Raw genomic sequence first — 46558 nt, 5'->3', positions numbered from 1 at the left:
ACGGGCTCAGATAGTGTGAACACGCCCTAGCTCGTGGAGGGGTGCCTTCTTTTAGACTCCGAGGTTGGTCAGTCGAACTTGATTTTCGCCGTTTGAATCACATTCGCCCAACGTTTGGTATCTTCGGCCATGAAGGCTGCCATAGCCTCCGGGGTACCGGGTGTCACCTCCATTCCGGCTTCCGACAGCCTCACTCGGACTACGGGGTCGAGCAGCGCTTGGTTAATTGCTCGATTCAGCAGCGTGACAACCGATGAGGGAGCTGCCGTGGGGGTCAAAATTCCGAACCAGCTTTGATAGTTGAATCCAGAAACGCCAGCTTCCGCCACGGTTGGAACGTCAGGGATAGCCTTGCTTCGGGTAGAGGAGCCGACGGCAATTGCACGGATTTTTCCCGATTTAATTAGCGGCAGTGCGCTCGCATCGACAAAAGTGAAATCGACCTCTCCACGAATGAGGCTAGGCATGATCAATGGGGTCCCATGAAATGGGACATGCAGCATGTCAATACCCGCCATTTGCTTAAGCATCTCTGCCGCTAGATGCTGCGAGTTCCCAACACCACCGGACCCGAAGATCAGCTTGCCAGGCCGAGCCTTCGCCATGGCAATCAATGTCTTCACGTCGGAAATCTGTGACATACCGCTTGTCACGAGCACCGGAGACATGTAGACGCCCATCGCGACAGGCTGCAGGTCCTTGACGGGGTTGAAGTTCAGCTTTCGGTTTGAGGCTGCCAAAATCGTCGTCGAGGGTGATGCGACGAGAAGTGTGTATCCATCAGCAGACGCGTGCGCCACCAACTCTGTTCCAATGATGCCGCTTGCTCCGGGCTTGTTCTCGACGATCACTGGCTTCCCTACTATGGCCGCCATCTTGTCCGCAAGCACTCGCGCGAAGACATCTGGCGCACTGCCGGGAACAAACGGTACAACTATCCGAATCGGCTTCGCTGGAAACGTGTCTTGCGCATAGGACATCCCGACCAGATGCGACGCAGATGCGAGTAGTCCGGCAACGAGGACATGGCGGCGGTTCATGTGCGACTCCAATTTGTTCGAAAACGTGGGTGATGTGTACCGTGCAGTGATCCTTACTGCCGGCAACGCTTGTTTCCAGTTGTAGCAGCGTTGCGCGCGAAGTCTGGTGTCGAGGTTGGAATACTGCCGCCCGACTTTGATACGAGTGACATTCCCTGTCTCTAATTTGACTTCCGACCGATATCCGTTTTGCGCTGTGACGAAGCACTGAAGTTGTTTCAACGCAATTCAGGCTCGGAACGGTGATTTGTCAATCGTATTTTGTTCCTGTATGTGGAACACTGTTCCGTTGAGTAAATTATTGTGCTTAGGTGTTCCACACGTCAATCCGCGCGCGCCTGGGGATTTACCCGAGCCCGGCAACGGTGGGATTGGTCTTCAGTGCCGACACGAATTTGTCTCGGCCTGAGACTAATGGGTCACAGCGCTTGGACAAAGCCTTTGCCATCGCACGCGTAAACGCGTGTCCGCACCCTCCCTCGTTCGTGCTTTTGAAACCAGGCGAAGTGCTCGTTACCGATATGGGTGACGTCCCGCAACTGCTCGCACAGCAGCGGCTGCGTGACGTGGCAGTGGTGATATTGGTACAGCACGTAACTGACAGTTGAAGGCGCAGAAAAAGCGGGTGGCAGAGGCGCTAAGCCGCTGTGACATCTCCTCGCTGCGAAGGAGGCCGCCGAGGGACACCGCAATCGCCTGCTGGGCCAAGACAGAGCAACTGCAGGAGGATCTCGCCCAGGCGCGAGCCCAGCGCGACGCAGAGTTGCAGTCTTCCACTGTTGAGATTGCCGCAATTCGTACGCAGCTAGACGTTGCCAAGGAAAACTTGGCGAGTAAGACCCACGCGTTGCGGAGACAGGTCACGTCCCGTCGCCGAGCTGTCAAACGAGCCTGGCACTTCCGACGTAGTCACAGGCCCGAGGGAGAATGAAATCAGCCGCGATTTCGCGGCGAGTTAACGGGCTGGTCAGCTGCCTTGTCGTTATGGACCGTTCGGTCGATGAACGCCTCACGCACGAAATGCTCAAACTGCTTTTGAACGTCCTCAAGCGCCAGGTCGCTCAGAGCCTTGGAATCAGACACAGTACCACTCCTGTAGCAGCTATACCTCCTGAAACGAACTTCATCGCCGGTTGACTCGATCTGCAGGGAATGGGTGTTCAAATCGCCAGCGAAACCAGGCCCGAACTTGCTGCGATCTTCAATGGCTTCGCCCTTCATCGCAACGAAGGTGATCGATGCCATCGCGCGATCCTCAACGATGTCACGGTAATAGCGGCATGCAAACCCTTCTTGCTTCATAGCCTCTGCTTGCTCCTCCATGTACCGGTAAACACCGACCTCCTCAAACGCCTTGCGCGTACGGAGGACGCGTTGCTGGGCATCCTGAACCGCGCGCTCGGCAGCATCCTTCTTTGCGCGGGCTTCCTCTGCCTGCAGGTTCTGATACTCGTCGGAAATACATTTGAAATCGCTCATGGTGTTGAGAGTTAGTGCAAGGGTCGAGTTTTGTTACATACGTAGCCTGGTCGACTTCGGAAGCGTCTCGAAGGCGCTGTAGTCGTCGGGAATTGCAGCCCCGCTCTCCGCGCGCAGCCTTTCCTTGGCACTACGGACCGCGGGCGAGTCGGTCGGTGCCGGCGCAGGCAGCGCGGCATTGTTGGTAGCGGCCATCACAACAGCGGAGCCGTCGCGATAGCGAATCTCGACCGCTTGGCCGAGTTTCGGCATCTCACGCAACGCCACGGCCTGGTGCAGGATGCCCGACACGTCATCGATCTTCTGCACGACAAGATCCTGACGTACGGCGACAATAGGTCCGACGTAGCGACTGTCGCCACGCTCCGCACGTCGGAGATCCGCGACGACATGCGCGGCCAGTTGAGCGACATCCTGGTCGACGCCGAGCTGGTCCTGGAAACCCTGAGCGATTCGGTCGCGCATCTCGACTTCGGGGCGTCCGGCGAAGCGGTTGAGCGAGTTGCCGATGTGGTGCCCCACGTCGGCGAACTTCTCGTAGACGTATACCGAAGCAAGAGCGCCACCGCTTCGCAAGCAAAAGTGCCACCACTACCTGTCAAGGGCACGGTACGGGGAACTTTTCTTTACGGGTCAATAGCTTGGACGAAGCGAAGTGAAAGTGCCACCGGCTGCCGTACTCACAGGCCACCGACCGCCTTCCATCAAGTTCGCGTAAGCGAGGCGTCGAAGCGGATGCTACGCGATCACAACCCCAACGCGCACCCAACATATTTCCGCGCCAGCGCCCTGCAGTACCCTGCCCGCATTGGGCGGGCCTCGGTCGGCCTCCATCCATGCCCGCCATAGCTTTCACGGCACTGCGAGCAGCGGTATGGAGTTTCGAGAAGCTGCACGTTCACGCGATACGGCGCTCCATACCCGCATTTTCGGCATGCCGATTCGAGCATGTCATGGTGCGCTGGACACCGATAGACGGTGTCGACCTGATGCACCACACTGTGATAGCCATGCGCTATGCAGCGACGGCAGTGACGAAACGTCGCGCAGAAGCGCCGCCGCTCGGTCGGCGCGAGCAGCGCGTCACGCAACGTTGTCTTCGGCAGCCCAAGCGCGCCATGCAATCGATCGATGTCGACGGCACCTAACTCCGGTACTAAACCCTCGTAGGGGTCGACGTCCGGTCCCATCAGGTGCGCAACCACACTTCCGGACAGCCCGTTCGCCTTCTCGAACTTCCATAGTATCGAAACGAGCGACTCGTATGGGTCGAGCCACTTCCTGTGGAACAGGTAACCCAGCGCCGGCGTCAGCTTGGCTTCGTCCAGCATGAGAATCGGAAATCTCGGCGGGCTGAGCAACATTTCGCTAGGCGGCGACGAGCACGCGTCCGGTGGCATGGCGTGACTGGACGTAGCCGGAATGCCGTACCGCATGGGCCCACAAGGAAGGGGCAGGACGATAGCCCGGATCGTCGCTCTGTTCGCTATCCTTGAGGACGATCTCGACCGCCCGCGCGAAGGACTCCATTGGGATCTCGAGCTGCCCTGGCAGATTTGCCTTGTGGTGCGCGATCTCGAATGCCTGCCAGAGTGCGCCTGCGTCGCTGACCAGCCGGTAGCCGGCGTCAAAAGCCTGGGGAACATAGAACCGCGTAAAACTCCATTGGCTGCCCTCCGGATATGCCGTCTGATCGTATCCATTCAAACATGTCGCCACGTCCTCCGCATTGCGCACACCATGGAAGGAGAGCTCCTCCACCATCAGGCGCGCGACAATCTGCGTCCTCCCCGCAACCTGCAAGGCGGTCTTCTGAGCAAGCAGCTCCTGCTGGCCGACGAGAAAGGTAAACAGCTTGATCTGCTGTCGATCGAGAAAATCGTGGACATCACGAAGCCACTCGTACTCATTGTCGTTGTACCGCTGAGCCTCGTCACAAAATAGCAGCACTGTGCCGCTCCCCGCTCTAGCGGCTGCCTCGCGAATCCGCAGGGCCAGACGCATACGCTTTGCCGGATTGGAACCTGCGTTCGGATCCGGATCTCCGACGGCCTCGAGCAAGTTCGCAAAGAACGGTCCTTCGGCATGCCGCGGTTTGTGTTCGCATTGGGCGTGGTAGCTCGTCATCTTCGGATGATTGCGCGCCAGCAGCAACCGCACGTACTCGATCGCCCGTGTCTTGCCGATACGGGACGGGCCAGAGATCAGTGCTCCCATGACCCGGTAGCGCAGACATCGCTCAACCAACTCATAGAAGGCCTCAATCGCCGGCGTGGCGATACGATAATTGCCGGTCACCAGCGGATGAAGTAAGGGATCGATCGGACGCTGCGTCTGAGGTGTCATGGCTTCCCTCGCAATGTGAACAACGGTGTTAGAAAACTTGGCCAGTCCCGATGGCGAGTTTGCGCGGCTGGGCCGGCGATTGGGGCAAAGTCGAGACATCGTCTGCCGCTGCCGCAGCAGACACCACTGCGAAGGCGACGCTCCGCCCGGTTGGCATGGCCTCGGCTGGCGTACGCGTTGTCGGTGCACTGGCAAGCAGCCGCACGGTCCGCGCATACTCCGTCGCGGCTTTCCTACTCGTCCTTGCCTGCGCCAGCTTGGCCTGCACATAGGCCTCTATCGGATTTGAGTCGCCCGGTTGGCTTCGACGCCGATCCCGCAGCTTTCTCACCTCCTGGCGCAGCTTCAGGTTGTGCGGCACCACACCCCAGGCGCCTTGGGCATCCAGGACACCGAGTTCTGTGCCATCGGTGAGAAAAGCTCGGACGGATCGCAGATCGTCGGCATTCAGGTAGACGAGTATCTGCTTGCCGCTCAGCCGCGTGCTTCTTGCCAGCACATTGCTCGTGTAGCGCACGCCATACAGGTTGATGTGCGGACGTACGCCTTGCTCAAGATAGGCACGCACGCGACAACGACGGGCTGACTGCATCAAGCACAGCGTGCGACGATGATGTTCGGCAAGCCGCATCAGCACTGTGGGTCGAGTACTCACGTAATAATCGATCGCTTCGAGTGGGGTCGCGTTGTTCAAACCGGCATGCGGCGTACCGTTGTAGGTCGTGATGGCATACTCAACCAACTCTTCCAACTCGTCGAGCGACACATAGAGACGAAGCTTTCCCTTTGGATCGGCAAGCGCACGTCGCAAATCGCGCGGGTGCGAACCCGTGTAACCCGGTAGTCGCGAAGACAGTCGCTGCGCCAGCGTGCCGAAGAAGCGTTCGATGTATGGACGTTCATCCGGGCAGTACCGGGGACCGGCATCGACGAGACAACCGATGAATTCACAGAGTGCCTTCAGCGTTTCGTTAGCCAGGTTCGCCTTGGCGTTGTCGAGCTTCATCCATTCCCAGGTAACGTACGAGAGCTCTGGCCACCTCTGTGACGGAAGGCCTCCATTCGCCTCGTAACCAAGCCCATCGATGGAGAAGACGCGGGGACGATGGGGCTCCAAAGCCTTTTCGATGGTCTTGATCACGTCGTAACGGCTGTATTCTCGAGCCAGCACGAGGTGATAGCCCAGCACAGCCCGCGTGCAAACGTCAATGATCACCAACAACCACACCCGTTCAATCTCGAACTCGTGCTCAAAGCCAAGCGGGTCGCGAACGACCAGTTTCAGCCGAAGATCAAGTCGATGACCATCGAACTCGACGATCTGATAAGGATGTATCGCCGCTGGACAGCCGTCGCTTCCCTCTCGGTGGGGAAGCCCCTTCAGGTGCGAAGCACCCGCCGAACGCGCCGCCAGGCCGAAGCTGCGCAATATTTCCGCCTTCAGAAGCCCCGACAAGGAGCGGATCGCACGCCCTGTCGTATTGAACGGGTAGTCCGTTCCCTTCAGACCCACCATCCAACACTGCCGCAGAAACTCGTCATGAAGAGCCTGCAGTCCGCGTAGACGTGTGCGCAGCCGGCCGTCAGTATTGATTTGCTCGAGCAGGACCCGACGCTGCTTGATCTGCAAGCGCAGCCAGGTGCTGAGCGACGGATAGCACTCGAAGAGATGGGACAGTGCACCGGCACCGCCGGAATTGCCGCGCTCTCCACCAATTCTTACGGCACTGACTCGGGCATACTCTGCAATCCGGGTATAGCGACCCAGGGCGCGGAAGCCGTATGGCCGGCCATCCGAATGAGGAACCATGGCTCGTTCAAGCCATCGATACAGGTCGCGCCGATTCACTCCCGTGGATTGCTCGATCTGTCTAAGCGATTCACCCGCGGCGTAGCGCACGATTGCCTGTCTACGTTTTTCAAACGCCAGCCGCTGCACTGAATCTAGCTCCGTATAGGCGACCTCTGGCCATGACGCTAGGTCCAGAGCTTGCAACTCCGGTTTGCGTCGGTTCATGAGTTTGTGTCAACTACCGCGAACGACGTGCGTAAGGAAAGTGGCTCGGTGCGCAGATCGGGCGCTGCGACACGGCCGGCATGTAATAGGCCAAACAGTGCTGCCCGGAACAAGACCGTATCGGCGTTCGAACACTTACGCTCGAGGGTCTCCAGCTGCTGTGGGTATTTCACGAGGCGTTCGACTTCTCGGGAAAGTGACCAGGGGACTAGACGGCGATTGGCCACGATGCACGGCAGCATTCGTTGCCAGTTGCCGATCCAAATGCGCGCGGCTGCTAAGTCGGCCGAAGACATACTGCGGATTGGGAACGATGCCCCGTCCAGTTCCTGCTCCGCCGGCTCTGCCCTCGTTTCCATACCGCCATCAGCAAGAAGGATCAGTTCTTGTCGGTCGCTGTATTGCACCCAGAAGTCGGCAAGCCGCGTGATTCCACCGCGGTGGACGTAGCCAGGTCGCTCGCAAAAGGCGATCACGCTTGGGTCTGCCTCGAGGAGCAGCCACAAGTCAAGCAGTGCCCGCCGATAGAAGGTCAACCGTCGCCCCAGCTTCGGGCTGAAGGCCTCCAACCGATGCGCGCCGGGCGGTCGGACAAGCGCGACCGGCCCCGAAATCTTCGGAAAATTTTCCATCAGATCAAGACCTTAGGGACAGGTCTCGAAGTCTAGGATTTGAAGTAGCAAATTTCAGGCGCACTGTGTGCGAAATGGCACTTTTGCCTTCGTTCGGAGTGAAAGCAAAAATGCCACCGCCATTGCCGACAGGCCCGAGATATCGAGGGCGGGCCGGTGGCACAATCTCTGCGCTCTACGATTAACGATCTGCAACAGTCGCGGCCCGAGTCGGCACAGCAGCCTCTCGACGTTGTCGCGCAGGTTGCACAGCAGATGCCAGCGATCGGAGACTTGCCTGGCTGCGGGCAGCGCAATGTCGACCGCCTCGGAGTAGGCCCCGGCCCGATCCCTGGCGACGATCTCGATCGATCGGTGTGCACGCATCCACGCGGTCACCGCAGTTGCTTCTCTGCCGGCAAACACTGCGATCGGCTCACGTCGCTCCAGGTCGACAATGATCGTTCCGTACTGGTGACCGCGCGCGATCGCCCAGTCGTCGATGCCGACGACCCGCGGTCGTGGTTTGCGCTTGCGCCCAGAAGCTCTGCGCAACTCCCGCAGCACGGTATCGGCACTGGTGCGCAAGCCAAAGGCGTTAGCAAGCCGGGCTGCCGCCTCACCACCGAGGGCGTGGCCCAGCGCGTGCAACGCCCGAGCCTGCGATCGCGTACGACGTTGATGCCGACCGGCCAGTGCATGGAGGTTCTCGGCACGTACGAAGGGAGCAATTGGCGTTCGTACACTTGAAGCGCCGCACCTCAACGGCGATAACGACCCGCTGCTCGAGCATCGGACGTTCTTCCAGCCGGCGCACATAGCGGCCGTGGAGTCGGTTACTCCAATGACGGCAGGCAGGACAAGGGGCCGCACGAACCGTACTGCAGGCTTCGACAGTGATGGTATCCCCTCGCGCGTCGCTGGAGACGAAGCGCTTACCCACACGTGCGAGAATACGGTCGATCCCACCGAGAACTTGGCTCGTGGTAACGATCAACGTAGGGGCGGATCGGCCCGAAATCAAGCCCTGGACGCGGCCGTCACACAAAGTGCGGGAGACCCCGTATTACGTCACCGGCTTGTCCAAATGCCTGCGCGCTGGGTTGCGCATAGCGTTCCTGCACGCCCCCACCGCCCGGCAGGCACAGCGCCTGGCTGGCACCCTGGGGGTGGCGAGCCCCATCAACACACTGCTCGCTACATCATGGAACGGTAGACGACATGCTCAAGGCCATCCGCGCCGAAAGCGCGGCGCGGCAGTTGATTGCGCGCCATGTGCTCGAGGGCCTGGCCTATGACGCGGACCCGGAAGGCTTTCACCTGTGGCTGCCGATCCCTACGGCTTCAGCATGGAGCCCGTCGGAGTTAGCACTGCACCTGGGCTCGCGCGGCCTCGCGCGGTGTCGGCCGCCGCCTTCTCGATCGACCGCAACCCGCCCGATGCGATTCGTGTCTGCCTGGGCGGCCGGGGCGAGCGTGATGAGATCGAGGAGTCGCTGCAGATCATCGCGGTGACGCTCGACAATCCGCATCACTTGCATTCCGCGATGTTGTCGCCAATCACACCGGCGGTAGCAAGACGGCCTTCACTCCGGGCTCCGCATCCGTACCCGGATCGCCTCGGCCACCTCGCCCGAGGCTTGGATGTCTCGTAGCCGACGATCTAGGCCCGCTTATTGGTCAAGCACCGGGGACCGTTACAGCTTTTGGCTCGGTCACGTCCGTATCCCGTTCCGGCTCCGGCGCCTCGCTCGAACTCACGTTCCAGAACGTTGGGCGCTGCACGGCCGTATCGACTCTGACACTCCATGGGCAACCTGCAGCGGCCTGTGACTTTTCAGTAGCCCACGTGTATCGGCTACGTGTTTACCCGGGGAGAAATTCGGTGCCCCGTGTAAGAAGCAGGTAAGGGGCACCCGTTAATTTATGTACCACGGACTTCGGACGCCGCTGCGCTTAGGCCTGTCAGACCGGCACGCCAGCGCTGGCTCATGCGTCCGACGCAGCATCGGCTGCATCAGGCAATGCGAAACACAAACGGCAGGAGACAGAAATGAATGAAGATCTGGTCAGGAGACTGAAGACAAATCCCCGGTATCGCGAGTTGGTCCGCAGGCGCACAAGGCTCGGATGGACGTTGACCGCCGCCATGCTCGTCATCTATTACGGCTACGTGCTGCTCATTGCCTTCGACAAGGAACTTCTCGCCGCGAAGATGGGAAATGGCGTGATGACGTGGGGCATGCCTATCGGCCTGTTCGTGATCGTATTTACCGTTGCCATCACCGGGTTTTACGTGCGCCATGCCAACGGCGCCTACGATGAATTGACAGAGCGGATCAAGCGGGAGGTGGCATGAAAGCCAGTCACGCAATCCTTGCCTGCGGGGCGCTGCTGCTGCCGACGGTCGCGCTTGCGGCCGGTGGCGAACTTGGGCAGGCGGTGCGGCAGCCGACCAACTGGACAGCAATCGGGATGTTCGTGCTGTTCGTCATCGGCACGCTGTACATCACCAAGTGGGCGGCATCGAAGACAAAATCCGCCGCGGCGTTCTATACGGGCGGGGGCGGAATCACCGGCTTCCAGAACGGCCTGGCGATCGCCGGCGATTTCATGTCGGCGGCGTCTTTCCTCGGCATTTCAGCTGCGGTCTACGCCAACGGCTATGACGGCCTGATCTATTCCATTGGCTTCCTTGTCGGCTGGCCGGTCATCACCTTCCTGATGGCGGAGCGGCTGCGCAACCTTGGCCGGTTCACCTTCGCCGACGTGGCGGCGTATCGCTTCAAGCAGGGGCCGGTCCGTGCATTCGCGGCGTCGGGCACGCTGGTGGTGGTGGCTTTCTACCTGATCGCGCAGATGGTCGGCGCCGGGCAGCTGATCAAGCTGCTGTTCGGGCTGGAATACTGGATCGCCGTGGTCATCGTGGGTGGGCTCATGATGGTGTACGTCCTGTTCGGCGGCATGACGGCAACAACGTGGGTACAGATCATCAAGGCCTGCCTGCTGCTCGGCGGCGCTTCGTTCATGGCCTTCATGGTGCTGGCGCAGTTCCACTTCAGCCCCGAGGCCTTGTTTGCAAAAGCCGTCGAAGTCCACGCCAAGCAGGACTCGATCATGGGGCCGGGCAATTTCATCAAGGATCCGATCTCGGCAATCTCGTTTGGCATTGCGCTGATGTTCGGCACGGCGGGCCTGCCGCACATCCTGATGCGATTCTTCACCGTGCCCAACGCCAAGGAGGCGCGCAAGTCGGTGTTCTGGGCGACCACCTGGATCGGCTACTTCTATATCCTGACCTTCATCATCGGCTTTGGTGCGATCGTGCTGGTCGGAACGAATCCGAGCTTCCAGGATGCCAGCGGCAAGCTGCAAGGCGGCGTGAATATGGCGGCCGTACACCTTGCCAGCGCAGTCGGCGGAAACGTGTTCCTCGGATTCATCTCCGCCGTGGCATTTGCGACGATTCTGGCCGTCGTGGCCGGTCTCACCCTTGCCGGCGCATCTGCCGTCTCGCACGATCTCTATGCAACGGTATTCAAGAAGGGCAAGGCCAGCAGTACCGTTGAACTGCGGGTATCGCGAATCACGACCGTGATCCTTGGCCTGGTCGCGGTGGTCCTCGGCATTGTCTTCGAGAAGCAGAACATCGCGTTCATGGTGTCGCTCGCCTTCGCCGTGGCGGCGTCGGCCAACTTCCCGGTGCTGTTCATGTCGGTGCTGTGGAAGGGCTGCACCACCCGGGGCGCGACCGTGGGCGGCTTCCTGGGATTGCTGACTGCGGTGGTCCTCACCATCCTGTCGCAGGCGGTCTGGGTCGATGTGTTCCACTTCAAGGACGCGCCATTCCCCTACACGTCCCCGGCATTGTTTTCGATGACAGCCGGCTTTCTCGGGATCTGGCTCTTCTCGATTACCGACAAGTCGAAGCGCGCGCTCCTGGATCAGGCTGGCTTTGAAGCCCAGCAGTTGCGCTCGGAGACCGGTATCGGTGCAGTGGAGGCAGCAGGACACTGAACAGGGCTTCAACCTAGTCGGTAAGTTGCTGTTTTGCTGGGAATGCCTGCGGTGCCTTAACAGTGTCGGAGTCTAGCGGACGCCCTAGACTCCGACACACAGACGCCCATACCAAAGCGGCTTGAGGCTGCGGGCATTATCGAAGGCCAGCGCACCAATGTCGCTAGCGGCAGGGGCGAAAGTCATTTGAGACAGTATCCGAATCCGCGCCGCGCGCGTTCAGCACTACAAAGCGCCAATGGCGCGCAAGCCGGAAAAGTCTCGAGACGGCGATCGTGAAGCTCACAAAAGGTCGCCGACGGGTCTAGCCATTCTCGTTTCCAGCGGGGCGAGAAGATATCAAGTGGATTCACGACAAGGCACTCGAAGCGACGCCCACATGGGTCAGGGCTGCGAGACGCGAAAGCACCAGCTCATCAACCGGAGGAAAGAGAAGCCAGCCGGCGCAAGTGAGGTCGGAAATCTCTCCAGGGTGCCCATTCATCCACAGCTGTGCGACGCTGATTCGGTGCCTTGCTGCCAAACGCCCAAGCCAACTAGCAAAGGCCTCGTCATCAAGCGGCCGCGGCGCGACCGGCCAGGGCCTCCGCGATAAAGCAAGGAAGCCTCGTGACGCATTCTCGATGTGGTGTAGCTCGATCATCTCGCCGCCGTCGCGGATAGCGAGTCACTCGCAACGTTGAGCAAGCGGGAAACCTCCCCTGTTAGCTCGCCGCCAGCATGGCGTGGCCGTTATGGGAAGCCTGCCTTAGCGTTGGGGTATCAGCTGCCGCACTATCGCGGATCGGACGAACGCGCCGGCTTCCTGCCGCTGGAGCTCACTGGCTGCCGTGCGAATGGGGGGAGCCGCGCGGCGTTGTCGGCATCATCGACTTGCTGGACTCCGAGATTGCGCGCGCCGGCGCGACCGTCAAAGCGAGGGTTGGGGAGCGGTCGACGATCTGGGCGGTGGCCTGTTCGCGCCATACCCTCCAGGTATGGGTTGAGACAATCTGGGTCTTGGACATCGGAAACGTTGCGATCCATACTCCGACGAATGTCCGCACGCGTCCGACGGTATGAATGCGAGGACGCAGCGAAGCGGTACGCATCCATCGGGTCCCTCCTTGTCGAACTTCTGACCATCCCGCCAAAGCAATCTTCTAAGGAGGCACCGCACGTGCCGTTATCGGGCATCTGTTCGCGTGCATGAAGATGCCTGAAAGCCCTCTTTTGGAATGCGAAATTGGCGCGGCGATGGAGATCGCGGATGCTTGACCCCTGCCAAAGCCGCCCACAAGAACCAAGGAGACAACGCACATGATGCAATCGCGCACCGTCGGCGACCTGAAGATCACCCGCATTCTCGAGTACATGGGGCCAACGCACGATCCGGCCTTTCTCTTCCCCGACATCGACCGTGCCGTGCTCGACGCGAATGCGGACCTGATGGCGCCGCATCACTGGATCCCGCACATGAACAAGCTGATTGTGACCATCCAGTTCTGGGTCGTACACGCCGGTGACAGCATCATCGTGGTCGATACCGGCGTGGGCAACTTCAAGCCGCGCGCCGGCATTGCGCGCATGAACATGCTCAACACCCTTGTGCGCGAATGGATGATCGCGGCCGGCGCTCCGCCGGAGAGGGTCACCCATGTGGTGATGACGCACCTGCACGCGGACCACGTCGGCTGGAATACCACCTGGCAGGATAACCGCTGGGTGCCGACCTTCCCCAATGCGCGCTACTACATCCCCAAGAATGACTTCGTTTTTTGCGACGAGGGCCGCAACAAGGAGCCGGGCGTGGTGGACGTGTTCGGTGAGTCCTTCTTCGACAGCGTGATGCCGGTGGTCAGCGAAGGCCTCGCCGAGATGATGGTGCCCGGACAGGAGGTCGCCGGGTGCCTGCAGGTGGAGCCGGCAGCGGGCCACAGCCCTGGCCAGGTGGTTTTCCGCGTTCGTTCCCAGGGCGAGGAAGCGATCTTCTGCGGCGACATCCTGCACAGCCCGCTGCAGATCGTGCGCCCCGACGTGAACTCGGGCTACTGCATCCGTCCCGACCTGGCGCGCGCCACACGCCTGGCTTTCCTCAACCAGGCCGCTGACCGCGAGGCGCTGATCCTGCCAGTGCATTTCGGCGAAACTTACTGCGGCTACGTCAGGCGCCAGAGCCAGGGCTTCCGCTTCGAGCCGGCAACCTGGTAGCGGCTGGGCAGCATGGCCGTTCCCTTCGACATCACGGATTTCCGCCTCTTCGTCAACGTGGCGGAAACACGCAGCCTGACCCGCGGTGCGGAGCGCTCCTTCCTTTCCGTGCCGGCGGTCAGCAACCGCATCAAGAACCTCGAAGAGACGCTGGGGGTCCGCCTGCTGGAGCGCTCGCCCCAGGGTGTGACGCTGACGGCCGCCGGCGAAGTCTATCTGCTGCATGCCCGCGTGGTACTTGCCGAGCTGGAGCGGCTCACGGGGAACCTCCAGCCTTTCACGGCTGGCCTTTCCGGGCAGCTCAAACTGGTGGCCAACACCACGGCCATCACCGAGTACCTGCCCCCGGTCATCGGCGACTACCTCGCCACCCACCCTGATGTGCGCATCGACGTACGCGAACGCCTGAGCGACGACATCGTCCGCCTGGTGCGCGAAGGCGGCGCGGACCTCGGCATCATCTCCGGCAATGTGCCCACCGCGGGCCTGCAGGCGGTGCCCTTCGTCAAGAGCGCGCTAATCCTGGTGGCGCCGCTCGGCCATCCTTTGCTGGCAGAGGGTGACGTGTGGTTCGAGCAGTCGCTGGACTACGCCTTTGTCGCGCTGCTCGAGGGCAGCGCCTTCCAGGTATTCATGACACGCGCTGCCGGCGCGTTGCACAAGCCCATGACCATTCGCGTCCATGTGGCCAGCTACGATGCCATCTGCCGCATGGTGGCCGCCAACGCAGGCATCGCCATCATGCCCAAGGCCGCGTTCGCGCGCCTCAAGGGCGACCAGCGCATCGGCGCCTGCAACCTGCGTGATGACTGGGCCGTTCGCACCTTCCAGGTCTGTGCACGCGATCTGGATGGCCTGTCCAGCTTTGCACGCGAGTTTGCCAACCGGCTGATCGCCCGGTACGCGCCAGGTCGCAGCGGCTGATCGCGGAACGCGGATCTTCGCGCCCCTCCCTTCTTGCCTTCCGCTAATCCGCTGGCGACCGCTCGCACAGCTTTACCGTTCTGCAGTCGACGAGCGCTGCGGACGCCATTCGCATCACCTCATGGAAAACACTTGCCTGCGCTCGCCCCACGCCTTAACCCAGCGCTAAGGGCGCTTGCAAAAGCTGAAATTGTGCGCCCTCGGACCGCGTGGCAACCTAGATTCGCCAGACAACAATTGAAGCGAGACATGATCGACAAACTCTATGGAACGGCGCGCGAGGCCGTGGACGACGTCCCCGACGGCGCCACGATCGCGATCGGCGGATTCGGCGGCGCCGGCATGCCCGACGAATTGATCGACGCCCTGATCGAGCAGGGCGCCAGGGAACTGACCGTGGTCAGCAACAACGCCGGCAATGGCGACACCGGGCTGGCGGCGCTGCTCAAGACCCGCCGCGTGCGCAAGCTGGTGTGCTCCTTCCCGCGCCAACGCGATGCGTACGTATTTGAAGAACTGTACCGCGCCGGGCAGATCGAGCTGGAAGTCGTGCCGCAAGGCACGCTGGCCGAGCGCCTGCGCGCCGCCGGAAGCGGCATCGGCGCCTTCTACACCCCCACCGGTTACGGCACGCTGCTGGCTGAGGGCAAGGAGACACGCCAGATTGACGGTCGCGGCTACCTGCTCGAGCATCCCCTCCCTGTCGACGTCGCGCTGATCAACGCCGCGGCGGCCGACCGCTGGGGCAACCTCATCTACAACAAGACCGCGCGCAACTTCGCGCCCGTCATGGCGATGGCGGCAAGCCAGACAATCGCGGCCGTGGCTCGCGTCTGCGAACTGGGCGAACTGGACCCCGAGGACGTCGTGACGCCCGGGATTTTTGTTAGCCGCGTGGTGCTGCGCGATGGCGCAGTCGCACAAGCTGAAGTCATGCAGGCAGGGTGAGAACGATGGACCAAGTGGCAAGACACCTACTGGCCGCGCGCGTGGCGCGGGACATTCCCAACGGATCCTATGTCAACCTCGGTATCGGCCTGCCCACACTGGTGGCCAACCACCTGCCCCGGCACCGCGAGGTCGTCCTGCACAGCGAAAACGGCGTGCTTGGGCAGTGGTCGGCCGCGGAACCAGGCCAGGAGGACTGGGACCTGATCAACGCCGGCAAGGAGGCGATCCGCTTGGAGAAAGGCGCGGCGTTTTTTCACCACGCCGACGCCTTCGGCATGATGCGCGGCGGCCATCTAGACATCTGCGTGCTCGGTGCCTTTCAGGTATCGGAGCGTGGTGACCTGGCCAACTGGCATACCGGGGCACCTGATGCCATCCCCGCCGTGGGCGGCGCGATGGATCTGGCCATTGGGGCCAAGCGCGTGTTCGTCATGATGGACCATCTGACCAAGGACGGGGCCAGCAAGCTGCGCCGCCAGTGCAGCTATCCGTTGACAGGAGTCGCCTGTGTGAGCCGCGTGTACACCGAACTCGGCACGTTCGCCATCGGTCCTCTTGGCGTTTCGGTCATCGAGATCATCGGCGACATGCCTGCGCAGACGCTCCAGTCGGTTACCGACGTGGAACTCGACTTCACCACCATGGTAAGAGCCGAGTACGCCTAGCACGGGGCACGAAAGTCGGCGCCTGGCGCCTACCCGCGCACCAGCGTCGGCGAATCATAGAGAACGACGGACAGAAACAGGAGACAACCATGCTAACTTGGTACAAGACTGGGACACCCCAGCAAAAGAAGACGTTTTGGGCTTGCTATTCGGGCTGGGCGCTGGATTCCTTCGACATGCAGATGTTCAGCTTTCTGCTGCCCGCCCTGACGCTTGCGTGGGGCCTGACCAAGGCGGAAGTCGGCGTGCTCGGCACCGTGGCGCTGATCGTTACCGCCATCGGCGGCTGGGGTGCCGGCATCCTCAGCGACCGCTACGGCCGCGCGCGCATCCTGGTGCTGGCGATCATCTGGTTCACACTGTTCGGCGTACTCGCCGGCTTCGCCCAGACGTATAACCAGCTCGTGGTCGCCCGCACGCTGCAGGGCCTGGGCTTTGGCGGTGAATGGGCGGTCGGCGCGGCGCTGATGGCAGAAGTGATCGACCCCAAGCACCGCGGCAAGGCCATGGGCTATGTGCAATCGGGCTTCGCGCTGGGCTGGGCGTTGGCGGTCGTCGTGGCCACGCTGCTGCTGGCCTGGCTTCCGCAGGAGATGGCATGGCGCGTGGCGTTCTGGAGCGGCATCATCCCGGCGTCGATCGTGCTGTTCATTCGGCGCCATATCAAGGACGCGCCCATATTCGAGCGCGCACGGCAGAGTCGCGCACCGCGTGCTTCGCTGGCCTCGGTGTTCAGCCGCAAATACGGGCGTTCACTGATTCTGTCGAGCGTACTGGTGATTGGGCTACAGGCCGGCTGCTACGCCATCCTGGTCTGGCTGCCGTCGCTGATTAACCAGCGGGGGGTCGCTGCCAGCTCGATGATCGTCACTGTCTTCATCATGGCATTCGGCTCGTTCTGCGGCTTCGCGGTGGCGGCCGATCTTTGCGATCGAATCGGGCGCCGCCCCACGCTGATCCTGCTGTCGATGTGCGCGTGGGTCGTCACCGTCAGCTATATGCTGCTGCCACTGAACACCACGCTCGCCGCCATCCTCGGTTTCCTGGTCGGCTTCTCGGCAATCGGCATGTTCGCCGCCCTCGGGCCCTTCCTCAGCGAACTGTTTCCCACCAATGTGCGCACAACCTGCATGGGCTTCGCTTACAACGTGGGCAAGTCGGTCGGCGCGGGCTCCGTCGTTGGCGTCGGCGTCTTGTCCACCCAAATCGGCCTGGCCAATGCCATGGGGGCATTCTGCCTGGTGGCCTATGCCTTCGCAGTGTTCGGCATACTGCTGCTGCCCGAGACACGCGGCATCGCCATCGAGAACATCGGCGAAGAGGACGACAACTATGAGGTAGGGCAACTGGCCGACTCAGCGCGGGCACATACCTGATGAACGCAGGACCAAGAATCGAGCCAATTCAGAACCAAGGGGAGTCAACATGATTCGCATGCTGTACCTGCTGGTCAAGCCAAAAGGCATGTCCGTGGAAACTTTCCGCGCGGAATGCCTGCGCCACTACGAGATGTCGCACAATGTGCCGGGCCTGCACAAGTATGAAGTCCGCCTCATCGCCGAGCAGCCAACCGACACCCATGTGCCATTCTTCGACATCGGCCACGTCGACGCCATCGGCGAATGCTGGTTCGAGAACGAAGCTGCCTACTCCAGCTATTTGGCATCCGACATCCGCAAGGCGTGGTTCGAGCACGGCAAAACCTTCATCGGCCAACTCAAGCCATTCCGTACCGCGCCGGTCGCCGGCAACGACACCGCTGGCTGAGCGCCCATCCGCTGGAAAGACCACAAGTAGCAGGGCCGCGCCGGTACGCGGCCGGCCTCGCCCGCCCTACATTCAACAGGCAAGGAGACACCATGCTTTACTGCGTTCAGATGGACGTGAAAATTCCAGACTCCCTCCCGGCAGACCGCGCCGACGCCATCAAGACAGCCGAGAAGGCGCGTGCTATCGAAATTTAGCAGGCTGGCAAATGGCCGCACCTTTGGCGCGTGGTGGGACGCTATTCCAACGTCAGCATCTTCGATGTCGAAAGCAACGATGAATTGCACGAGCTGCTGTCGTCGCTGCCGCTGTTTCCCTATATGACCATCCAGGTTACGCCGCTAGCTTGCCATCCGTCGGCGATTTGAGGCTCGTCGGGGGAATCTGTGGGTAGTTTGAGGCGATTTACGAGGGACAAAGGAAGCGATAGAGCTTCTTGCAGGTCGCGTCGAAAGAGCTCTGGGCATCTTCACTAAGATGCCGAGTTATCAAGGGATCACCGTATTCATGGATCTGGCTGAGAACGAGCGCATTGGCATCCAGCGCGGCTGCATGCTTGTCTTCGTAACGGACTTCAATGAGATGGCCGCCGAGTATCCAGAGGTTATCGCGGTGGCGGTACAACGTCTTGCGCGCATATCCCTGTGCGAGCAGGTATTGCAGGAAAGGCGTGAACACTTCTACGATCGCCTGGCCAGGCGGGATGTCCTCGTTGTCGAAGCGCCATGAAGCGGGCCAGTCCTTAAGGTCCGGGACGTAGCGCGCCAGTGCATCGAGATCCGGGGCGACAATAGCGGCTTTGCCCTTGTCGCTTCTGAACCTGCTAACCATGTTGCTGACCCGCCTGCTCAATGCCTGTCATCATATTCCCGGTTTCGTTTATGAAGGTGCGCGGCTGTGCGAGGCAACCCGGCCATCGAGATCGACGTACGGCCGCGCAAGGGCTCGAAGCCAATCTGCTCATGCTGTAGCCAGCCTGCGCGGGGTTACGACACGCTCGCACAGCGCAGGTTCGAGTTTATTCCGGTCTGGGGTTTTGCCGTGTTCCTGCTCTATACCATGCGGCGCGTCGATTGTCGTGACTGTGGCGTCAAGGTCGAAGCCCTGCCGTGGGCCAATGGCAAGCACACGCTCACGCGGGCTTACATGCTGTTCCTGCCGCAGTGGGCACGCAAGCTGTCGTGGAAGGAGACGGCACAAAGCTTCCGCACCAGTTGGGAGAAAGTCTTCAACGCAGTGGAGTGGGTGGTCGACTGGGGGCTGTGCCATCGCGAACTCGGTACGATCCGTGCCTTTGGCGTCGACGAAATCCAGTATGGTCGTGGACACAAGTACCTCACACTGGTCTACCAGATCGAGGCTGGCTGCACCCGTCTGCTATGGGTTGGGCAGGAGCGCACGAAAGAAAGCTTCGCGAAGTTCTTCGCCATGATCGGAAAACAGCTTTGTGAGAAGATTGAGTTCGTCTGCTCGGACATGTGGAAGCCCTACCTTGAGATGATAGCGCTGCATTGCCCCAATGCGCTGAATATCCTGGACCGTTTCCACATCGTTGCGAAGATGAATAAGGCCATCGATGAGGTCCGCGCTGACGAATCACGCCGCATGGTCCGCGATGGATACGAGCCGGTGCTCAAGAAGTCCCGCTGGTGCCTGCTCAAACGTCCGGAAAACCTGACCGACAGACAGCGACTGCGCATGCGTGACTTGTTGCAGTACAACCTGCGCACCGTGCGGGCCTGGCTGCTCAAAGAGGAATTCCAGCAGCTCTGGGATTACATCTCACCGGTCTGGGCCGGAAAGTTCCTCGACCAGTGGTGTAATCAGGTGATGCGCTCGCGCATCGAGCCAATGAAGAAGTTCGCCCGCACCGTGCGTGCCCACCGTGAGCTGATCCTCAACTACTTCCATGCGCGCAAGCAGTTCTCCAGCGGCATCATCGAGGGTCTGAACAACAAGGCCAAAGTCACCATGAGAAAATCGTACGGATTCCGAACCTTCAGGGCGACGGAAATCGCGCTATATCATCAATCTTCCTGAGCCTCCGTCAACCCACACTGACGAACCCGATTTGAAGACTCAGGAGTAGTTTCAAGCATGGGCGGCGTCGCCGTCGAATGGTCTGAGCGGCCGCGATCATTCCACCTGCGACCGGATCTTGTCATTGGGTGCAGCAGCCTGGATTTGTAGATCTGCAAGTGCGCGCCGCTGCCGCCCTCCCGTCACACCGCCGATGTTCTAGCGGTGCGGCAGGGACGCCGATTCCGATCTAGTCACGGGACCTGCCGCGCGTTAGCTGGTCGACTTGCTTGTTCGAGACCACGGCCTGAAGCTGTCGCAGCAATTCTTTCGAACTGCGAATGAACAAGCAGTCCGAACGCTGGCGCCACATCGGCTTCGCGCTCGATCACTCTGACTACGATCACCTTGGAGTACGCGCGGCCATCATGCTGACCGCCGGCTTCGAGGGCCCCGAGGACAGCGCCGGCGGCACCTGCGGCAAGCCATGCTGGACGGACTCCCGCGTCAACATCCGCCGGCGGCGGGCCAGCGACAGGTCGTGGCCGAGCTTTACCAGCGCGCGGCCCACCGGCGTTGGCCGTGTCGCAGCATTCTTCTTAGCGCTCATATATGAGCGCTTGTTCGCGTTAGGGCGTTCCATGTGAGCGTTTACATGTCTAGTGCTCGGGCTCACTACTATTGAGCCCAAAACAGCATGCGTCAACTGCGCAATCGCATTACCGATTACATATAAGCGATTAGGTCGCTTCTTCGCTCATTCATGAGCGATAAGATGCTTCTGTTGCTCGGAAAGCGGCGGACCGGATCTGGCATGCGATGCAGTCGGTCCCGAAGGCGCCCCGGCGCGGGCCGGTCAGACCGCTACATGCCGGCGCTTGAACTGCCGGGCTGAGCCCGAATCGAGGCCAGTTTCACGTATAACGTACTCCTCGAAATACCCAGTGTCCGGGCGGCCATAGACATGTTTCCATGGGCATTCGCGATCGCGTCGAGTATCGCTTGCCTCTCCATTTCCTCAAGACGACCAAATGAAACAGGTAATGACGTCGAGGTTGATACGGAAAGGGAGTCCTTTGGCGTCTGTGCGATGCTCGGGGGAAGCAGAGAAGTATCGATGATGTTGCCTTCGCTGAGCGCGAACATCACCTCGAAGACATTCTGCAGTTCACGTATGTTACCCGGCCAGCGATGGCTCAGAAGCGCCTGGCGCACGGCGGGTTCAAGCTGCTTGGGCGCACAGCTATACTTGCGTGCCAGTTTGCTGTTGAGATGCTCGATGATTGCCTCGATATCGCCAGGCCGGTCGCGCAGCGGCGGTAGCGGCAGGCTGACCACGCAGAGGCGGTGGTACAGGTCTTCGCGGAAGCGCCCGGCGGCGATCTCCTTCTGCAGATCACGGTTCGTGGCTGCGACGACGCGCACCGAAACGCGCCGCTCGCGGGTATCGCCCAGGCGGACCACAACGCCATCCTGCAGCACGCGCAACAGGTGGGGCTGCATGTCTAGCGGCAGCTCCCCGAGCTCGTCCAGGAAGAGCGTGCCGCCGTCGGCCTGCTCAAATTTCCCCGGAAGACCACCACGACGGGCACCTGTAAAAGCTCCATCGGTATAGCCAAAGAGTTCGCTGGCCAGGAGCTCACGGGTAAAAGCGCCGCAATTGACGGCAATGAATGGACCCTCGGGGCGCTTACCCGCCCGATGCAGCGCCCGGGCAAACAGTTCTTTTCCTGCTCCTGTCTCGCCGAGGAGCAGTACGGGCAGATCCAGAGGGGCGATACGACGGGCGCGTGCCTTGGTCGCCTCCAGCACCTCACTTCCCCCGATGATCTCGCCAAACGCATCGTTTCCTGCCATTGTCGCCGTGACAGTGGCTGTGGCCGTGGACAGCGATACAGCGCTTCGATTCTGGCGCGTCCCGAGCGGGATCACCAGCATCGTACCCAGCATCCCGTCATGGTCCTTCACCGGGTGCAGCCATTCGGAGCGCAGCCATTCCGGGTGTTGGCAGGACCGATCGATCTGGGGCAGTGCAAGGTTGAGTCCTGGCACCTGGCCGCCGACTTCCAACGGCAGCCGCACGTCATAGCTCTCCCGCGCCACCTGCGCATTTCCGTTAGCACGGACAATGCGTCCACGGCTGTCGACGAGCACAACGTAATCGCTCGCGTAACGGATGAAATGGTCGATGGCTCGGGTCAGCAGTCGCTCGTGGAGTGCAACGTCGCGGCGTGCCAGTTCGCTTTCGATCTGTCTGGCTGCAGCCACCACCAGCCCCAAGGTGTGGCCATGGAAGGTTTCCTTGACGCCAGAAACATCCACGACTCCCAGCAGGGTGCGACTAAATGGGTCAAGAATGGGAGCCGCAGCGCAAGTCCAGCGCTTGACGTCAAGGCAGAAATGCTCGTCGGCATGGATCTGAACCGGAGCGGCGGTGGCGATCGCGGTGCCGATGGCATTGGTGCCGATGACATCCTCATTCCAGCAGCCACCGGTGGCCAGGTTGATCCCCTCGCCGATGCTGCGGGCCCTGGTCTCGCCATTGAGGTGGAGAACGGTGCCGCCCGGGTCGCAAAGCATGATGAGGGTGCCGCATTCCCGCAGGATATCGCGCAGGCCCTCGAGTGCCGGACGCGCGGCCTCGCAGAGCTCCCGGTTCTGCCGCTGCAACTGACGGACACGTTCGGCGGCAGCTCCCGGTGCGGAGTGCCTGGCAGGGTCAACGGCCTCGGAACGACACCGCTGCCACGACGCCAGGACGACGCTGCGCACACCTGCCACTTCCAGGGGCTGGTCCTGCACAAAACGCTCCCAGGCGGAGGCCACGACGGGTTCGTCGCCGAGGCGGGGGATCAGGGTGCCGCAACGAGAAAACGGCATGGGACGATCGCTCTCAATTGACTGGAGTAACCGTATCCGCGTGCCATCGCCAAGTCAATAAATCTCTTTTCAAATCAATAATTTGTGCTTTGCAGCATACCAATGGAAGGTGTCCGGTTTCCGGCCATCGCAGCGAAAAGTGTCCGGAAACCGGACAGCGACAGCAGCGCTCTCAGACAAGCGCGGTAGCGGTGACCGCAGCCGCCACGAACGGCCGCCCGTATGCACGGTGGCCGATGAGGCGTAAGCCAGCATGCCCTAGTCTTTCCCGATGCGACAGAGGCACGGGCTCACGATAACGATTGCGTTGAATTCACGAACGTCCCGCCCTTGAATCCGACTCGGGAAACCGCTCGCAGCACGGACACACTTCGCAAGGCCATTACCGTGAGCCGCCCGACAGCTTTGCACGCGCCAGCCAGCACAGCGCTTGCCCAAGACTTCCATAAGTCGACCTGATCACTGCGGCTCTCGCCATATAGGCACCACATACAGAAGTGCTCACAGTTGTTGGAAATCAGGCGATAGCGGTCCTCGCCGATGCGGGAGTAGGCGCGTTGGACCGCTTCCACACCGGCGAACCTGGCACCGGGGCTTTGCCGGACCCAGACCAGATGCCCATGCGCAAATTCTGCGAGCGTGACCTCGAGCACCGGGGCGCGACGCAGTGACAGCGACAGCCCAGCGTAATGCACGACCTTGCCGCCCCCCGCATAGACGCCATGATGCGTGTACCAGAGTCGATCGGTGACGAGATGGGTTCCGATCGCCAGGTTCGTGTCGGCAACCGCTTCGACAATCAGGCGCCTTGACCTCATTGAATTCTTCATGGGCTTCACCACGTTCCGCTGCCATTCGCGTGAAGCCAGCGCATAGCGCGTGCCAGCGCTACAGCGATCTGCGCGGCGGAGCGCAGGAACGTCAGGGTCCATCGGCGTCCATCGCGGCAGCGACAGGGCAGACCTCCATGCCGCCCACGCCTGGCGCGATCCGCATTGGGCAATCGTCAATGCTCCAACAGCTAAATGCCGGGGCTTGCCTAAGGCCAATCGCATCAATCGCTGGCCAAAGAGCGTCCGATTCCCGGACACCGCTGCATAGGGCGTCGTGAATCCGGACACTCACGCCAGGCATGCCGCGACCAGCGACGTGGTCAGGCAATGCCGGCAACTCGTTGATTTCAATCGCCTGCCGGGGCTGCTCTCTGGTGCCAGCCAGGGCCTGGCACAAGCTTTGCCATGGATGAGTCGTGGGAGATCCCACCATGACTACACCAATGACAGGAGGCAGTATGCAACCGCAGTCCACCGTACAGGTGATGGGCATCGATGCTGGTGGCACGATGACCGACACTTTCTTCGTTCGCTCGGATGGCCGCTTCGTGGTCGGCAAGGCGCAGAGCAATCCCGGCGACGAATCCCTTGCCATCTACAACTCTTCCGAAGATGCCCTCGCCCACTGGGACCGGACAGTGGACGACGTTTATCCGGAGTTGGTGACTTGTGTCTATTCCGGGACGGCCATGCTCAACCGCATTCTCATGCGCAAAGGCCTTGCCGTCGGCCTCATCTGCAACCGCGGCTTCGAGCAGATCCATTCGATGGGCCGTGCGTTGCAGAGCTATCTGGGCTATGCCCTGGAGGACCGCATCCACCTGAACACCCACCGCTACGATGAGCCACTGGTGCCCGTCTCGCGCACACGCGGCGTCACCGAGCGTACCGACGTGCAGGGGAAGGTGGTCATCCCCCTGCGTGAAGACGAGGTTCGCCAGGCTACCCGGGAGCTGGTCGAGGCCGGCTCGCAAGCCATCGTCATTTGCCTGCTGCAATCCCACAAGAACGAATCCAGCGAGCAACGCGCCCGTGACATCGTGCGCGAAGAGCTTAAAAAGCTGAAGGCGAATATCCCGGTCTTCGCCTCGGTGGACTACTACCCGTCGCGCAAGGAGAGCCACAGGATGAATACCACCATCCTTGAGGCTTACGGTGCGGAGCCTTCGCGCCAGACCTTGAAGAAGGTGAGCGACCGGTTCAAGAAACACGGCGCCAGGTTCGACCTGCGGGTGATGGCCACGCACGGCGGCACCATCAGCTGGAAGGCCAAGGAACTCGCGCGCACGATCGTGTCCGGTCCCATCGGCGGCGTCATCGGCTCCAAGCTTCTGGGCGAGTATCTGGGCGACGAGAACATAGCCTGCTCCGACATTGGCGGCACAAGCTTCGACGTGGCCCTGATCACCAAGGGCAACTTCGCCATCAAGTCCGATCCCGACATGGCCCGCCTGGTGCTCTCCCTGCCCCTGGTGGCAATGGACTCGGTCGGCGCCGGCGCCGGCAGCTTCGTGCGTCTCGACCCCTACAGCAAGTCGATCAAGCTTGGCCCCGACAGCGCCGGCTACCGCGTCGGCACCTGCTGGCCGGAAAGCGGCCTCGACACGGTGTCCGTTTCCGACTGCCACGTCGTGCTCGGCTACCTGAACCCGGAGAACTTCCTGGGCGGTGCCATCAAGCTCGACGTGCAGCGCGCCCGCGACCACATCAAGGCGCAGATCGCCGACCCGCTCGACCTGTCGGTCGAGGATGCCGCCGCCGGCGTCATCGAGCTGCTCGATCTCACGCTCTCCGAGTACCTGCGCGCCAACATCAGTGCCAAGGGCTACAACCCGGCGGAATTCACCTGCTTCTCCTACGGCGGCGCCGGCCCGGTGCACACCTACGGCTACACCGGGGGCGTCGGCTTCAAGGACGTCGTCGTGCCGGCCTGGGCAGCCGGCTTCTCGGCTTTCGGCTGCGCCTGCGCCGACTTCGAGTACCGCTACGACAAGTCAGTGGACCTTGGTGTTGCCCAGCACGCCCCCGACGCCGACAAGGAAGCCGCCTGCAAGAGCCTGCAGGAAGCCTGGTCTGAACTGGCAGTCAAGGTCATCGACGAATTCGTCCTCAACGGCTACAAGCCCGAGGACGTGCTGCTGATCCCCGGCTACAAGATGCAGTACATGGGCCAGCTAAATGACCTCGAGATCGTCTCGCCGGTGACCAGCGCCGCCACCGCTGCCGACTGGAACCAGATCGTCGAGGCCTTCGAGAACACCTACGGCCGCGTCTACGCGAGCTCCGCCCGCTCGCCGGAACTGGGCTTCTCGATCACCGGCGCCATCCTGCGCGGCACCGTCGTGACCCAAAAGCCTGTGCTGCCGGAAGACCCGGATGCCGGCCCCACGCCGCCCAGCGAAGCATATCTTGGCACCCGTCCCTTCTACCGCCACAAGAAGTGGGTGGATGCCGCGCTCTGGAAGATGGAAGCCCTCAAGGCCGGCAACCATATCGTGGGTCCCGCCATCATCGAATCCGACGCCACGACCTTTGTCGTGCCCGACGGCTTCGAAACCACGATCGACAAGCACCGCCTGTTCCATCTCAAGGAAGTGAAGTAAGGAGACCCGCCATGAACATGATGAGCAATAAAGAAATCGGCTTCGCCGACCTGCTGCAGAACGGCCAGACGCTCAAGCAGCACCGCGACGGCATCATCGAGCGCACCAAGGCCACCGGCCACTACAACGGCCTTGAGAAGCTGGAATTCCGGGACAGCGACCCGATCGGCTACGAGAAGCTGTTCTCCAAGCTGCGCGGCGGCCTGGTGCATGCCCGCGAGACCGCCAAGAAGATTGCCGCCAGCCCCATCGTCGAGCAGGAAGGCGAACTCTGCTTCACGCTCTACAACGCCGCAGGTGACTGCGTCCTGACCTCGACCGGAATCATCATCCACGTCGGCACCATGGGCGCGGCGATCAAGTACATGATCGAGAACAACTGGGAAGCCAACCCCGGCATCAACCCCGGCGACATGTTCACGACCAATGACTGTGCCATTGGCAATGTCCACCCCTGCGACATCGCCACCATCGTGCCGATCTTCTGGGAACGCCAGCTGATCGGCTGGGTCGGCGGCGTCACGCACGTGATCGACACCGGCTCGGTGACTCCGGGCTCAATGTCAACCGGCCAGACCCAGCGCTTCGGCGACGGCTACATGATCACCTGCCGCAAGACCGGGGTGAATGACGAGCCGCTGCGCGACTGGCTGCACGAGTCCCAGCGCTCAGTGCGCACGCCCAAGTACTGGATCCTCGACGAAAAGACCCGCATCGCCGGCTGCCACATGATTCGCGACCTGGTCGAAGAAGTGATTCGTGCCGACGGCATCGAGGCCTACGAAAAATTTACCTACGAGGTCATCGAAGAAGGCCGCCGCGGACTGCAGAGCCGTATCAAGGCCATGACACTGCCGGGCAAGTACCGCAAGGTCTCCTTTGTCGACGTGCCATACAAGCATGAAGACGTGCAGGTCTCCAACGCCTTCGCCAAGCTCGACTCCATCATGCATTCGCCGGTGGAAATGACCATCAGGCCGGACGGAAAGTGGCGCCTCGATTTCGAGGGAGCGAGTCGCTGGGGCTGGCACACATTCAACGCCCATCAGGTGGCATTCACTTCCGGAATCTGGGTGATGATGTGCCAGACCCTGGTGCCCACTCAGCGCATCAACGACGGTGCCTACTTCGCCACCGAGTTCCGCCTGCCAAAGGGCACCTGGTGCAATCCGGATGACCGCCGCACCGGCCACGCCTACGCCTGGCACTTCTTGGTCTCCGGCTGGGCGGCCCTGTGGCGCGGTCTCTCACAGTCCTATTTCAGCCGCGGATATCTGGAAGAGGTCAACGCCGGTAACGCCAACACCTCCAACTGGCTGCAAGGCGGCGGCATCAATCAGGATGGCGAGATTCACGCGGTCAACAGCTTCGAAGCCAGCTCCTGCGGTACGGGCGCCTGCGCCGTCAAGGATGGCCTCAACCACGCCGCAGCCATCTGGAACCCGGAAGGCGACATGGGTGACATCGAGATCTGGGAGATGGCCGAGCCACTGCTCTACCTCGGCCGGAACGTCAAGGCCAACTCCGGCGGCTATGGCAAGTACCGTGGCGGTTGCGGGTTCGAGACGCTGCGCATGGTGTGGAACGCCCAGGACTGGACCATGTTCTTCATGGGCAACGGGTTCATGAACAGCGATTGGGGCATGATGGGCGGCTATCCCTCAGCCACTGGCTACCGCTTTGAGGCGCACAAGACGGGGCTGGACAAGCGCATCGCCATCGGCGATTCCTTGCCTCTGGGCGGCGACATCGATCCGGGCAAGCCCGACTACGAGCGCCACATTGACGCCACCGCTGTCGTAAAGCGCGACAAGCAGTGCATCACTACTGAGGACTGCTACGCCAACCACGACCTCTACCTGAACTACTTGCGCGGCGGTCCCGGCTTCGGTGACCCCATCGACCGGGATCCGAAGGCCGTCGAGGCGGACCTCAACCAGAAATTCCTGCTGCCGGATTACGCGCAAAAGGTCTACGGCGCCGTCTTCACCCAGGACGCCAAGGGCGGGTTCACAGTGGATGCAGTCAAGACCCAGGCCCGCCGTGCCGAGATCCGCAAGGAACGGCTCGCCCGCGCCCTGCCGACGCGCGAATGGATGAAGGAAGAGCGCGAACGCATCCTGAACAAGCACGCGTCCATCCAGGTGCAACACATGTTCGCCACCAGCTTTGCCCTGTCCGAGAAGTTCACGCGGGAGTTCAAGGAATTCTGGAATCTCCCCGCGGACTGGCAGGTACTGGAGGAGGAGCTGGGCGTGCCCTCGTACGGCGCCAAGCACCGCATGGACCTCTCCCTGCTGCCCGACGTCACCACCGTCGTCCAGGTCGAAGAGTAATCACCGAATCAAGGAGTCAAACAATGTCTGCCTACACCAATGAACAGGTCGCCCACCTCGTCGAGGGCTCCCTCGACTGGGAAACCACCTTCCGCATGCTCTCGATGCCCAAGGATGACAGCCGGTTCCAGCAGTACCTTGCGGCCCTGCAGGCCAAGGTGAGCTTTCCGGACCGCATCGTGCTTCCGCTCGGCCCGCATATGCATATCGTGCAATCGGCCAGCACCATGAAGTGGGTGGTCAAGTGCGATTGCGGCCACGAATTCTGCGACTACCGCGAGAACTGGAAACTGCATGCCTCGATCTACGTGCGCGACACCGAGGAGGCAATGACCGAGGTCTATCCCAGGCTCATGGCCCCCGACACCCAGTGGCAGGTATATCGCGAGTACTACTGCCCGGCGTGCGGCACCATGCACGACGTCGAAGCACCCACCCCGTGGTATCCGGTGATCCACGACTTCGAGCCGGACATCGAGGCTTTCTATAAGGAATGGGTGCACCTGCCGGTGCCGGAGCGCGCCCCGGACTGATCGCAGCGTGAAGAGCGGGGGCAGGCACTGCCTGTCCCCTGCAGACAACGGTAAAAACGGGAGGCAGCATGAACCCCAACCTTGCGCAAATGCTCGTCCGCACGGCCCGCGCCTATCCCGATCAGGCAGCGCTCTATCTCGGCACGGAGGCGCTATGTACCTTCGAGCAGCTCGCCGACCGCGTCGCGCGCTGCGCCTGCGGCCTGCGTGACTGGCTCGGGTTGCATGCCGGGGAGCGGGTCGCGCTGATCATGAAGAACTGCCCGCAGTACGTCGAGCTTTTGTATGGCATCTGGCACGCGGGCCTGTGTGCCGTACCGATCAACGCCAGGCTGCATCCGCGCGAAATACAAGGGATTGTGCAGGACAGTGGCGCCCGCCTCGGCTTCGTCGCCGATGCCGATGCCGATGACGAAGCGATGCCTGGCGCCCGGACCATCGTGGTCGGCTCCACCGACTACCATGCCCTGTTTGCCGCACACGGCATGCCGGTCACCGATGTTGCCGAAGACGCCCTCGCCTGGCTGTTCTACACCAGCGGCACGACCGGCAAGCCCAAGGGGGTCATGCTCTCGCACCGCAATCTGACCGCCATGTCGCGGGCCTATGCCAGCGCGGTCACTCGCGTCGTTCCGGGCGACAGCCTGATTCATGCTGCGCCAATGTCCCACGGGTCGGGGCTCTACGTGGTCCCCCACATTGCCGAAGGTGCGGGTCAGGTGATTCCACCTTCCGGCGGCTTCAATGTCGCCGAGCTGGCAGGGCTGGTCGCCGCACACCAGCGCCCGAGCTTCTTCGCCGCGCCGACGATGCTCAACCGCCTGGTCGAGTACGCGCGCCGGACCCGGGCTGACTTCTCCAATCTCAAGGCCGTAGTCTGTGGCGGTGCGCCCCTCTATGTGGAGGACGAGATCGCCGCAATCGAGTGCGTGGGCCCCCGCATCGCTCAGATCTACGGCCAGGGCGAAAGCCCGATGACCATTACCGCCCAGCCGCCCCACGAGATCGCCCGCGCCTATGCCGTCGGCGACCTCAAGGCGCTGGCTTCGGTCGGGCGTACCTTGCCCGGCGTAGAGATTCGCATCGCCGATGCCGACGACCGTGCGCTCCCGGTGGGGGAAATCGGTGAAGTCGTGGTGCGCGGGCCCACCGTGATGCAAGGCTATTGGAACAACCCGGCGGCCAGTGCGGCGACGCTGCGCAATGGCTGGCTGCATACCGGCGATGTCGGGTGTCTTGACGAGCAGGGGCAGCTCACGCTGAAGGACCGCAGCAAGGACACGATTATCAGCGGTGGCTCCAACATCTACCCGCGTGAGGTGGAGGACGCCCTGCTCGCCCATGCCGCTGTGGCTGAAGTCTCCGTGCTCGGCCGCAGCCATCCCGTCTGGGGAGAGGAAGTGGTGGCCGTCGTCGTGCTGAAGGCCGGGATGCGGATGACCCGGTCTGAACTGGATCAGTGGTGCCTGCAACGGATCGCCAGATTCAAGCGGCCGAAAGCCTATCTGTTCGTCAATGCGTTGCCGAAGAACAGCAACGGCAAGGTACTCAAGACGGCGCTACGCGAGCTGTTGGCCCAAGGTGGCGAACAGGCGAATGCCAGGACCTGGCGCTGGCAGCTCGCGTAAAGCGCGCTAGATGTGCTTGTGCAGCCCCGCTTCGTTCAACGCGCACAGCGCCATGGCCGACCAGTCGTGCTCGGCCCCGATGCCTTGCGCGCGCACGGCGAGAAAGCGGTCGCGAACCAGGCTGGCGAGCGGCAGCGGAATNGGCAGCGGAACCCCGAGCGCCTCGGCAGCCGCCAGCATCAGCCGATTGTCCTTCTGGCCCAGCGGCAGCGCAAAGCCCGCCGGCTGGAAGCGCTGCGAGGCGATCATTGGGCCATAGATCTTGTACGGCGGCGCATTGAAGTTCGCGTTCGTCAGCAGCCCGATCAGGTGCGCCGGGTCGATGCCCGCCTTGCCCGCCACCGCGCAGGCTTCGCCCAGAGTCTCGATGATGACCGACAGCATGAAATTGCCGATCAGCTTCACGAGGTTGGCCTGCGAAGGGTCTGCGCCGACGATGCCGACGGACTGCCCGAGCTGTTCCAGCAGCGGCACCGCGACCTTCAGATGCTCATCCGCGCCCGCGGCCATGACGAAGAGCTTGCGCGCCGCCGCGGCGTCCGGCCGGCCAAACACCGTCGCCGAGACCAGCCCCGAACCGGCTTCGCGATGCCGGGCGGTGAGTTCCTGCGCCGTATCCACGCCGATGGTGCTGACCGAGATATGCACGCCGCCCGGCTTGAGGGTCGCCAGAATCCCCGTTTCGCCAAGCGTCACCGCTTTCAGTGCGGCGTCATCGGCGACCACCGAAAAGACAACGTCTGCCAGGTATGCCGCCTGCGCGGGACTGGACGCGACCGTCGCCCCCGCCTTGCGCAGCGGTTCGCTGCGTGCGGGATTGCGGTTGTAAACCTGCACCTTGTAGCCAGATTCGACAAGGTTCATGGCCATCGCAGCGCCCATTGCGCCAAGGCCGACAAATCCGATCTGCATGATGAATCTCCTCGGGTTGAACGGCCGTGCTAGCGCAGCGACGGCGCCATGAATTCCGGGCCGACGGGATCGGTCACATGCCGTGCAAGCAATGCGTCGATATCGGACAGGTCCTGTGCGCTCAGCCGCCATCCGTATGCGTCGCCGATGCCGCGCAACTGGTCGGGACGCCGCGCGCCCCACAGCGCAATCGTCGGTCCCTGGTCGAGAACCCAGCGGATTGCCAGGGCGAGCACCGATTTGCCATGGGAGGACCTGGCGCGCGCCGCGGGCGTCAGCTTCCGCACGCTGAATGCGGTTTGCCACCGCCACCATGGCATCTCGCCGATGGAACTGCTGCGCAATATCCGCCTAGACGCGGTACGCACTCGCCTGCTGCTCGACCCCGGCGCCAGCATTACTGAAACCGCGCTGGCACTCGGCTTCGGTCATCTTGGCCGCTTCGCCGCCTATTACGCGGCACGCTTCAATGAGTTGCCCAGCGACACGCAGAAGCGGCGGACTTAGTTGACCGGATCCCCTGGGATGGAGCGATGGCTCCCATCCGCGTCGGGAGTTGACCGAGCCAAGCGTTAATTTCATCGTCGTTCGATGTAGCCAGCCGCGCCGATGCCAGGGAAGCAACCCTCCCGGCGGCTAAAGTCATGCCAAGATACGCCCTTATGCTCTGCAGAGCATAAGGGCCTCAAGATTTTTCGCGACAGACTGCAGGCATCGATCGCTGACGAACTCGCCAAACCGATTCCAGCTTGACGGCTCCCGCCACGAAATCCAAAGCAGGCCGATTTGGCGAGTTTATGACTCACGCGTGCGGGAGCTAAAGCGGCCAGCAGCGGAATACATTCCCGGCGCATAGCGCTATCATGGCAATTCTCGTGACGAAGACAGATCGACCGCCGCCAAGCGGTTGCGCAACCTGCCCAGCCCGGTGGCGCCGACCACCACTTCGTCACCGGCCACCAGGAAGCGCGGTGGCATGCGCGCATGTCCCACCCCGGCCGGCGTACCGGTGAGCAGGATGTCGCCCGCGCGCAGTGTCATCCCCATTGACAGCTCGGCAATCAATTCAGCCAACGGGAAAGCCATCTGCGCCGCGCTGGCGTTCTGCATCCGTTCGCCGTTTACGTCGCACCACAGCCGCACGGTGTCGAGTTGCACGGCATCCCGCCGCGTCAGCCAGGGACCCATTGGCATGGTCTGGTCGATGCTCTTCCCCTTGAGCCACTGACCGCCGTGGCGGCGCTGCAGGTCGCGCTGCGAGACGTCGTTGGCCAGGCAGTAGCCCCATACATGATCCATGGCGCGCGCCGCGGGAATGCTGCGGCCGTCCTTGCCGATCACCGTGACGATCTCGGCTTCGTAGTCCCATTTACCGGAGACGCGCGGGTCCCAGGCGATCGGCGCGTCCGGGCCGATCACGGTGTCTGGCCCCTTGGTGAAGAACGTGGGCGCAGCGGGGCGGTCGACCTCCTGGCCCTCGCGCTTGCCCACCCCTTCCTCGAAATGGTCCCAGTAGTTCCAGCCCGTGCACAGGATGTCGCGGCGGAAGCGCCGGATTGGCGCCAGCAAGGTGTAGTGCCCCGCTTCCAGCGGCGCGGGAGGATCGGCGCGCAGGGCTTCGGCAGCGGCCGCCAGCGCGGCCTCGCCGCCCTGCACGATATTGAGCACGTCGCCGAACTGCGTCGGCAGCGGCAGCAGGCGGCCCTCGTCATCCACCGCGGCGGCGCGTTCCACGCCGTCCTGGTCAAAGGCGGCGAGTCTGTCGATTTGCTTCATCGGTTGTCCTGTAGGTGTTCCCTGGCGACAGGGGCAATGGTCTTGGGATGTCAGCCGGCCATGGCGGTGGCCTGGCGGCGCAGGTCGGCTGCGGCTTCGAGCACGCCGTCTGGGCCGCAGCGGATGGCCTTGACCGAGCCGTAGTAGAACGGGTGCGGCGTGTCCGCCTGCAGCGCGATGCCATGCGCGCGGAGCCTGCTTGCGAGCACCGCGGGCACGCCCCGCTCGGCAAGGAAGCCGCCGTCGCGGGTCAAGCTCCAGCGCGGCGCGTCGATGGCCGCACTCAACGGCAGGTCGCGCAGGCAGGCGTTGCAGACCAACTGCACGCCTGTGGTCGTCTGACTAATGCCGCCCGGCGAAACCGCCGCCAGCACCAGCCGGCCGTCGCGGAACACCAGGTAAGGGTTCAGCGTATGCACCGGGCGCTTGCCCGGCGCCAGCCGATTATGGGCAGCGGGTTCGAGCGAGAACTCGCTAAGCCGGTTGTTGAGCAGGATGCCGCTGCCAGGGTCGACGCAGCCGCTGCCGAAGGGCTGGAACACGCTCTGGAGCATCGAGACCGCGTTGCCGGCATGATCGACGATGACGATGCCGGCGGTATCGCCCGGGTCCTCACCGTCGCGGTTGGCGCACACGGGGACCGGCCAGCGCCGCGCGGGGTTGGCGACCTCGTCTTGCAGCGCCATCAGTTGCCGGCGCGCGGCCAGGATTTGGCGGACCTGCCAATCGGCAGGGTCGGCGGCAGGTGTATCGCCCCGAGCGGCCAGATCGGCCAACTGCGCCAGCATCAGCACGCCAACCGAATTGGGCGGCATTACGGTGGCCGACCAACCCTGGTCAAACTCGCCGTGCACCGGCTCGGCCCAATCCGCCTGCGCGGGGGCCAGATCGCCAGCTTCCAGGAGACCTCCAGTGGCACGAGAGAACTCAACCAGCGCTCGTGCGACACGCCCGAGATAGAAGCCCTCTGACCCCTGCCTCGCCACGTCCTCCAGCGTGTCCGCCAGCGCCGGCTGGCGCATGACCATGCCGGCCCGCAGCGGCTGGCCCGACGCGTCATGGAACAGCGCGGCAAATCCCGGCTGCGCGGCCAGCGTCGGCACGCACAGCCGCAGGTTGCGCGCCAGCTCGCTGGCACAGGGCACGCCGTCGCGGGCCAGCGCGATGGCGGCGTCGAAGAGCCCGTGCCAGGGCCGCTTGCCGAAGCGCGCATGCGCCGCCTGCCACAGCGCCACCAGACCCGGCACCAGCCAACTGCGCGGGCCGCGCGCGTCGATCTGTGCGGTGAATCGCTCCGGCGTCGCCGCCCGCGGCGCCCTGCCGCTGCCGTCGAGCGCCATGGTGCGGCCCGAGGCGCCATCGCGGATCAGCGCCATGCCGCAGCCGCCGAGCGAGGTGGCGTGCGGCAGGGCGACCGCCAGCACCGCCGACGCGGCAATCATGGCATCGACCACCGAGCCGCCCTCGTCGAGCACGCGCCAGGCCTGCTGCGTGGCAAGATGGTGGCCGGTCACCACCGCCTGCCGCGTGCCGTAGAGGCTGGCGCGCGCGTCCGGCCCGGTATCCACGGCGCCGGTCAACGCAGCAACCCCGCGGCCAGCGTACCGGCGAAGCAACCCAGCCCGCAGGCCACGGGCAACAACCAGCCGGACATGGCGGCGGCCCGCGCCGTGCGCGCGCTAGCCACGATATCCCCCGCCGTACTCACATGCACACCGCCCGCCGGAGCCAGGGCCGATGCTTCGCTGCCGGCCAGCAGCGCCTGCTGGATATTGTGGAAAAAGCGCTCGGAGAACTTGCGCGCCGCGCCGTCGATCATGCGCGTGCCCAGCTGCGCCAGCTTGCCTTGCACGGCGGTGTCGGCCGAGTAGCGCAGCAGCGTGCCACCATCCAGGTCTTCCAGCACCACCTGCGCCTGCCCGGCGGCGCTGCCCGCCGCGCCAGCCGAGCCCTCGCCCACCAGCGTGTAGCCGCGCCCGGCCTCCACGCCTTCGCGGCGGAAAGCCACGTCGAACGAGGCCCGGATCGGCCCGATGCCCGTTACCAGCGTGGCGACGAACTCGTCCGCGCCGCGCTGCGCGAGCGCGCGGCAGTCCGGCAGCGTGCGCTGCAGGAAAGCCGGGTCGTTGAGCGCGCGCCAGACCACGTCTCGCGGTGCCGGCAGGGTCTTGCTGCCTTCGATCAGCATGGTGGTGCCTCCGCGCCGACGCGGATGCCTGCCAGCCGCAGCCCCCGGTCGGCAATGCGCATGCGGTCGTTGAGGAAACGGAAGCGGCCGAAGCTCCAGGCCACCAGCGGCCGGGCGAAATCCAGCGCGGTGGGCCACTGGCGCGTGAACGCGTCATAGCGGCAGGCCCATTTCTGGGTCTGGTCGCTGATAAACCGCACCCGCTGCTCCCACGCCTGCAGCGCCGCCGGCACGTCCGCCGCAGCGCCGGCCATCTCGGCCAGCGCCAGTGCATTCATCAGGGTCAGGCCGGCGCCCTGGCCCAGCGTCGGCGGCAGGCCGTGCGCGGCGTCGCCAAGCACGGCCACGTTGTCGACCGACCAGCGCGGGCAGTGCACCACGCCATAGTGGTACTGCGTCGACGGCGCCTCGCCCAGGCACGCCAGGAGCTCGCGCAGGCGCGGGAAGCGCGCGCTCCAGTCGGCTACGTCCAGCGGGATCGCCGCGGCGCGCCGGTCCGAGGCTGGCGCGACCATGTACACGTAAGTGTGCTCCGGGCCGGCCGGCGTCACGCCGATGCGGCGGTTGCCGGACCAGTGCTCCTCCGTGCGCGGCTCGGGGGTGAAGACGCACGTCGGCACCAGGAAGCGGTCAATCAGCGTCGGCAGTTCGCGAAAGTACGCACCGATGTCCAGTGCCGTGCGCACCGCGGAATGCACTCCGTCGGCCGCCACCACAAGGTCGGCCGCATGAACCTTGCCGTCGGCCGTGACCAGGGCGCGGCGCCCGCGCGCCTGCTGGCGCAGGCCGGTGGCGCGCGAGGCGGTGACGATCTCTACGCCGGCGTCGAGCGCCGCGTCGCGCAAGCCTTCGATCAAGGTCTGGCGCGCAAATGTGACCACGCGCGAAGTCCCCGACAAGGTACGCTGCTGCCGCACCGACCCGTCGGCAAAGCGGATCTGTGCCGCCGCCAGTGGCGTGCCGCGCGCACGGATGCGCTCGTACACCCCCAGGTGTTCCAGCACCTCCAGGCTGTTGTTCTTGATATAGATCCCCGCGCCGATCTCGCGGATCTGCTCGCCCTGCTCGTGGACCCGCACGCGCCATCCCCGCCGCGCGAGCAAGGCGCCCAAGCTCAGGCCGGCGATGCCGCCGCCTGCTATCTCTGCTGTGCGTTGCATGCCGGCCTCACGCAATCTCGACCACCATTTCGAGCTCGATCGGCATGCCGAACGGCAGCGCGGCAAACCCCACCGCGCAGCGCGCATGCACGCCGGCGGGGCCGAACACCGAGGTCAGCACGTCCGAGGCGCCGTCGATGACTTCCGGCTGGCGCTCGAAATCCGGCGCCGAGTTGACCATGCCGAACAGCCGCACCACGCGCCGCACGCGCGACAGCTCGCCGATCTCGGCCTTGAGCGAGGCCAGCGCGCTGGTCACCGCGGTGCGGGCGCCGTCGCGGCCCTGCTCAACGGACACGTCGGCGCCGAGCTTGCCCTTGTGGGTCTGGCGCGGGCCGACAAAAGTGCCGTGACCGGCCACGAACACCAGGTTACCGGTGGTCACGGCGCCGGTGTAGTTGCCCACCGGCTTGCGCACTTCCGGCAGCTGGATATCCAGCTCGGCCAAGCGCTGCTCCGGCGTGTTGCCCTTCAACGATTCGAATACCTGGATCGACATGATTGACTCCTCTCTGGTTGGATGGCTTGTGAAGCTTGTGTGCCTCAGGTCGCGCTGCGCTTGCCGGCCACCAGCCGGATATGCGTGGCAGCGCCTGAAGTCAGCAGTGCATGGATGCCGAAGTCGTCGCGCAGGCGCTCAAAGGCCTGGGCGGACAGCGCCTCGGTTTCATCGGGGTCCAGGCCGAAGCCGGCGCAGAAGCCGGCGGCATCGTCCAAGAAGTGATCGACACTGGCCGCCGTGGTGCGCAGCGCAAACAACGCGCGCACCAGCGGCACGCGCTGCCCCGGCAGCGCCGGGTAGATCAGCTCGGGCTCCGGCACGGGTTCGCTCAGGTCCCATCCGAAGGCGGCATATACGTGGTGCCAGGATGGCTCGAACAGCGAAGCAAATGGCACGCGGTTGCCCACCGCTCCCGCCACGGCCAGGGCCATGCGCAGCTCCACGTTGCCGCTGCGGTCGAGCTGCTGCGCGTCATAGGCCAGCATTTGGCTGAGCTGGCCCGCGGCGACCGCATCGAAGATGCGCTGATCGCCCTGCACGTCCGGATGCGGGTAATGGACGGTGCCGGGATAGTGCGACAGGCCGCCGCTGCCGATCAGCACTGTGCGCTTGCCCAGCCGCGCCAGCGCGCGTGCCAGCGCCGCGCCGAAGCGGTGGCAGCGCAGCGGATCCGGCTGCGGCGGCACGTAGGCATTGACGAACACCGGGAGCATCGGAATGTCGCGGCCGAAGCCCATGAATTCGTAAGGAATGGTGAAGGCGGTGGACAGGCGCGCGTCGAGCGTAAAGGCCAGGTCAAAGCCCTCTTCACCCATCGCGCCCACCAGCGCCTGGCCCGTGATGCCGTCCACGCGCCAGTCGCCGCGGTGCTTGTGCATGCCGTCGGCGCTGATGGCGGCGTGCACGCAAAACGGCGGCACGCAGTGCGTCACGAAGTGGTCGCCGTGGTCGTTGGACAGGATCACAATGCAGTCAGGCTCCAGCGCGCGCAGGCGGTCGCCGATCTGGCGCAGCGCCACGCGCACGCGCTCTACCTGCGCGGCATCCTCGGTCTCGGGCAGCGAGAGGAACTGGGGGGCATGCGGCACGATGGCGGCGCCGACCACGCCAGGCAAGGGGGTCTGGTTCATACGGTCACCTCCGGGACGCTGTCGGTGGCCGCGGCCAGCCCTTCGCGCACCGCGGCAACGATGCCCTGGTAGCCGGTGCAGCGGCACACATTGCCGGCCAGGTGGCTGCGCACTTCATCCTCGCTGCGCTGGCACCACTCCGCTGCTTCGGCCTGCATGGCGCAGGCGGTCACCATCATGCCGGGCGTGCAGAAGCCGCACTGCAGCGCGTGGTGGCGGCGGAAGGCCTGCTTCATGGCCTGCGCTGGCGCGTCAGCCAGCCCCTCCAGCGTGGTAACGGCGCTGCCCTCGCAACCGGCAGCCAGCGTCAGGCAGGAGCGCACCACCTTGCCGTCGACTATCACATTGCAGGCGCCGCAGACGCCGTGCTCGCAGCCCAGGTGGACCGAGGTCATGCGCAAGGTGTCGCGCAGGCAGTCGGCCAAAGAGGTGCCGGGCTCGATGTCGCAGCGGTGCGGCTGGCCGTTGAGCTCAAGGCTCAAGGTGATCAGGTTGGCTTCAGTTTCCATGGATACTCCGGTTCGATGCTTGCGCCGACGCGATTGCGCGCAGCGCATTGACGGTATGGCGGTGCAGCGACGCGGCGCCGTGGGGCACTGCCTCGGCCAGGTCGGCGCGAGCCGCCTCGTACAGCGCCTGCCTGCTGCAGGCGCCGCGGGCCAGCTCGGCCTCGGTGTGGGCCAGCCGCAGGGGTCCGCCGGGCAGCGCGCCCGCCCAGCACGACCAAGCGCCGCCGGCCAGGCGCACCGCCACCGCGGCACTGCTGGCGTATTCGCCGGCGCGCTGCATCAGCTTGGCGCGGCCCCACCCTTCCAACCCTAGCGAGGCCGCGGGCAAGGCAATCGCCGTGACCAGCTCGTCGACCTGCAGATCCACTTCAAGCGGGCCGCGCACGAACGCGGCCAGCGGCACGGTCTTGTCGCCCCGCAGACTGCTGATGCGCACCTGCGCCCGCAGCGCGTGGAACAACAGCGGCCAGTCGCCGGCGGGGTCTGCTTGCACCAGGCTGCCGCCCACGGTGCCGCGATTGCGCACGGCGGCAAAGGCAATCTGCGCGGCATGCGCGGCCACCAGCCGCCACACCGGCAGGGGGGGGCGGGGGCGGCCCCCAGCCGCCACACCGGCAGGTCGCCACGCTGGCGTTCCAGCGTGTCGTGGGTAACCATCGCGCCGATGGTGCCGTCCTGCAGCGACAGGCTGCGCAGCTCGGCCACGCGCGACAGGTCCACCAGCACGTGCGGGCGCACCACGCGAAAGCGCATCATCGGCAGCAGGCTCTGGCCGCCGGCGAGCACGCGGGCATCGCTGCCCAGTGCCGCCAGCAGCGCGATGGCTTGCTCAAGCGTGGTGGGGGCGCGGTATTCCAGGGCGGGCAGCTTCATGCCATCACCTCCGCATAGTCGGGATGCGCCAGCAGCTGCTCCAGCAGTCCGTCCGGCGTGATCGGCGTGGCGCATACCTGCACGTCAAACTCCTTGAGCGCGGCCCGCACCGCGTTGGCGATGGCCGCCGGCGGCGGCACCGAGCCGCCCTCACCCATGCCCTTGACCCCAAAGGCAGAGAACGGCGACGGCGTACACAGGTGGATGATGTCGACGGGCGGGATCTCCATCGCGCTGGGCACGTGGTAGTCGCCGAAGGTGACGGTCTCGGGCTGGCCGTCGGCGTTGTAGCGCATGGCTTCGTAGAGCGCCTGGCCGATGCCCTGTGCGACGCCGCCGATAATCTGGCCGTCGACGATCAGCGGATTGACCACGGTGCCGCAGTCCTCCGCGACTACGTATCCGGTCACGCGCACCAGGCCGGTATCGATGTCGACGCGCACCCGCGCGGCGTGCACGGCGTAGGAGAAGGTGCCGGTTTCCACCTCGGGCCGGTAGGCGGCTTCCACCGACATGCCCGGCGCGATCTCGCGCGGCAGTTGGTGGATGCCGATGTAGGCCACGCGCGCCACCTCGGCCAGTGTCACGGTGCGGCCGTCGGGCGTCATCAGGTTGCCGTCCTGCAACCGCAGCGCCTCGGCCGGGCAGCCGAGCAGCACCGCGCCGATGCTGCGCGCCTTGGCCACCAGCGCAGCGCAAGCCTGCCGCACCGCACCGCCGGCCATCACGATCGAGCGCGAGGCCACCGTGCCCATGCCGAACGGCGCCGCCGCGGTATCGCCCTGGCGGATATGGATCCCGGCGGGATCCAGCGTGGTCACCTGCGCGGCAATCTGCGCCAGGCTGGTCTGGTGCCCCTGCCCGTGCGACAGGGTGCCGACCTCGATCTCGAGCGAGCCGTCGCTGTGCAGCGTGGCGCGTGCCGATTCATGGCCGTACACCGCCGGCGATCCGCGCCGGCGCCATTCTTCCGCGCCGTGCGCGGCCTGCTCCACCAGCATGGCATAGCCGATGCCCTCGCGCCATCGTCCGCTGCCCGGCTCCGGCGTGCCCCACTTGGCGGCCACGCGCTCGACTGCGGCATCCAAGGCCTCGGCATAGTTGCCGGAGTCATAGACCAGTCCGGTGGCGGTGGTGTACGGAAATGCATTCGGCGGGATCAGGTTNGGGGGGGGGGGGCGCCCCGCCACTGGGTCCAGCCCGAGCGCGTGCGCCACCTCGTCGACGATGCGCTCCATGGCAAAGCAGCCGCCTGGCCGGCCGACGCCGCGATAGGGGCCGAGCGGGCTCTTGTTGGTGTAGACGCTGACCGCCTCGAAGCGGTAGTTGCGCACGTCATACGGCCCCAGCAGCACGTTGGCCGCCATATTGGCCTCGATCGCACCGGTGGAAGTCTTGGCCGAATAGGCGCCCGAATCCACCACGATGCGTGCATCGATGCCATGGATGCGTCCGCTGGCGTCGAACCACGCACTCACCTCCTGTGCATGCTGGCGGCTATGGTTGCTCGCCACGAAATGCTCGTAGCGGTCCTCAATCCAGCGCAGCGGATGCCCCACGCGCAGGGCCAGCGCGGCCAGCAGCACTTCTTCCGGGTACAGATTGCTCTTGGCGCCGAAGCCGCCGCCCACGTCCGGCACGATCACGCGCAGCTCGGCCTCGCTGAGCCGGGTCAGCTGCTCGGCCACGAAGCTGCGCACCAGGTGCGGCCGCTGCGTCGACAGGTACAGCGTGAGATGGCCGCTGCGGCGGTCCGCGCTGGCGACGCAGCCGCGCGTCTCCAGCGGGCTCGCCAGCACGCGGTCCATGGCGAACTGCCGCGTCACGCGCCGCAGCCCGCCAGCGTCGGCCTGGGCCAGCATGGCGTCGAAGTCGCCGAGCGTGCGCGCCACGCGCATCACTACGTTCGAGGACAGTCCGGCATGCAGCACCGGCCCGGGGGTGGCCAGCTCGGCCACCGCATCCACTACCGGGGGCAGGACTTCGATATCAAGCTCCACTTCCTCGGCCAGGGTCTCGGCCTGGGCACGGGTCGGAGCCACCACCATGACCACGGCCTCGCCGACAAAGCGCACGCGGTCCACCGCCAGCAGCGGCCACGGCGCGCCATTGAACTCGTCACGCAACAGCGCGCAGGAAATCGGCAGCACGTCGCCGGCCAGATCGGCCGCGGTCCAGAAGGTGCCGGCCGGATACTCCTGCGGCAAGCGGATACCGCGCAGGTGGCCGTGCGCCACCGGGCTGCGCACGAACGCCACCTCTTGGCAGCCGGGCAGCTCCACGTCGGCCACGAACTGCGCGCGCGCTTCCAGGTGTCGCGCATCCTCGCGGCGCTCCAGCCTGCGCCCGATCCACGGTTGCCCGGCCAGCGCCGCCAGATCCGGCGTGGGTTCCATCATCTTGGTCATGCGCGGCTCACTGGTCGATGGTGACGTTGGCATTGCGGATGATGGCGCGCCAGCGGCCGGTGTCCTGCACCATGCGCGCCTGGATCTCGGCCACGCTGCCGCCGAGCGGCACGAACCCTTGTCGCAGCAGGCCGGCCTTCACCTCGGGATCGGCCAGTGCGCGGTTGACCTGCGCGTTCAGCGACTCGATCACCGCCGGAGGCGTCTGCGCCGGCGCCATCAGGATGAACCAGCTCGACAGGTCGACCTCGGGCAGGCCCGCTTCTTTCAGTGGCGGTACCCCGGTCAGTCCCGGGAAGCGCGCCGGCCCTGCCACGCCCAGCAGCCGCACGCGGCCGGACTGGATCTGCGCCAGCGCCGGTCCCAGGTTCTCGAAGGTGTAGTCCACCTCGCCGCCGGCCAGCGCCACCGTGGCCGGCCCGCTGCCCTTGAACGGGACGTGAACGGCCTTGAACTGTGCGCTCTGGTTGAACCACTCCGCCGCCAAGTGCAACGTGCTTCCGGTGCCGGCCGAGCCGAAGTTCAGGCCGCCCTGCGCCGACTTGCGCCGCGCCTCGGCCAGGAACTCGCGCACGGTCCTGGCCTGGATATTAGGCCCCACTGCCAGGAACGCCGGCACCGTCACCAGTCCCACCACCGGCGTCAGCTCGCGCGACGCCTGGTACGGCAGCCGCGCGTAGAGGGTCTCGTTGTTGACGATAGAGGTGGAGGCCACCAGTAAGGTGTAACCGTCCGAGGGGGCACGCGCGACGTGGCGCGTGGCGATCTGCGTATTGGCCCCCGGCTTGTTGTCGACCACCACTGCCTGGCGATAGGCCTCAGCAAGCTTCTTGCCTATCAAACGTGCGGTGATGTCCGTACCGCCACCGGCGGCGAACGGCACTACCAACGTAATCGGCTTGTCCGGGTACTCGGCGTGCGCAAGGGTCACGCTGCATAACACCGCGGCGCCTGTCGCCAGGCGGGCCAGTATGCCGCGCCGTCGTAGCGCGAAAGTCGACAACAACCTCATGGGACGCTCCTTAGTATCCGTAGTATAAATCTCGTATACTTTATTTGAGCAAAGAATATGTTACGCTCCGCGAGTCGTCAAGCAGATCTTTTGCCCGTCCGGACGCGGGCCTAATTCGTCACACCCCAAGCTGTCTAATCATCCTTTCGCTGACCAAGATGCAAGCCGAGCGCGATCCCGCGACCCCACGCTCCACCGACCAGCCCGCAACGGGCTTGCCAAAGCTGCCGCGCGACCTGGGCGGCGCCAACATGCAGGACAGCGTGTACAGCGCGCTGTTCGAGGGCATCGTGACCGGCAAGCTGCGGCCGGGCGAGCGCCTGCTGATCGACGACGTGGCCGAGCACTTCGGCGTCAGCAAGATCCCGGTGCGGGAAGCGCTCAAGGCGCTGGAGGGCAAGGGCTGGGTCGAATCGGCGCCGCGCCGCGGAACCTATGTGCGCAAGCTGTCGATGGTTGAACTGCATGAACTGTTCGAGCTACGCCAGCTGCTGGAGCCGGCCATCACCGGGCTGGCCGCGCACCGCCGCCGCACGCTGCACCTGCAGCAGCTCAGCCAGCTCGTCGACGAAGGCATCGCCGCGATCGAGCGCGACGACTACGCCGCTAGCTCGCGCGCGAACTCACAGTTCCATTCGGTGATTGCCGAAGCCGCTGGCAACCATTTCGCGCATGACGTGATCCGCGATATCGAACTGCGCCTGCGGCGCTATTTCGTCGCGTCCGAATGGGAGGAACGCAAGGAGTCGCTGCGCCAGCACGTGGCGATCTTCGAGGCGATCCGCGCGCAGGACGTGGCCGAGGCGGAGCGACTGACGCGGCTGCACCTGGCGCATACGGAAAACATGGCGGCGCGGGGGTTGCCGGGGATTGACGCGCTCGACTGACCGGTCGTTACGGTGCCCAGCGACCCGGAATCGCCTTCCTATTTCGCCCGCTTCGAAGCGCGCGCGGTCCTCTTTGCAATGATTTCTGGGCTTGAACGCGGCGTCGAGCTGGGGAAAGTGGTCGAAGTCGAGAGTGCTGTAGCCCGACTGCCGTAGAACAAAAGAAAGTTGGGTCTTCCGCAATTTGTGTGACGACGGCGAACTCGCGTGGAGGATCTTGTCGCCTGGAACGGCCGTCGTCTCCATCGCCCCCCACCACCATTCTTCTGCTTATCCGCGAACCAGGGCGAGCCCCGTCGGCCTCGCCCTGGCCCCACGAGCTCATTCCTCTGCGATGGCGAACGGGCTAGCGGGTCCAGTAGAACAAGGCGGGCCGTTTCAGCTTGGCTTCAATACCCGCAGCCGCAGAAGCTCGATGTTCGCGCGGCCATACATCTGGCGCTTGAGGAACTTGAGCCGGTTGACGTGACCCTCGGTCTGGCCATTGCTCCATGGCAGCTTGAAGGCCGCACGCACAGCCGGTAAGTCGGCGCGCAGGCTTTGCGCGAACCTGCGCATTTCCGCAGCGTCGCAGCGCGACAGACGCTTCAACCATCGATCGAACTGCCGCGGACTTCGCCGGTGCATGAGCCCGAGAAACTCCCGCGCGAGGCTGCGGACCTCGCCCACCACGGGTTCGATCTTGCACAGCGCCTGCACGAAGCGCTCGTGGTCCGCGTTCCTGGGCTGCGCGACCGCGAGCTTCCTCCATCCTATAAGCCATCCGAACACGCGCCGGGCCGACGGGCACGGCATCGTGCGCACGGATGCCTGGAAAAGAGGCTTCTTGCCCTGCGGAAAATGGAGGCGAATCACGCAATTCCGAACGGCGGCGCGACTGCCCGTGTATCCTCGCTGCTTGAGTTCCCGCCAGATCAGTTCAGGAAAGCGACAGCCCTGTGCGATTCGTTCCTCGATATCGCTGAGATAAGGATCTAAAGGCGTCGGACCCCGCGCCCTGGGTGCGCGCTCGGGGAATGCCCCCGCAGTGATGAAGTTGCGCACGGTTCGATGGTCGATTGAGAGCTCTTGCCCGATTCCTTTCATCGTGCCGCCCTGGGCGTGTAGCGCCATCACCCGCTCGTACAGCTCCAGCCGCGAGGCGCGTCGCTGATCGCTCAGACGCTGCCATGACCACAGTGAGTTGCGACTCAGCTCCCGGTGCCGGCCCAGGGTCACGCCACGGACCTCGACTTGCTGCGCGGCTTGGCGCAGTTGCGGTCCGAGTCGGCACAGCAGTCTCTCGACGTTGTCGCGCAAGTTGCACAGTAGATGCCAGCGATCCGAGACCTGCGTGGCTGCCGGCAGCGCAATGTCGACGGCCTCGGAGTAGGCCCCGGCCCGGTCCCTGGCGACGATCTCGATCGATGGGTGCGCACGCATCCACGCGGCCACCGCAGTTGCTTCCCTGCCGGCGAACACTGCGATCGGCTCACGTCGCTCCAGGTCGACGATGATCGTTCCATACTGGTGACCGCGCGCGATCGCCCAGTCATCGATGCCGACGACCCGCGGTCGTGGTCTGCGCTTGCGCTCAGGAGCTCTGCGCAACTCCCGCAGCACGGTGTCGGCACTGGTACGCAAGCCCAGGACGTTAGCTAGCCGGGCAGCCGCCTCACCACCGAGGGCATGGCCCAGCGCGTGCAACGCCCGAGCCTGCGATTGCATACGACGTTGATGCCGACCGGCTAAGGCGTGGATGTTCTCGGCAAACGTACGACGCGGGCAGCCGGCATTTGCACACTTGAAGCGACGCACCTCAATGGCGAGAACGACCCGCTGGTCAAGCATCGGACGTTCTTCCAGCCTGCGCACATAGCTGCCGTGGCGTCGGTTACTCCAACGATGGCAGGCAGGACACGGTGCCGCGCGAACCGTACTGCAGGCTTCGACAGTAACGGTCTCCCCTCGCGCGTCACTGGAGACGACGCGCTTACCTACACGGGCGAGAATACGATCGATCCCACCGAGAACTTGGCTCATGGTAACGATCAACGTAGGCCAGATCGGCCCGAAATCAAGCCCCCAACGCGGCCGTCACACAAAGTGTGGGAGACCCAGAATTGCTTTGTTTTACGACATCCGGCCATCCCTCAATAATTTGTCAGCAATCGGAGGGGTCCTAGCGCGGCGGTCTTCATTCCATTCGCACGAAAAAAGAACGGCCGCCTCTGGGAAAACTCGGGCAGCCGCAAAACGAGCGTGAGCTCGGTGTCGATCCCATAAACTCGATAATCGCGACCAACAAATCGCGGCACAAAAGAGCTAACGCGAAATCCCGGTCCAGCCCTCAACCCATTGCATTACACACAAGTCGTGACGA

General features: G+C 63.9%; 42 protein-coding genes and 3 pseudogenes. 18 read left to right on the top strand and 27 right to left on the bottom strand.

All coding sequences use genetic code 11. The features are described 5' to 3' along the window. Nucleotides 1–68 precede the first annotated feature (68 nt). The 8 genes from CF68_RS27140 to CF68_RS38710 all read right to left on the bottom strand — a co-directional run bounded on the left by CF68_RS27140 (nt 69) and on the right by CF68_RS38710 (nt 8144). Nucleotides 69–1040, bottom strand: coding sequence for a tripartite tricarboxylate transporter substrate binding protein (locus tag CF68_RS27140; protein ID WP_035824956.1), 972 nt, complete (start codon nt 1038–1040; stop codon nt 69–71). A gap of 933 nt (nt 1041–1973) precedes the next feature. Next, nucleotides 1974–2519, bottom strand: coding sequence for a hypothetical protein (locus tag CF68_RS27135; protein WP_035824953.1), 546 nt, complete (start codon nt 2517–2519; stop codon nt 1974–1976). A gap of 33 nt (nt 2520–2552) precedes the next feature. Next, a complete protein-coding gene (locus CF68_RS27130; RefSeq protein ID WP_152548557.1) occupies nt 2553–3041 on the bottom strand; it encodes a hypothetical protein in 489 nt (162 codons plus the stop codon). Nucleotides 3042–3265: 224 nt separating this feature from the next. Continuing rightward, nucleotides 3266–3919: a hypothetical protein gene (locus CF68_RS27125; protein WP_369798913.1), complete on the bottom strand. Its 654-nt coding sequence runs from the start codon at nt 3917–3919 to the stop codon at nt 3266–3268. Next, on the bottom strand, nt 3888–4865 hold the full coding sequence (locus tag CF68_RS27120) for an ATP-binding protein (RefSeq protein WP_035824947.1): 978 nt from the start codon (nt 4863–4865) through the stop codon (nt 3888–3890). The genes CF68_RS27125 and CF68_RS27120 overlap by 32 nt, the downstream gene beginning before the upstream one ends. Nucleotides 4866–4893: 28 nt before the next feature. Then, nucleotides 4894–6882 (bottom strand): DDE-type integrase/transposase/recombinase, encoded by a 1989-nt coding sequence (locus CF68_RS27115; RefSeq protein WP_035824945.1) that lies wholly within the window; start codon nt 6880–6882, stop codon nt 4894–4896. Next, entirely contained in the window at nt 6879–7514 is a 636-nt protein-coding gene (locus tag CF68_RS27110; protein ID WP_035824943.1) for a hypothetical protein, read from the bottom strand. Before CF68_RS27110 ends, CF68_RS27115 begins: the two co-directional genes overlap by 4 nt. 54 nt (nt 7515–7568) lie before the next feature. Beyond that, a complete protein-coding gene (locus CF68_RS38710; RefSeq protein WP_051591702.1) occupies nt 7569–8144 on the bottom strand; it encodes a transposase in 576 nt (191 codons plus the stop codon). A gap of 671 nt (nt 8145–8815) precedes the next feature. Here CF68_RS38710 and CF68_RS38705 point away from each other — a divergent pair. The 3 genes from CF68_RS38705 to CF68_RS27090 all read left to right on the top strand — a co-directional run bounded on the left by CF68_RS38705 (nt 8816) and on the right by CF68_RS27090 (nt 11510). Then, nucleotides 8816–9148: a hypothetical protein gene (locus CF68_RS38705; protein WP_235205895.1), complete on the top strand. Its 333-nt coding sequence runs from the start codon at nt 8816–8818 to the stop codon at nt 9146–9148. A gap of 398 nt (nt 9149–9546) precedes the next feature. Then, complete coding sequence (locus tag CF68_RS27095) at nt 9547–9852, top strand: DUF485 domain-containing protein (protein ID WP_035824939.1); 306 nt, start codon at nt 9547–9549, stop codon at nt 9850–9852. After that, a complete protein-coding gene (locus CF68_RS27090; protein WP_035824937.1) occupies nt 9849–11510 on the top strand; it encodes a cation acetate symporter in 1662 nt (553 codons plus the stop codon). The genes CF68_RS27095 and CF68_RS27090 overlap by 4 nt, the downstream gene beginning before the upstream one ends. 349 nt (nt 11511–11859) lie before the next feature. Here CF68_RS27090 and CF68_RS39220 read toward each other — a convergent pair whose 3' ends face one another. Both CF68_RS39220 and CF68_RS27085 read right to left on the bottom strand, forming a co-directional pair. Further along, nucleotides 11860–12153 carry a TniQ family protein gene (locus CF68_RS39220; protein WP_369798912.1) on the bottom strand — a complete coding sequence of 98 codons (294 nt, stop codon included), beginning with the start codon at nt 12151–12153 and terminating at the stop codon, nt 11860–11862. Between the two features lie 175 nt (nt 12154–12328). Then, a complete protein-coding gene (locus CF68_RS27085; RefSeq protein ID WP_035824934.1) occupies nt 12329–12517 on the bottom strand; it encodes a hypothetical protein in 189 nt (62 codons plus the stop codon). A 292-nt stretch (nt 12518–12809) separates the two neighbouring features. Between CF68_RS27085 and CF68_RS27080 the strand changes: the two genes are divergently transcribed. The 7 genes and pseudogenes from CF68_RS27080 to catC all read left to right on the top strand — a co-directional run bounded on the left by CF68_RS27080 (nt 12810) and on the right by catC (nt 18375). Then, on the top strand, nt 12810–13700 hold the full coding sequence (locus CF68_RS27080; RefSeq protein WP_035824931.1) for an MBL fold metallo-hydrolase: 891 nt from the start codon (nt 12810–12812) through the stop codon (nt 13698–13700). A 12-nt stretch (nt 13701–13712) separates the two neighbouring features. Further along, the gene (locus CF68_RS27075; protein WP_035824929.1) at nt 13713–14624 is read left to right on the top strand and encodes a LysR substrate-binding domain-containing protein; all 912 of its coding nucleotides are present in this window, start codon (nt 13713–13715) and stop codon (nt 14622–14624) included. Nucleotides 14625–14873: 249 nt separating this feature from the next. Continuing rightward, nucleotides 14874–15572, top strand: a complete 699-nt coding sequence (locus tag CF68_RS27070; RefSeq protein ID WP_035824974.1) for a 3-oxoacid CoA-transferase subunit A — start codon at nt 14874–14876, stop codon at nt 15570–15572. A 5-nt stretch (nt 15573–15577) separates the two neighbouring features. Next, complete coding sequence (locus CF68_RS27065; protein WP_035824927.1) at nt 15578–16240, top strand: 3-oxoacid CoA-transferase subunit B; 663 nt, start codon at nt 15578–15580, stop codon at nt 16238–16240. An 89-nt stretch (nt 16241–16329) separates the two neighbouring features. Continuing rightward, entirely contained in the window at nt 16330–17616 is a 1287-nt protein-coding gene (locus tag CF68_RS27060) for an MFS transporter (protein WP_035824925.1), read from the top strand. Nucleotides 17617–17674: 58 nt separating this feature from the next. Beyond that, nucleotides 17675–18007, top strand: a complete 333-nt coding sequence (locus tag CF68_RS27055) for a 4-methylmuconolactone methylisomerase (protein ID WP_235205894.1) — start codon at nt 17675–17677, stop codon at nt 18005–18007. Nucleotides 18008–18099: 92 nt separating this feature from the next. Next, nucleotides 18100–18375: pseudogene (gene catC / locus CF68_RS27050) on the top strand (muconolactone Delta-isomerase). A gap of 37 nt (nt 18376–18412) precedes the next feature. Here the strand turns inward: catC and CF68_RS27045 are convergent. Continuing rightward, entirely contained in the window at nt 18413–18838 is a 426-nt protein-coding gene (locus CF68_RS27045; protein ID WP_035824922.1) for a hypothetical protein, read from the bottom strand. Nucleotides 18839–18904: 66 nt separating this feature from the next. Between CF68_RS27045 and CF68_RS27040 the strand changes: the two genes are divergently transcribed. Then, nucleotides 18905–20047 carry an ISL3 family transposase gene (locus CF68_RS27040; RefSeq protein WP_369798911.1) on the top strand — a complete coding sequence of 381 codons (1143 nt, stop codon included), beginning with the start codon at nt 18905–18907 and terminating at the stop codon, nt 20045–20047. A 320-nt stretch (nt 20048–20367) separates the two neighbouring features. Next, a complete protein-coding gene (locus tag CF68_RS27035) occupies nt 20368–20673 on the top strand; it encodes a hypothetical protein (RefSeq protein ID WP_035824920.1) in 306 nt (101 codons plus the stop codon). 217 nt (nt 20674–20890) lie between these two features. Here CF68_RS27035 and CF68_RS27030 read toward each other — a convergent pair whose 3' ends face one another. Both CF68_RS27030 and CF68_RS27025 read right to left on the bottom strand, forming a co-directional pair. Then, the gene (locus tag CF68_RS27030; protein ID WP_035824919.1) at nt 20891–22906 is read right to left on the bottom strand and encodes a sigma-54-dependent Fis family transcriptional regulator; all 2016 of its coding nucleotides are present in this window, start codon (nt 22904–22906) and stop codon (nt 20891–20893) included. Nucleotides 22907–23196: 290 nt separating this feature from the next. Next, nucleotides 23197–23736, bottom strand: coding sequence for a lecithin retinol acyltransferase family protein (locus tag CF68_RS27025; RefSeq protein ID WP_152548556.1), 540 nt, complete (start codon nt 23734–23736; stop codon nt 23197–23199). Between the two features lie 461 nt (nt 23737–24197). Between CF68_RS27025 and CF68_RS27020 the strand changes: the two genes are divergently transcribed. The 4 genes from CF68_RS27020 (at nt 24198) to CF68_RS27005 (ending at nt 30839) form a co-directional block, all read left to right on the top strand. Continuing rightward, nucleotides 24198–26342 carry a hydantoinase/oxoprolinase family protein gene (locus CF68_RS27020; protein ID WP_035824918.1) on the top strand — a complete coding sequence of 715 codons (2145 nt, stop codon included), beginning with the start codon at nt 24198–24200 and terminating at the stop codon, nt 26340–26342. 11 nt (nt 26343–26353) lie between these two features. Continuing rightward, nucleotides 26354–28678 (top strand): hydantoinase B/oxoprolinase family protein, encoded by a 2325-nt coding sequence (locus CF68_RS27015; protein ID WP_035824916.1) that lies wholly within the window; start codon nt 26354–26356, stop codon nt 28676–28678. Between the two features lie 23 nt (nt 28679–28701). Beyond that, nucleotides 28702–29211 carry an acetone carboxylase subunit gamma gene (locus CF68_RS27010; RefSeq protein WP_035824914.1) on the top strand — a complete coding sequence of 170 codons (510 nt, stop codon included), beginning with the start codon at nt 28702–28704 and terminating at the stop codon, nt 29209–29211. A gap of 68 nt (nt 29212–29279) precedes the next feature. Continuing rightward, the gene (locus CF68_RS27005; RefSeq protein ID WP_035824911.1) at nt 29280–30839 is read left to right on the top strand and encodes a class I adenylate-forming enzyme family protein; all 1560 of its coding nucleotides are present in this window, start codon (nt 29280–29282) and stop codon (nt 30837–30839) included. A gap of 6 nt (nt 30840–30845) precedes the next feature. Here CF68_RS27005 and CF68_RS27000 read toward each other — a convergent pair whose 3' ends face one another. Beyond that, nucleotides 30846–31751: an NAD(P)-dependent oxidoreductase gene (locus tag CF68_RS27000; protein WP_035824909.1), complete on the bottom strand. Its 906-nt coding sequence runs from the start codon at nt 31749–31751 to the stop codon at nt 30846–30848. 29 nt (nt 31752–31780) lie between these two features. Then, nucleotides 31781–31987 (bottom strand): hypothetical protein, encoded by a 207-nt coding sequence (locus CF68_RS26995; RefSeq protein ID WP_035824907.1) that lies wholly within the window; start codon nt 31985–31987, stop codon nt 31781–31783. 10 nt (nt 31988–31997) lie between these two features. On the opposite strand from CF68_RS26995, the pseudogene CF68_RS26990 reads away from it, so the two are divergent. Continuing rightward, a pseudogene (locus CF68_RS26990) lies at nt 31998–32258 on the top strand (helix-turn-helix domain-containing protein); the annotation flags it as partial. A gap of 354 nt (nt 32259–32612) precedes the next feature. Here CF68_RS26990 and CF68_RS26985 read toward each other — a convergent pair. The 11 genes and pseudogenes from CF68_RS26985 to CF68_RS26935 all read right to left on the bottom strand — a co-directional run bounded on the left by CF68_RS26985 (nt 32613) and on the right by CF68_RS26935 (nt 43228). Then, a complete protein-coding gene (locus CF68_RS26985; RefSeq protein ID WP_051591700.1) occupies nt 32613–33527 on the bottom strand; it encodes a fumarylacetoacetate hydrolase family protein in 915 nt (304 codons plus the stop codon). Between the two features lie 50 nt (nt 33528–33577). Further along, nucleotides 33578–35107 carry a gamma-glutamyltransferase family protein gene (locus CF68_RS26980; protein ID WP_035824902.1) on the bottom strand — a complete coding sequence of 510 codons (1530 nt, stop codon included), beginning with the start codon at nt 35105–35107 and terminating at the stop codon, nt 33578–33580. Next, the gene (locus tag CF68_RS26975; protein ID WP_051591699.1) at nt 35104–35715 is read right to left on the bottom strand and encodes a CoxG family protein; all 612 of its coding nucleotides are present in this window, start codon (nt 35713–35715) and stop codon (nt 35104–35106) included. The genes CF68_RS26980 and CF68_RS26975 overlap by 4 nt, the downstream gene beginning before the upstream one ends. Further along, nucleotides 35709–36875, bottom strand: a complete 1167-nt coding sequence (locus CF68_RS26970) for an NAD(P)/FAD-dependent oxidoreductase (protein WP_051591698.1) — start codon at nt 36873–36875, stop codon at nt 35709–35711. Before CF68_RS26970 ends, CF68_RS26975 begins: the two co-directional genes overlap by 7 nt. A gap of 7 nt (nt 36876–36882) precedes the next feature. Next, entirely contained in the window at nt 36883–37374 is a 492-nt protein-coding gene (locus CF68_RS26965) for a RidA family protein (RefSeq protein WP_051591697.1), read from the bottom strand. 44 nt (nt 37375–37418) lie between these two features. Further along, nucleotides 37419–38507 (bottom strand): hypothetical protein, encoded by a 1089-nt coding sequence (locus CF68_RS26960; protein ID WP_035824899.1) that lies wholly within the window; start codon nt 38505–38507, stop codon nt 37419–37421. Next, a complete protein-coding gene (locus tag CF68_RS26955) occupies nt 38504–39016 on the bottom strand; it encodes a (2Fe-2S)-binding protein (protein ID WP_022540352.1) in 513 nt (170 codons plus the stop codon). Before CF68_RS26955 ends, CF68_RS26960 begins: the two co-directional genes overlap by 4 nt. Next, nucleotides 39006–39578: a xanthine dehydrogenase family protein subunit M gene (locus CF68_RS39015; RefSeq protein WP_161786877.1), complete on the bottom strand. Its 573-nt coding sequence runs from the start codon at nt 39576–39578 to the stop codon at nt 39006–39008. The genes CF68_RS26955 and CF68_RS39015 overlap by 11 nt, the downstream gene beginning before the upstream one ends. A gap of 83 nt (nt 39579–39661) precedes the next feature. Next, nucleotides 39662–39889: pseudogene (locus CF68_RS39215) on the bottom strand (xanthine dehydrogenase family protein subunit M); the annotation flags it as partial. Further along, nucleotides 39886–42297 (bottom strand): xanthine dehydrogenase family protein molybdopterin-binding subunit, encoded by a 2412-nt coding sequence (locus tag CF68_RS26940; protein ID WP_051591696.1) that lies wholly within the window; start codon nt 42295–42297, stop codon nt 39886–39888. The pseudogene CF68_RS39215 and the gene CF68_RS26940, both read right to left, overlap by 4 nt. 7 nt (nt 42298–42304) lie before the next feature. Then, nucleotides 42305–43228: a tripartite tricarboxylate transporter substrate binding protein gene (locus CF68_RS26935; RefSeq protein ID WP_051591695.1), complete on the bottom strand. Its 924-nt coding sequence runs from the start codon at nt 43226–43228 to the stop codon at nt 42305–42307. Nucleotides 43229–43467: 239 nt separating this feature from the next. Here CF68_RS26935 and CF68_RS26930 point away from each other — a divergent pair, with 239 nt between their 5' ends. Then, on the top strand, nt 43468–44196 hold the full coding sequence (locus tag CF68_RS26930) for a GntR family transcriptional regulator (RefSeq protein WP_035824892.1): 729 nt from the start codon (nt 43468–43470) through the stop codon (nt 44194–44196). A gap of 378 nt (nt 44197–44574) precedes the next feature. Here CF68_RS26930 and CF68_RS26925 read toward each other — a convergent pair whose 3' ends face one another. Beyond that, the gene (locus CF68_RS26925) at nt 44575–46218 is read right to left on the bottom strand and encodes an ISL3 family transposase (RefSeq protein WP_084187456.1); all 1644 of its coding nucleotides are present in this window, start codon (nt 46216–46218) and stop codon (nt 44575–44577) included. Nucleotides 46219–46558 lie beyond the last annotated feature (340 nt).

It is taken from the genome of Cupriavidus sp. SK-4 (assembly GCF_000611125.1).
GTDB classification, from domain to species: Bacteria; Pseudomonadota; Gammaproteobacteria; order Burkholderiales; family Burkholderiaceae; genus Cupriavidus; species Cupriavidus necator.
The sequence above is the reverse complement of the archived record's forward strand: the minus strand, read 5'-3'. Positions and strand labels throughout refer to the sequence as shown.

Excerpts from the sequence above, each read along its gene's own strand:
- CF68_RS26925 (WP_084187456.1), bottom strand. The coding sequence starts at position 46,218 with ATGAGCCAAGTTCTCGGTGGGATCGATCGTATTCTCGCCCGTGTAGGT.
- CF68_RS27085 (WP_035824934.1), bottom strand. The coding sequence starts at position 12,517 with ATGTCCAAGACCCAGATTGTCTCAACCCATACCTGGAGGGTATGGCGC.
- CF68_RS27025 (WP_152548556.1), bottom strand. The coding sequence starts at position 23,736 with ATGAAGAATTCAATGAGGTCAAGGCGCCTGATTGTCGAAGCGGTTGCC.
- CF68_RS27070 (WP_035824974.1), top strand. The coding sequence starts at position 14,874 with ATGATCGACAAACTCTATGGAACGGCGCGCGAGGCCGTGGACGACGTC.
- CF68_RS27035 (WP_035824920.1), top strand. The coding sequence starts at position 20,368 with ATGAACAAGCAGTCCGAACGCTGGCGCCACATCGGCTTCGCGCTCGAT.
- CF68_RS27060 (WP_035824925.1), top strand. The coding sequence starts at position 16,330 with ATGCTAACTTGGTACAAGACTGGGACACCCCAGCAAAAGAAGACGTTT.
- CF68_RS27115 (WP_035824945.1), bottom strand. The coding sequence starts at position 6,882 with ATGAACCGACGCAAACCGGAGTTGCAAGCTCTGGACCTAGCGTCATGG.
- CF68_RS27090 (WP_035824937.1), top strand. The coding sequence starts at position 9,849 with ATGAAAGCCAGTCACGCAATCCTTGCCTGCGGGGCGCTGCTGCTGCCG.
- CF68_RS27095 (WP_035824939.1), top strand. The coding sequence starts at position 9,547 with ATGAATGAAGATCTGGTCAGGAGACTGAAGACAAATCCCCGGTATCGC.
- CF68_RS27015 (WP_035824916.1), top strand. The coding sequence starts at position 26,354 with ATGAACATGATGAGCAATAAAGAAATCGGCTTCGCCGACCTGCTGCAG.
- CF68_RS26960 (WP_035824899.1), bottom strand. The coding sequence starts at position 38,507 with ATGAACCAGACCCCCTTGCCTGGCGTGGTCGGCGCCGCCATCGTGCCG.
- CF68_RS27055 (WP_235205894.1), top strand. The coding sequence starts at position 17,675 with ATGCTGTACCTGCTGGTCAAGCCAAAAGGCATGTCCGTGGAAACTTTC.
- CF68_RS27005 (WP_035824911.1), top strand. The coding sequence starts at position 29,280 with ATGAACCCCAACCTTGCGCAAATGCTCGTCCGCACGGCCCGCGCCTAT.
- CF68_RS27075 (WP_035824929.1), top strand. The coding sequence starts at position 13,713 with ATGGCCGTTCCCTTCGACATCACGGATTTCCGCCTCTTCGTCAACGTG.
- CF68_RS27125 (WP_369798913.1), bottom strand. The coding sequence starts at position 3,919 with ATGCCACCGGACGCGTGCTCGTCGCCGCCTAGCGAAATGTTGCTCAGC.
- CF68_RS39220 (WP_369798912.1), bottom strand. The coding sequence starts at position 12,153 with ATGATCGAGCTACACCACATCGAGAATGCGTCACGAGGCTTCCTTGCT.
- CF68_RS27140 (WP_035824956.1), bottom strand. The coding sequence starts at position 1,040 with ATGAACCGCCGCCATGTCCTCGTTGCCGGACTACTCGCATCTGCGTCG.
- CF68_RS27030 (WP_035824919.1), bottom strand. The coding sequence starts at position 22,906 with ATGCCGTTTTCTCGTTGCGGCACCCTGATCCCCCGCCTCGGCGACGAA.
- CF68_RS27045 (WP_035824922.1), bottom strand. The coding sequence starts at position 18,838 with ATGGTTAGCAGGTTCAGAAGCGACAAGGGCAAAGCCGCTATTGTCGCC.
- CF68_RS27010 (WP_035824914.1), top strand. The coding sequence starts at position 28,702 with ATGTCTGCCTACACCAATGAACAGGTCGCCCACCTCGTCGAGGGCTCC.
- CF68_RS27135 (WP_035824953.1), bottom strand. The coding sequence starts at position 2,519 with ATGAGCGATTTCAAATGTATTTCCGACGAGTATCAGAACCTGCAGGCA.
- CF68_RS26985 (WP_051591700.1), bottom strand. The coding sequence starts at position 33,527 with ATGAAGCAAATCGACAGACTCGCCGCCTTTGACCAGGACGGCGTGGAA.
- CF68_RS26975 (WP_051591699.1), bottom strand. The coding sequence starts at position 35,715 with ATGCTGATCGAAGGCAGCAAGACCCTGCCGGCACCGCGAGACGTGGTC.
- CF68_RS27110 (WP_035824943.1), bottom strand. The coding sequence starts at position 7,514 with ATGGAAAATTTTCCGAAGATTTCGGGGCCGGTCGCGCTTGTCCGACCG.
- CF68_RS26970 (WP_051591698.1), bottom strand. The coding sequence starts at position 36,875 with ATGCAACGCACAGCAGAGATAGCAGGCGGCGGCATCGCCGGCCTGAGC.
- CF68_RS27065 (WP_035824927.1), top strand. The coding sequence starts at position 15,578 with ATGGACCAAGTGGCAAGACACCTACTGGCCGCGCGCGTGGCGCGGGAC.
- CF68_RS26965 (WP_051591697.1), bottom strand. The coding sequence starts at position 37,374 with ATGTCGATCCAGGTATTCGAATCGTTGAAGGGCAACACGCCGGAGCAG.
- CF68_RS27120 (WP_035824947.1), bottom strand. The coding sequence starts at position 4,865 with ATGACACCTCAGACGCAGCGTCCGATCGATCCCTTACTTCATCCGCTG.
- CF68_RS27020 (WP_035824918.1), top strand. The coding sequence starts at position 24,198 with ATGCAACCGCAGTCCACCGTACAGGTGATGGGCATCGATGCTGGTGGC.
- CF68_RS27080 (WP_035824931.1), top strand. The coding sequence starts at position 12,810 with ATGATGCAATCGCGCACCGTCGGCGACCTGAAGATCACCCGCATTCTC.
- CF68_RS26955 (WP_022540352.1), bottom strand. The coding sequence starts at position 39,016 with ATGGAAACTGAAGCCAACCTGATCACCTTGAGCCTTGAGCTCAACGGC.
- CF68_RS26930 (WP_035824892.1), top strand. The coding sequence starts at position 43,468 with ATGCAAGCCGAGCGCGATCCCGCGACCCCACGCTCCACCGACCAGCCC.